Genomic DNA, 57671 nt, shown 5'->3' with positions numbered 1-57671 from the left:
ATAGCAATAGAAGTAAAACAAACATTTAATCTCTATTGTATTGACGGAGCAAGTAAAGATACTGCCACTATATTATGGGAGTTCCCATTGAATGGATATACGAATAGTTATCGTTCACTTACTACTTCAGAAGACCTTGATGGGGATGGCATCAGAGATATTATAGTGTGCGTTAATAATGGACCAAAAAATAGTTTATCCTCTAACCGTTACCTATCTATTGAGTTTAGTGTAAAATCAAGTGCTACGAAAAAACAGACAAGTCCAGAAAATAAGATTTATTGCGTAAGCGGAAAAGGAGATAGTATAATATGGTCTCATAAGCCTCCTGAGACGGGAGATATTGTGCTTGTTGCTTCAATAAGTGATATATCTGGCAACGGAATTCCAGAAATTCTTGGAGGAAATAGCGGAGCGGGATTATATCTTTTTGAAGGGAGTAAAGGAAATATCGTATGGAACTATCCTATAAATACAGGTGTTATTGTCTCTATAAATGATGTTAGTGGGGATAGTATTCCAGATATATTGGCTTCTATTTTTACATCTTTTGATAGTGATTCTCTTCTTTGTATAAAAGGGGGAATCGACACTTCAGCAAATGTTTTATGGACATTTCGGGCATCTCATCTTGTTAGTCATTTAGATGTAATACCTGATATCAATGGTGATTCAGTTCAGGAAGTAGTAGCCGGATGTTGGAATGGATATGTCTATTGTTTAAAAGGCGATAGCGGAACTCCGATTTGGTCATATTCAGGAAAAGACACTTCAGATTATGGGGATATTATGGGGCTTACAGGTATAAAAGATGTTAATGGAGACGGGTTTGATGATGTGGTTGCGGTAACTTATGGAGGAAGTGACGGTGGGGAAGTATGGTGTCTATCTGGAAAGGCATATGGGATAGAAGAAAAATCACCAAATTTGGATTTTGGATTTCGGATTTGGGAATTGAAAGCAGAGCCGAATCCTTTCATTCAGTCAACAGTGATTAGTTATTCCGCCTCAGGCGGATCAGTAAAAAGTAAAATACAGATTTATGATATTGCAGGCAAGTTAGTGGAAGAAACTAAAGATAATATCATCACCGCCAAGGTGGGATGTTCCATAGGCAAAAAATTAAAATCAGGTGTATATTTCGTAAAAGTAAACGATAGTAAATTAACAAAAATAATAAAAATGGGAGGGCTGAAATGAAAAGGATTGCTTTGTATTTATGGATTATGGCGCTTGTTGCGTTTTCAGTCAATAAGTGTCCGGCAACAGAGATATTATATGATACTCCATTTGGGGTTAATGGGAATGCGACAAGCGGTGACAACATTTATGCGCCGCTTGATTCCGTTGTCGCCTGCAATATGACGTGGGTAAGAATGCTGTTCACGTGGAGCGACATTGAAACTACGAGAAACTGCTATAACTGGACTGAAATAGACGGAAGGGTTTATGCGGCAGAGTCAAGAGGATTGCATATCCTTGCGGATATACACTACACTCCAGTATGGGCAAGAGCAAATTCTAATCCTAGACCTGACAGTATAACTGAAAAAATGTGGAGAGATTCAAGCAATTATCCCCCGGATGATGCAACATATTGGGGAGAATTTATAGCGGCATTAGTTGAAAGATATGATGTGAATTACGATGATAATGGCTTTCCCTATCCTATCAAACATTACGGGATGTGGAATGAGCCCAATTATCACGAGTTTTTTGCCGGAACGGCAGACGATTATTTCAATAAAATCCTGAAGCCGGGCTATGAGGCACTAAAAAACGTTGACTCAAGCTGTTTCGTCAGCGGACCGGAAACTTACTGGTTTAATTATCATGACAATACAGGAACACCTCATTGGGGAAACGAATGGATAGAAAGATTAGATACTTTAGGCGGGTTTGACTATATAGATGTTTTTTCATATCATATCTATACGGTTAAAAATTGTTCCACGCTTGATGCTGCTATTTTTTGTAATGATATTGATAGCGTAAGACGTTATATGGTAAATAAAGGAGTAGGTGACCACCCGTTCTGGGTAACGGAAACGGGTTTAAGCACAACTCCACAAGGACAATATACCGAACAGCAACAGGCAAGTTATTTTGTTGGTGTTTTCAAGGGAATGTTGCAAAGGGAATGGTTTAACAAGACATTCTTATATGAAATGTGGGATGTGCCGTGGGAGAATAACTGGGACCATGGGCTTCTGAGATACCCGAAAGACAATACTTTCTTAGGCTGGCAAAACGTAAAATGGAATAACGGGACAATAAAAATGTCCACTGACTATCATTCAGGAAGTTACAGTTGTGATATGAATATGCAAGAATTTAATGATAAAGAAATGATAATGCGGTCTAACTGGGTTACCTGCCAGCCGGACACATATGAAGTATCGGTATGGCTTAAAAACAGTAATATTGCAACGGGTACTTCCTCTAATCCCAAAGGAGCAATTATGGGAATATGGGTTAAAGGAAACTATGGCGAGCAGTGGTTTGCGATGCCACCAATTACACTAACTCATATTGATTGGTTCCGAGATAGTCTTCGATTTACCACTCCTTCCGGCAGTGATAGTTTTCGTGTTGGACTTTGTTTAAATTATGGGAAAGGGGAAGTTAAATGGGACGATATTCATTTGCATACTTTATCAAACCCAAGCGTAAATCTATTAGCCGATTCTGTTGTGGGTTTTGAAAGAGTGCTTGAACCCGACCCGCCGGTTGCACTTTCGTATAAACCGGCGTTTGACAGCGTCCGTGATTGCATTAACAACTTCAATAATATCAACAGTAAGAGTAACCACTCTGAAGCGATTGCGTACAATAACGGCAATAAAATGGCAGTTATGTCGGATGGAACAATATGCAGAGTCTATGAATCCGACAACAAAATATACTATGAAGAATCAAGCAATGGTGGAACTTCCTGGTCCACAAAAAAGTGCATCAGCGGGAAAATGACATATTATGCATATAATCCAAGCATTGCAATAGATGCTTCAGGAAGAAGATGTGTTGTGTTCAGGAGCAACAGCTGGCGCTGGCGTATCTGGTATACCTATAGTGATGATGGAAATACGTGGCATAATCCAGTTCTTCAATACTATAGCATATTCGGGACTTCAGCACCTTCTATTGCCACAGAGGGAAACACTGCGCATATCGCTTGGGTTGCGCATTATTTGAATTGGGGTAATCCGGCAAGAAAAATATGTTATTATAATTTCCCATCAAATTCGCCAGATACCGAACCGGATTTGGAAGACCAGTTTTACAAAGATAAAGACGAAACTCAATTGTTGAATGACCAGTCAATAGCCGTAAGCAACGGGACTGTACACATAATATGGCAGGAATGGCAGGAATACGGCGGGTATATGAGAATACATAGCGCGATAAGAAACGGGAAAGACAATTGGAATACTACTAATGTAATATCAGTTACAGGACATGATTCTCATTTCCCCTCAATTGCATACGCGGATTCAGGTAAAGTAACTGCCGTATGGACTGATTTTAGCAATCATACTATTTGTTTTTCGAGTTATAACGGGACAAGCTGGAGTAGTTATGAAACGATAGCTACAATCAGTTCAGGAGGTAACGGGTATCCTGTAGTTATAAATCCTGAATATGGGGCAGTTGTCGCATGGTCAAATACGGGAAGCACTGGGAAAGACATATATTTCAGCCGGCGGATATCCGCAAACGACTGGTCAACACCCTGCAACATAAGCGGCAGTTCAGGGGTATTATCCGAATTTCCTCATATAGCATTGTCTCCTGACAGCGAATGGCTTTATACTATCTGGTCTGAGAATAATAATCCCATCTTTGATATTACGTTTAGTCCTAAAAATATTGCTCCTCCAAAAGTTGCTATCACTTCACCTCAGGAATACGATAATAAGTGCCATAAATGGAGAATCGGCTATAATATGTCGATTAAATGGATTGTTTTATCTAATAACGGCGTTACTTCCCAACAGGTGTGGCTTGCGGATACTGCGGGAGCAGATGTTTCACAAATCGGGTCAGGACAGGTATCTTCGCAGGATACTTTATATAACTGGACTGTCAATGTTAGCAAAGGAGACTATAGGATAAAAGTAAAAGCGTGGGATAGCCTAGACAATATGGGTTATGCCATATCTCAGGTATTTACAGCGACTGACGAATGGATATTCAATCCCGATTTTGAAGAAGGCGTTATTTGCTGGGAGCTAAGGGGCAAAGCAACTCTGGAAGCTTCTGCCAATAATGTCCAACATGGAGATTCCTGCGCTTACATACATAGCGATACGTTAGACGATTGGCCAGGATTTTATCAAAACAATATTCCCTGTAATGATAGCACAACATATTGGCTTACATGGTGGCAAAAAGTTCAGCCCGAAGCAGGTGCTGTAGGAGTTGGAATCGGTGTATGGAGTGTCGGAGATACTTTCCATACTGATAAATATACAGGTGATAGTATGGATTGGACATATTCTTATAATGGCTGGAACTCAAATAGATTCGATACTCTCCGGATAGGTTTGTTTGGAGATATGTCTTTCAAAGGACAGGCATGGTTTGACAACTTAAGGTTATTGGTAGATACATTGCCTCCTGAAATCAGTATTATATATCCGAATGGCGGCGAATATCTGGCAATAGGCGATACCTATCAGGTTAAAATAAGAGCTGAAGACAGTGTAGCGGTTGAATCATTGCAAATATGGTTAACGAAAACAGGGATGTCGGATACCTGTATAAAAACAGTTTTCCCGCATATAATGGGAGATACTTTTGAAATAGATTTTAACATTACGGATGCCATTGACTCAACTTTTGATGCTTATAAGATAAAAGCGATAGCGTATGACCCTGCCGGGCACAGTGCTTCGGATATGAGCGATTCCGTATTTTCCATTTGCACGGGTAAGGATTATAAAGGAGATAACTGGACGTGGACTGCTGACAGTACAAGAGAAGTTTCAGGGGGACAGTGGAATTTGGGCAGTTTCAGCATAGGCTCAGGGGTTACAATGAAAGTTAAACCCTGGAATGGCTCAGAATACGGAGATGTAATAATACATGCAAAATCAATAAGTATAGCAGGCACATTTAGCGGGGATTCCGCAGGATATGACGCAGAAAATGGACCGGGTGCAGGAGTACGAGGTTCAGTCTCGCACGGCTCATCAGGAGCTGGATTTGGGGGTAGAGGTGGACACGGCGGAAATAACGTTTACGATACGACACAGTATGGCGGGTATGTTTATGGAGACAATACAACATGGGAACGTGGTTCCGGGGGTGGGAATTCAGATGTTACGCTCTGGGGAAAAGGTGGAAAAGGCGGAGCGGCAATAAAACTGATGTGCTCTGGAAATATAAATATATCCGGAAGTCTCCGTTCCAATGGAGGATTCGGGACAGGAAGCGATGGAAAAGTTGGCGGAGGAGGCTCTGGCGGTGGCATATCTATAGAAACGGATTCATTATCGGGGAATGGAGTAATAAGTGTGAAAGGTGGAGACGGAGCTCACTCTTCCAGTCCTGCTTACACGGATGGCGGTGGCGGCGGAGCGGGCAGGATTTTTATACAATATAAAAATTCAAATTGGGCGGGAAGGCTTGACGCCAGTGGAGGAGACGGTTTTTACAATGCCTGTGACGGCCAGCCGGGAACGATTTTAGTCCGGACGCAAGATAGAACTATAGCACTATTATCGCCTGTAAACACAGCAACAAATTCTAACAGTAAAGAAGGGTTTATTAAAGGGGTAGAACTCGCAGATAACTGGATAAGGTTGACTGCAAATGATTCTATAGTCGGCAACGTAGAACTTTCACCAGTGGATAGTTTGATAATTAATTCAAATTCATACATTTTAGCAAATTCCAAGGGATATGGTCATAATACCGGAGAGGGAGCAGGACACGCGGGAAGCTCGATGCACGCAGGCGGTGGAGCATCGCATTTTACTTTTGGAGGACACGGTAACTACTATACTCCCGGAGGCACGGGAGATCACGGAGCAACGTATGATGACACGCTGAATCCCAATATTTTAGGTTCGGGAGGAGGAGACTGGGGGACAACAAGTGGATATTGGTGGGGTGGAGGTTCAGGTGGAGGCAGGATAATCTTAAGTTGTGAAAGTGGAAAAATACTGTTAAACGGAAGTCTTTCTGCAAACGGCTCTTCAGGTATATCCAAAACTTCGTATGCCGGAGGAGGCGCATCCGGGGGAAGCATATTAATTTATGCTAAAATTCTTGCAGGCACGGGAAACATAAATGCAATCGGAGGGACTGGAGGAGCAATCTCAAACTGCTATGGTGGTGGAGGTTCAGGAGGAATAGTAACGGTTTATCGAGACACTAATAACTTTACAGGAACGATTTTAGTAACAGAAGGAACGAAGGGGGGCGGGACAGCAACAGATGGAACGGTGGGTATTATTTTTTCAGATACGATTCCTGATGGTTATACCCCTGCATCATATATGGATAAAACCGGAAAACCTTTGGTATTCAAACTATACCAGAATTATCCGAATCCATTCAAAAACAGGACAATAATTCAATACTCAATACCAACAACAAGTAAAGTATCATTAAGACTTTATGATTTAACCGGGAGGTGTGTAAAGGCATTAGTCAACGAAGAACAAATACCGGGATATTACAAAGCAGAACTCAACTCAAAAGACTATCCAACGGGTATTTACTTTGCGAAGTTCAAAGCGGGCGACTATAAGGAGACAAAGAAACTCATATTGATGAAATAAAAAAATTTTAAAACAGATACGAAGCCCTTCTGGAATTTTCTGGAAGGGCTTCTATCGTTGGTACTTATATAAAATACAGAGTTTAAAGAACATCGCAGAAAAACTTGTTCGAGCCCTATCAAAAAATAATCAGAGAATATAAAAAACTTCCTCTCAAACAAGAAAGAAAACTTATTGTACTTGCCCAAAAGGGAAACTCTTCAGCACAATCAGAACTGTTACTCCATTTAATTGGATTCTTTTTGTTTCGGATTAAGACCACTCTCTATCCTTCAATCGTCAAACAATACGGGGAAGATATTCTTCAGGACTGTTTATGTCTGGCTGTTAAAAAAATTAGCACCTATAACCTGAAATATAAAAATAAAACCGGAAAATCACAGCCAGTAAACCTCAGCACGTATATGTGGAAAAGTATTACAGGTTTGATGCTGACTTCCGTTGTTAGCATTCAGCAAGGATTGGAAAAAGTAACCCCTTTTTTAACGAGAAACTTTTTGTGTGTTTATTTAGATAGTTATCCCCTATCATTCCATAAAAAAGTTTGACAGTTTTAGTTTCAAGTTTAAGTTATAGTATTATATTATTCTAAGGAATAAAAAAATAGGGGGATGGAATGAAAAAGACTGTTTTCTTAATGTTGATTCTCTTATCTATAAAAGCGCACGGAGAAGTTATCAGGGTTGAGTATGAATTTCAAAAACCCACTGTTTACAAAAATCATCAGACAAGTTATGACTGTGTTAACATCCAGGGGCTGAAAGATTTGCCTGAACCCGGAAAGCCAGTTTTACCTGTGAGACCTATAGAAATACTAATTCCTTTTGGTGAACGGGTTACAAATATTAATTTTATTCCTTATGAAGCTGAAACACTTGAGGGGTATTATAATATTCAACCGGGCGCTCCAATATTCCCTACATCACAAAAAATAAACAAAAAACCATCAAAAAATCTTGTAATATATAATCAATCAACTCCATACCCCGGCGAATCACTGTCACCTTATATGACTAATAGGTTGAATGGTTTTGATATATTAAATACGAAATTTTATCCCGTTCGGTATATTCCTAAAGAGGGAAAAATATTTTATTATAAAAGAATAACAATAGAAGTTATTACTTCACCTGATTTTAAAGTCCAAAAAGAGCAGGAATTAATGATTTTCCGGGACAATCGTATTTTAAATAGAATAAGCGCTATGGTAGACAATAAGAATACAATTACTTCTTATTCACAAACATCAAAATCTGTACACACTTCAAAATCTTCTCTTGTTTCACAATCAAATCCGTATGATTATATATTAATAACTGGTTCCGGGTTAAAAGATACTTTTCAGCTTCTCACAAACTGGAAGATTTCAAGAGGGTTACAAGCAAAAATATTTACAACAGATTCAATATATGCGAATTATTCCGGAAGTGATAACCAGGAAAAGCTAAGGAATTTTATAATTGATTGTTATCAGACATGGGGAAGTACAGCTCATCCGCTTAAATGGGTAACTCTCGGAGGGGATGTTGAAATAGTGCCTGTAAGAGGTTTGTTTGCATGGGCAACGGATGGTTCCATACCATATATGGATTCAACAATGGCAAGCGATTTGTATTATGCCGGATTAGACGGCAATTGGGATACAGATGGAGACAAAGTATACGGGGAAGGAAACTCAGCAAATGGGGGCACCGGTACTTCAGGAGAAGAAGCGGATTTTCTGGCTGAGGTTGCAGTTGGTAGAATTACTGTAAATACTCCTGCAGAAGCAGGAAATTATATCAAGAAAGTGCTTCATTATGAGAATTCCCTTGATATGGAGCATTTGAATAAGGCGCTGTTTGTGGGTGAATCTTTAGATGTATATACATGGGGATGCGATAAAAAAGATTCTGTTGCTTATTTACTTCCTCAATTCAGTATAACGCGATTATATGAAAGAGATGGCACGTTCAACGATATCCTGGGACATTTAAATCAGGGACCGCATATAATTAATCACCTTGGACATGCAAATTCAAGCATAGTTATGAAGTTAGATGGCTCAACTATTGATGCCCTTACAAATACGGAATACTTTTTGCTTTACTCCCAGGGATGTGTTACAGCTGCTTTTGACTATAGCGACGCAGTTGCAGAGCATTTTATTTTTGCTCAGGGAGGTGCGTTTGCATATATAGGAAATACAAGAGTGGGTTGGTATATGTCGGGTAAAGGAGAAGGACCTGGAGAAGCATTTGATAGAGAATTTCTTGATGCAGTATTTACTGAAGGTATAAAAAATATAGGAGCCGGACTTAACGATGCAAAAAACGATTTAGTCTCCTCTATTGGAGCAACCGGTACTATGAGGTGGTGTTATTTCACAATAAATTTATTAGGTGACCCGGAAACTCCTATTATCACAGAGTATGAAGCGCCTATTGCCGACATTAGTTCTCCTGATTTCCATGATACCCTGTGTGGTTTTTTTACGGTAAAGGGAAGTGCTACAAAAGGTGGTGCTTCCGGGGCTACGTTTGCGTCTTATCATTTTGAATACGGCGTGGGTGTTGAGCCAACCCAATGGTTTGCCATAGGTGACATTTCATATACCCCGGTTACATCCGGGATTCTTGATACTCTGGATTCAAGTTTACTGCCGGATACGACAGTTACCTTGAAACTGGTAGTGTTAGACTCAACCGGAAAGTCTTCGGTAGATGAGAGAATTGTTGTTGAAATTGACAATGCATACATTACATCCCCGGCAGAATACGAATTCTTCCGTAATGATAAGAGTATAAATATCATAGGTAATGCTTCATCAACTACATTTAACCATTATGTCGTAGAATACGGAAAAGGTAAACAACCTGTTTTCTGGGATACCCTTGTTTCATCATCCACTCCCGTGAAAGACGGTGTTCTTGCTACCTTAGATTTAGCAAGTATAACAGGGCAAGGATATTATACAATAAGAGTGAGAGAGTTTACTGCAAATTATGAACATACGGGTTACTCCACAATTGGGATTGACTCTCTGTTTTTGGTAGGATTCCCAAAGAAAATTAACGGACAATTTTTTCCCGGTACGGGTATGTGGAGCGCGCTTAAATCTAATCTCCAGGTCATTGACCTTGATAAAGATGGCGACTTGGATATTGTAGGATTTGTCAGTTATTATGACAGCTTGCTCAATGATTGGGCAAGCCGACTCTGTGTATCCTCTATGGATGGTTCTTTCTGGGATAGGAATATATCACAAAGTGGAGATATTAATTCTTCATGTATAGTTGATATAGATAGAGACGGTGATTTGGAAATTTTTGTAGCGACCGGGGGGGAGATATATGCTTTTGACCACAAAGGAATCCCGCTAATATTATGGCCGGTAATAACGGGAGATTATATCGCTATTTCCGATATCCAGAATGATGGATTATTGGAAATTATTATTACCGGAGGAGGAGAGATATCTATATACTCCTCAAGTGGACAGATAATTTCGGGCTGGCCACAATCAATCGGAGAAAATATATTTGCCCCTCCATGTGTTGGTGATTTAACCGGTGACGGCAAAATGGAGATAATAATTCAAACAACTTCTGCGTCGGGAAGCAAGGTATATGCATATAGCTATGATGGCAATCTCTTATCCGGTTGGTCCAAACATGTTTGTGGATACCGTTCTCGGAGCGTCCCTGCATTAGGGGATATTAATGGAGATGATTCTTTAGAAGTAATTGCATACGGGGACAGTGTATTTGCATGGAAATATAATGGGACTCTTTTGAGTGGATTCCCGGTTCAAGTTACTCCCGGGGACACAAATACTATCCACTTTGAAGTTACTCTTGGAGATTTTGATGGCAACGGAAATCCAGAAATTGCACTTACTACGAATCAAGGAGTGCTTTATACTATAAAATCTGATGGCAACATCTATCCCAATTTCCCTGTGGGCGATTCTACGCTTATTTCTCCAATCATCGCGGATATAGGTGGGGATTCAAAGCCGGAAATATTGGCTAGTTCATCAAAGGACAAGCTATTTGCATTTAATACCGATGGCTCATTGGTGAATGGGTTTCCTCTAAATAAACCAACTGGAGACCATCCTCCGCTTGCTGTGGCGGATTTGGATAAAGATAGTGACATGGAAATTATCCTTGGCATAAAAGATTACATTCTCGCTTGGGATATAGGAAACAACACAGGTATGGCAGAATGGGGAAAGTGGCGGCATGATGCGTGGAATACAGGTGTATATGACTTCGTTCCCAGTCTTATCCCCATAGTAAGCTGTACAAAAGTTACTCCCGGATGGTGTAATCCCGGGGAGACCGTGGTTATAAGGGCAAATGTTTGGGATGAAGATGGTATAGGAAAAGTAATAGCAGAGATTGAATCTCCGGATGAAACAATTCGGGCTTCACTAACTTTATACGATGACGGCGCACATAACGATTCAACAGCCGGGGATGGAATCTATGGGAATAGCTGGACAACACTCTCTCCTACTCCTTATAGATATCTTGTGGACATTATTGCTATAGATGCAAAGTCAGACACAAATACGGTAAACAACAGTATCTGGTTTACAACCATAAATGAACCATGGGTTAAGTTTGAAGTTTTTAAGTTCCAAGGCACAGACACTATACCTTCTCCCGGAGACAACTATCTTCCATTTACTATTGCCTTAAAAAATGTAGGTCCGGTTAATTGTAATAATGTAATGGCAAGTATACGAACTTCCAGTCCGTATATTTCCGTTAAGAACGATACGGTTAATTTTGGCACTATACTTGCTGATTCTACGGTAGTTAGCCCTTCTTATTCTTTCTATATTAATAATATTAATAAGTTATGCCCTCACGACAAAGTAATTCCGGTTGATTTAACAATTTTTGATGCAGGCACTAACATTTGGGAGAATACTTTTAACATTGTAATAATTGATGATACGCCTCCCAGAATCCAGTTTTATCCGTACCGACTATCAAAGAGGTCTCTCAACCCTGGAGATACGCTTGGATTCAATGTAAGGCTTTTAGAAGGAAGTGGAATCAAAAATATGACTATCTATTTTGAGGATGGCGATATTAGTACGATAGTTGATTCGGCGCAATTATATGACGATGGTATGCATAACGACAGTTTATCTAACGACATGGTTTACGGGAACTTCTGGGGAACGAAGCTTGCGAGCAAGAATTACAAGATAAATCTGAAAGCTCTTGATTCCATCGGCAATGGATTGGACACTTCGGATATTGGTAGATTCACGACTGTGCCTCTGCCAACATCCGGACTTCTTTTGGTTCTTGACGACCTTGGACGCGAAGTCATAAAACAGCCATTTGCCGGATATTCCTATGGAGCATATGATTGCTCTTACAGAGGTGAACCATGGAACTTGAGTTATAAACCGTATGATGCTGTTATCTGGTGGAGTGGTCCAAACAGCGTTATGTACTCAGTATTCGACTCACTTAGTAGTTATCTGGATGGTAGTGGAAAACTTCTTATAACCGGGCATGATATTGCCGAGGACATAAAAAGTAGTGATTTTATTAGCGATTATCTGGGTGCGGGATATAGTAGTTCCACCATTGGCTACACCAAGATCAGTGGCTATAGTAGTGACCCCATTAGTGATGGACTTACCCTTGGGTTAATCTCCGGGCAGGCATATCAAACGCTTAGCTATTCAAGTCCTGCCAGTTCGATTCTGTGGTATGATTCAAAGAAAGATGGCAATATTCCTCAACCAAGTGCTCAAAAATCAATGAAAACTTATTCGACTACACTTATCAATTCGCCCTTTATTAACAAGGAATTCTCCAACATGAAGATGCCCGGACGGCACGACAAAGGTATAGAATTCCAGGCTAAGTCTATACATGCCGGTCTAAGCATAGAGGTAAACTCATCAAGACGAATATTTCTCTCTTTCGGAATTGAGGACATTGAAAATGATTGGGATAAGAAGAAACTCTTGAACAGGTCTCTTGCATGGTTGCTCAGCGCCCCAAATCAGTTTTCACTTCTTTCTCCGGCAGATGGCGAGACTCTTTCTACATACACGCCTGATTTTTCCTGGGAAAACACGGATGACCCCAATAGCGACCCCTTCCTCTTTGCTTTGCATATAAGTAGGGATTCAGTTTTTAGTGATACGGCTACAGTAATCTATGATTCCGTATCTACTGAAAATTATCAAATAACTACATCGTTATCTAAAGGAACTTATTATTGGAGAGTACTGGCATATGATACAACAGATGCATTTAGATGGAGTGAAGAAATCAGGTCATTCCGTATTTTTGAAGTAGGGACAGAAGATAGTACGGTTCGTCCTCTTGTATTTAAGTTTTTGGGAAATCATCCAAATCCCTTCTCCAAAATTACCAATATTAGATATCAAATTCCTCAAAAGAGTAAAGTAAAAATAAAATTATACGACTTATCAGGAAGGCTGGTAATGAGTTTAATGGATAAAGAGCAAGCGCCGGGATACTACACAGTGAAATGGAACGCAAAAAATATTGCATCGGGAGTATATTTTCTATTTTTTGAGGCAGGTGATTTTAAAAACGTTAAAAAAACTATTCTTTTGGAATAGGGGGGTGTTTTTATGTATAAGCTTTTATTCGCTTGCGTTTTGTTTTTATGGACAGGAATCTGTTATTCACTGGAAGACAATATCACAGGGTGGTACGTTGGAAACACAGAAGTTCACATCGTAGTAGATTTCGTTACTGCTGATTCGTGTGTTCTCTACAGAGGCAGTTCTTGCTTGGGAACCTTCAGCGAGAACCTTATCTATAGAGACAAGGGACTCACAAAAAACACACCGTACACTTACACTGCCTACTTTCATGAGGATACTTCTATCTCTACAAAAGTAGTAAATATCACAACAGGCCAGGTAAAAGGCTGGATAGAGTATCCCACTATCTGGCGTACTACTGAAAGCCCATTTTATGTAGAGGAAGGTGGGATTACTGTAAGTGGTGATTCGGGGAAACTCACAATAGAGCCGGGTGTTAAGGTTTTCTTTAGAGACACATTTGGGAGCATTATGGTTCAAAAAGGTCTTCTTGAGGTAGCGGGCACCCAAGGGACTCCGGTATTTTTTGGCCCTGAGACACCAACATCCTATTTCAATGGTATATTTATATGGGGAGATGAGACAGACCATTCGGAGATTTCTATGCAGTGGGCTGAGATACGTCGTGGTTACTGGGGTATCCATCTCGAGAAAACTTTTTCCTCAAACGTATCCAATACATCAATTACAAACTGCTACTACTCGGGAATAGTCTGCTCTGACGGTGTTCCTACCATAAACAATTGTTTTATTGCTGATAATCTTGTAGGAATTCACTGCACCAGCAATTCAGCTCCTGTTATAAGCCAATGTGAAATAGTTAATAATACCTTGTCGGGGATACAATCGGGTGGTGGGGCAACTCCTGTAGCTAATGGCAATAATTTTGCTTGCAGTGATAGTTTCGCTATTAACAATACAGACCCATCCGTTACTATAAATGCACAAAACTGCTGGTGGGGGAATATTACGGGGCCAGTCCATTCGGGTAATAAATATGCAAAGCTTGGTGAAAAAGTGAGTGACTATGTTAATTACCAAAACTTCAAAAAAGATGGTCCCTACAATGTTAGCACGGCTTCTATTGACTTAAGGATAGATTCAATCAAGGTCATGCAAGCCACTGATGATATGGATATGATTCAAGCCGGCAAAGGTGCCACAGTACGGTTATTCCTAAATATTGGCCGGTGTAAAGAGGTGGAGGACGTAATTGCACGTCTGGATTTCAATGGGCAGTATTTTTCTTCTGCGTTTGACGTAAACTCTGACGGTCCAAAGACAATCAAGTGTTCCCAGAGTTGGGTAACACGTGAACTACTGGATGGACAAAACACTATCAATTTCTACATACCTTACAGGCTTGTTAATGAAGGGAGTCTGAGTATCAATGCTGAAGTAGACCACCTCAACAGTATCTCCGAGAGAGACGAAGATAACAATGAAGTGGATACCTCCGGGACAATCAAACCTGTGCCGCCCCAATGGATAGTCTACTATTATGGATTGCGTGGGGGGGCATGGTCTTTTCCAGGGAGCGGACCTACAGAAGAAGAAATAAAGGAATTTTCAATGAAGAATCATTCTTTTCTGGAAAGTGCTTATCCTTGTCGTTTCTTAGCTATCCATCAAGGCTGGTCTGCCCCGGGGGCAGCCGGAATCACAGTAAGTGCGATGGCGTATCTGAAAAGCAAACTCCTCTTAACTTATGGGAATGCGCTTGCCGTGGGCATCGTGCCGGCAGATTATATGCCGGAGCACGGAATCTCGGCTGGCGGGATTTACCGATATACTGCGCTTGTAACTTACAGAGATTACAAAGACGATCAATGGTGTGCTGCTCACGAACTAAGTCATTCCTTTGACATCCTTGATGAATACTATGATATTGACAATCCAGAGACTCTCCCCTGGAAGGAACTGGAAAAACGTTATCCCAATGGGTATATGGCGAGTAATGGTTGGTGGGCAGAGAAGAAGAGAGATGGTTGTATCTATAACATCTGCCCGAAAGATTCGGCATCAGGCGCGAATGTTTACAGTTTTATGGGGAACAATGCTAACATAAAACACTGGATACCCAAAGTAGATTTTGATGCGCTGTACACCAAACTGTGTGTTACCAAGAAGAGCCAAGTGGATAGACGTCTTCTTGTAAACCTTATTTTGTATGCGAATGACTCGACCGTTGCCATGCCTTTCTACGAACTCCAACCAGGTAACCCAGATATCGGCACCCAGGGAGATTATGAACTACAGTGTCTCAATGCAACGAGTAATGTGCTTGCCAGTATGAAGTTCAATGCGGACTTTTCAGAGATTGATACATCGTGTGGTCTTGGAGTGTTTTACGTCTGTGTTGGGCTGGAATATCCCGTGAATACGGCCAGAATTGTACTGAAACACGGTGCTCAAAATATATTTCAGAGGATACTGACTCCAAGTTCTCCTACAGTTAAACTCCTCAGTCCGACCGGCGGAAGTATTCAGGACAGTATCGTAGTTGCGTGGTCTGCTGATGACCCGGATGGGGATACACTTGCCTATGCTGTTTTATATAAAAGCTCATCAGGTGCGGGATGGATGCCGCTTGTATCTGACCTTAAGGATACAAGTTATACGGTAGATGCCAACTGGCTGAACTCAGATAGTGCCTTTTTCAAAATAATTGCTACGGATGGCATTAATAGCACAGAAGACTCTTCGGATGCAGCTTCTGGGATAGCGAATCGCTTTCCGTCTCTCTCTATAAGTAAACCTTCCGATAGTTCAAGCTTTGCGCATACTCAAGAAATAATGCTTTCAGGAAGTGCTTACGACCAAGAAGATGGGACTCTTCCGGAATCATGCCTTGTGTGGATTTCAAACATAGATGATACTCTTGGTAGAGGAAGTTCAATAAAAAGTACCTTATCTCTTGGGGCACACCAGATATATTTTTCAGGGGTTGACAATAATGATGCAGAAACAATAGATACAATTACACTTTTTGTTGTTGCAGATACTTTGCCTGACCTCTTTATTGCTGAACAAGACATAAACGCACCAGACACTGTTGGAATTCTTGATACCTGTTACATTCGTGCTACCATACACAATGGCATCAGGGATGTAAACTGTATTGGAACCATCTATATAAATCTATGCGATTCTGCTCACGAACTAAAAAGCGAGGCAATATCGATTGAAGCAAATAGTACAGCCCAGATTCTAACTTTGTGGACACCTACAGTATCTGTAAAAGATACTATAATAGTGAAAATTACCGAGACAGATTTGCCGGAAACCGATACAACTAATAATATTGCGAAAAAAGCAATCTATGTTCGCACCATTGGCGAAGATTCAGACCAAAGGATTCCAAAAGTATTTTTCTTATCCCAAAATTATCCAAATCCTGCTTTAAGTTCTACAAACATACGATTTGGTATTCCGAGTGCAGGAACAGTAAACCTTACTGTTTACGATATTACAGGAAGGACAGTGAAAAACCTTGTTGCGAATAAAGAATATAAACCGGGGTATTATACAATAGTATGGGACAGATGCAATAACAGGGGAGAAAAAGTATCAAGCGGAGTCTATTTTATTAGGCTAAATAAAGACAACAACAGACTTACTCGTAAGACGGTCTTATTGAAGTAAATTAAAGAGGTGTCAGACAAAAGTTTGACAGTTTGGAAAAATACTATAGGATAAATTTATATGGTGGCAGATGTGGTAATTGAAATGGTCTGGTTCCTATAGTTCCTTTTCCTGTCGGGATAAGTCCTGCTATCTAATGAATTTTTGTCGTCTCAAGCGCTCAGCAAGGATTGGAAAAAGTAACCCCTTTTTCAACGGAGACATTTTGAGGTTGTGTTAACACAGCACTTTTAACATTTTCCCAGACCGTACTCATGGATCTTTGTGTGTTCATTCCCTAGTTTACAACAACCTGACTTCTGCCTCGAAACTTAGATAGAGACTGTAAAATTGTCTCTCTCCTATTTTTTAAAATTGTTACTGACTGCCAATACTCCGACTTTGGATTCCAAAAACCAAAACATACAAAACAAGTCAACAAAATTGACGCATGTCAACAAAGTTGACTTTTGTTCACAAGTCATTATTTAATAGGCTTCCATAAAAAACATGTCAACAAGGTTTACACAAATCTAGTGATATTCATAATTGTTGCTATTGATAAAATTCCTTTATTTATAATGTGTTTTGGCAAGTTTGTTTTCAGTTGTCACAAATATTGCTATGTTTGTAAAGTTGATAGGAGGTTTGGAGGGAAACAATAAAACATAGAATAAAGGAAAAAAATAAAAGAATTACCGGAGGATAATGAATGCAAGACAGGAGTTTCTTAAGAAAATGGAGCATAATCGAAGTGTTCTTGTGGTAGATGACGAGCCGGAATTTTGTAAAACGCTGAAAATGCTCTTTGAAAAAGAACGGTATGAAGTAAGTTATGTGCTGACAGGGAAAGAAGCAATAAAAAAACTTGAGTGGAAAAAATTCAACGTTGCTTTGCTTGATATTAAACTGCCGGACATTGAAGGGACAGCGTTGATTCCTGTTTTTAAAAAGATACATCCTGATATAAAAATAGTAATGATGACAGGGCACTCTACCAAAGAGAATATTCTCCATGCCTTAAACAACGGGGCATCATATTATTTTGAAAAACCGTTCAACATAGAAGAACTACTTACAAAAATTCATGCGCTAATTGAAGAACAAAATAAAACTTCGTTGAATACAAAGAATACAGGGGAATCAAATACACAGGAGATTGCGCTTCCCCAAAATTTACCCTTCAAGGTTCAGAAAGCAGTTGAATATATAAAAAAGAATTATGCAAATCCGGATTTAGGTTTAAAAGAGATTGCTTCTTCGGTAACTCTAAATCCTAAACGTTTTTCTTTTTTATGGAACACGACAACAAAAGTTAGCTTACCTGATTTTATAAATGACATTAGAACAACAAATGCAAAGAGACTGCTTTTAGAAACAACAAATTATACATCTCAAATAGCTCATAGCGTAGGATTTGACTTCCACAATTTCAATCGGGTTTTCAAAACAAAAATGGGAACTTCGCCACTTAAATATAGAAATTCCCATTCTCAAGAATTCCCCACATAGATATTTGCAAATAAAAATAGATAAATGTCCATAAATATAGATATTTGCAAATGCTTTTATTTTGACAAGAATAGAAAGCCGAATGTAATATTATTTTTTACTATTTAGTAAAATTATGCGGAGTAAATACATTAATTATTAATAATATGTTTTTGTTACTCCTTTTTTTGTAACAATATTAAATCCGAAGTTTTTTACATTTTTTATATACATAAACTATTATCATCGAATGAAAAGACAAAACTTGTACGATAGGCAAACAGGTATAAGTTACTTACTACAAAAATCAAAAGGACTTTTAAGAGGGAAACGTTTTATCCACATCCTTGCAATAATTATCCTTGGTATAATCGTATATGTCAATTCTTTCAGAAATGAATTCGTTTATGATGATATTCCTATTATAGAAAAAAACCCTTATATTAAAAATTGGAAATATATTCCTAAAATCTTCACTACAGATATCTTTTGTATGAAAGACGATCCTTCTCACAGAAACAATAAAAACACTAATCATTATTACTACTATCGTCCTTTTCAGTCTATATCTAATATGCTTGATTATTATTTGTGGCGACTTAATCCAACAGGTTATCATTTTAGTAATTTACTATGGCATTTACTGACTGCAGTACTTGTGTATTTCTTTGTAAATTTAATCTCCCGCACCCCAAGAGTTTCGTTAATTACAGGTTTGCTTTTTGTCGTGCATCCCCTACATACGGAAGCGGTAGCCTATATTTCAGGCAGGACAGACTTAATGGTAAGCAGTTTTATATTATTAACGCTTATATTGTTTATTAAATATCGCCAAACTTCATCAATAGAAACAGGTTTTAACTTGCGTAATCAAAAAAAGTATTACTACTATACTGGTGCAATTTTTTCTTTCATATTTGCCCTGTTATCCAAAGAGACAGCAGTAATGCTTCCATTTATACTAGTATTGTATGATTACTCATTAGGGTTAAACATAAATGTTTTAACTTTAAGAGAAAAAATAAAAAATAATTACTCTTTTTTGTTTTTATATGCCCCTTTTTTCTTAGGAACTTTACTGTATATATTGTTGAGGATTTATGTTTTAACCTTTGGTAATTGGCCTTCTGGTAAAATCAACTTTTACTTAAGACTGCTTACTACCTGTAAAAGTATTGTTCTATATTTGAAATTACTTTTTCTTCCATTTGGGTTATACATGGACCGCATTTTAACTATAACAACTTCTATATTTGATCCTGCAGTTTTAGTATTTATAATTATAGGAATAGGAGTAATTATGGCATACAAATATAATAGAATTGTTTTCTTTGGTGCATTATGGTTTTTGTTGTTCTTTATCCCTACCTCTCATCTTATAGTACCTCTACCAAGAGGAATGCTTGAGCATTGGATATATCTTCCATCCATAGGGTTCTTTATGATTCTGGCAACAGGCATTGATAAAACTCTTAGGTTGCCTTTTACAACAGGGTTCAAAAACATTATAAAGTTCTTTATCGCTGCGGTAATTCTTATGTATGCCGGACTTACTATACGGCAAAACAATATTTGGAAAAACCAAATTACTTTATTTCAGAATATATTGAAATATAATTCTTTTTGCCCTGAAACATATAATAATCTTGGAAATATTTATGCACAAAAAGGATTGTTGGATGAAGCAATCCAAGAATACAAAAAAGCTTTAATACTAAATCCCGATTCACCGGATATACACAACAATCTTGGAGATGTTTATGAAAGAAAAGGATTATTAGATGAAGCAATCCAAAAGTACAAAAAAACTTTAATGCTAAATCCTAATACGCCTGGTATACACAATAATTTTGGGAATATTTATACAAAAAAAGGATTATTTGAAGAAGCAATTCAAGAATACAAAAAAGAGTTAATACTAAACCCCAATTTTCCTGAAATACATAACAATCTTGGAAATATTTATGCACAAAAAGGATTGTTTGACGAAGCAATTCAGGAATACAAAAAAGCTTTAATACTAAATCCCGATTCACCGGAGATACACAACAATCTTGGAGATGTTTATGAAAGAAAAGGATTGTTTGATAAAGCAATAAACGAATCTAAGGAGGCAATAAAACTAAAGCCTGATCTGGCAGAAGCATATAATACTCTTGGAAATGCCTATAGAGCTAAAGGGGCAATTGATTCAGCCATATATGAGTACAATAAAGCTTTAACAATAGACTCAACTTGTGAAGCATCAAGGAAAAATCTAGAATATTTACAGCGGTTAAAAACAAAATAATCCTCAGGAAAAATGGAAAAAATTATCGCTTAATCATTCAAAAAACAATCTCTTTTTAGAGATTTTCCTGTATAACTACTGAGATTATCAACAACTCTAAAAACCTCTTTTCAAAAAAATGCTTTGGTCATATCTCCATTATCATTAAATTTCATAGACTCTTAAACAAGAAATGAGAACGTTTTCCCACAAATTTTGATTTGTTTTTTTATAAATTCTTACAATACAACAACATTTTAAATACAGAAATTCATATTCGAAAAATTTCCCACATAGATATTTGCAAATAAATATAGATAAATGTCCATAAATATAGATATTTGCAAAGCCTTTTCCCTTGCAATAAAGCAAGAAAAAGTTATTTTTCAATATAATAAAAGGAGGTGAAAGAAAGTTTGTTTTACAGACTTATTTTTATGAGTAACAGCAAGGAGAAAAGGAGGTAAAGATGAAGTGTTTCGCTCTCGCAGTGCTTTTTGGGGCTACTCAGGTTTTTGGAGCCCAATATGTGCTTGTGAAATCCGCATTCTCAGTTACGGGTGGAAAGTCAAGTTCGGCTAACTACTCTATGAAAGATGCGGCAGGCCAATCCGTTATCGGGCAGTCCCGGGCAGCTAACCGTATTGAGCAGGCGGGGTTTTATACCTGTCTAACGCGTCCAAAGGTGGGCGTATCGGATAACCCGCTTATTCCGAAGGTATTCAGTATGGCTCATCCGTGGCCAAATCCGATTACAAATAGCAGTGTGACGATTAGATACGGGATTCCGAAAACAAGTAATGTCAGCATAAAGGTTTACAATCTTGCAGGCAGTGTTGTGCAAACACTGGTTTCCGGGGAACAAATACCGGGAATGTATAATATGTTATGGGACGGGACTAACAAGCAGGGAGAAAAAGTAGCGCAGGGAATTTATTTTGTACGTATGTCTGCTTCTGAATTCAGAGCAACGAAAAAAATGATATTAATGAAGTAAGTCAGGAACACTGATAAGTTAGTCTAATGCCACTGTGTGGCAAAGTCTAACTAAGGAGGGAGAAAATGAGAAAAATATTGAGTACCATTGCGATGTGTATTCCATTATTTGGTGGATTGCAGGCAGCTCAGAGAAATGCGAGTCCTATCCGCGCTGCAACAAATACCGCTCCTATTCGTGTAGAAGAAGAGGCAAAAAGAAATACGAATTCTACACTTACAAACTTACACGAGCTTAATTACCAGGGATGGATAGCTGCTGCAAAAGATACTACAGGAGCAGGTATTACAGGGACAATGGGAATGATTTTCAGGTTATATAGTGAGTCAACGGGAGGAAAGGAATTGTGGAGTGAAACACAAACTAATATCCAGGTAGATAACGGGCTGTTCAATGCAGTGCTTGGAAGCGTCAAGCCTATTCCTACTGATATTTTTACGGGTGCATCATTATGGCTTGAAACACAGGTAGGCGACGATATTCTTACCCCGCGCAAGAAACTAGCCAGCGTGGGTTATGCAATAAAAGCAGAAAAAGCAACACATTCCGATACTGCTGACTTTGCAAGAAGCGTCATTTATCTTGATGGCAAAAGCAAGAATGATTATAAGGCTTTTTGTACGGACGAAGCTGCCCATAATCATTTAGGACAAAGTTGGGAGGCAACTAGTGGCGGTATAGGGTTAGCTAAAACATTGACTGTAAGCACTACGAGCGATATATATTGTGAATATGATGGAGCATACAATAATAATACAGGTACAGGCAATACATACGGAGGGTATCTTGAGGCTGGAGGCTCAGGCACAGGCAATAAATTTGGTTTATATAGTAAGGGAGTAGGTCCTTCAGGGTCGAGTAATAGTGCCAATGGAGCGTATGGTTATGCTATGCATCTGGGTTCAGGCACTGCATATGGAATGACGGGCAGTGCAAATCAAACGAGTACAGGTGATGCAATAGGAGGATATTTTGCCGGATGGGGAAGCGGAGAAGGCGGAAAAAGATATGGTGTATACTGTGAAGCAAACGGTTTCTACAGCTATGATGGATTCGCGGTTTATGGAAGCACTGACCATACAAGCACAGGTAAAGCTTATGGTGGTTATTTTGAAGGAAAAGGCTCAGGGACAGGATATAAATATGGTTTGTATAGCGGAGCTACCGCACCCGCAGGTTCAAGCAATGATGCATACGGAGTTTATGGCTCTGCTCAACACGCAGGCTCGGGCCCGTCATTTGCAATTTATGGTAATGCCAGTAATACAGGTAACGGAAATACATACGGAGGTTATTTTGAGGGGAAAGGCTCAGGAACAGGGGCTAAAGTAGGTGTTAGAAGTATTGCAACTGCACCTGCAGGTTCAAGCAATCCGGCATATGGAGTTTATGGTGGCGCCACTAATGCAGGTTCAGGGGATGAGACAGGAGGATATTTTGAGGCAAATGGCTCAGGAACAGGAACTAGAAGGGGCTCATGGGGTAAGGCAACTTCAACTTCAAGTGCCAGCATAATAGGAAGTGAAGGTGAGGCTACTCATACAGGTGGTTCCGGTTCAGGATCTGTAAGGGGAGTTTACGGTTATGGTTCTCATTCAGGGACAGGCTACGCCGCCGGAGGTTATTTTTCTGCAGAAGGTGCAGGTTCAGGTGATAAATATGGAATATATACAACTACAGGGGGGAGTGGAACCCAATATGGTTTGTATAGCACCTTAAGTCCAAGCACAGGCAGTTCAGGATATGGCGTTTATGGCAGTGTCAGCCATTCAAGCACAGGTGCTTCATATGGAGTTTATGGTAGTTCCAACCAGACAAGTACAGGTGTTTCATATGGTGGTTATTTTGAAGGAAAAGGCTCAGGGACAGGGAATAAAAAAGGTGTATGGGGGTATACAGAAGGTTCCTGTTCGGAAATGATGGGCGTTCATGGAGATGCTATTTCCTCTTATTCGAATGAAGGAGATGTTTACGGAGGATATTTTTACGCGAATGGTTCAGGTAGTTACGATGATAGATATGGAGTATTAGGATGGGCTGCTGGCAACGGAAGTTATAGAAAATATGGTGGGTATTTTCTAGCGACTGGAGACGGGACAATAAAATACGGGGTATACTCTAGCACTGGAGGAAATTTTAAAGGTTCTTCGAGCAATAGTAGCAATTTTGCCGGATATTTTGGGGGAAACGTAGGAATCACAGGAATTTCGGCTGCAGGAAATAATTCATTGCTTATTGACCATCCTCTTGACCCAATGAATAAGACTTTGCGGTACAATTCTGTTGAATCACCCGAAAATCTTTGTTTATATAAGGGGAAAGTAAAATTAAATGCTAACGGTGAAGCAACAGTAGAAATGCCAAATTATTTTGCAGCGCTTACAAAAGAAAATGAAGCAATAGTAACTTTAACACCAATCGGTAAGCCTTTCCAGGTAGGATATGAATGGCAATCCGGTAATACAAAATTTACTGTTTACGGCGAGGCTAACAAAGAAATTTCCTATACTGTTCTTGCGGATAGAGATGACCCAGTAATAAAAGAATTACGGAAACCAGTAGAAGAGTATAAGGGGAAAGACAAGACTTGCGAAAAGGGCGAACTACTTTATCCGAGAGCTTATAGTTATTCAGAGACACTAGGAAAAGATTACAAGATTCAGCAAGAGCAACTGAAACATAATAAGAAGGAAAAAATCAAACAGATTAGTTTAGATTAAGCGAATTATGTAGGGGCGGAAAATCCGCCCCTACATAATAATTCTTAAAAGAATTGTGGCGAAAAAAGAACAGAATAAAAATCCTTTTATTCTTGTTTATCTAAATATACAAATTAAATTTAATTTTAAGCATAAAGATGTCTTGACATTTCTCATCGATATTTTAATATGAATAAAATCTCTTCATTTTTGTTAAAAATATATTATAAATAAAAATTACTAATATATATAATCTGAATTTATTATAATTGTAGAGATACGGTATGTGATATTCGTATCAACTTGCTTCGTATTTGCAAGATAGGAGGTAAGATGAAAAAAATTTTTAGCATAACTGTAATAACCCAATTTATTATATCTTTGCCTGTAATCGCAAGCACAAATGCAGACATGGCTATCAGCACAAATACAGTATGGAATAAGGCAGGTAGTCCGTATATTATTACGGAAAATGTTCTAGTAGATACTTCCGCAACACTTACTATTGAGCCAGGAGTTGAAGTAAAACTTAATAGTGGAAAGTGCATACTGGTAAAAGGAGTTTTGAATGCAATCGGTACACCAAGTGATTCGATTATAATATCCGCACAAAACACCACACAGCGATGGCAGAGACTATGGTTTCAATCAACTTCAAGATGTAGTTTGAAATACTGCAGAATTGAGTATGCCGGTAGTTCAGCTATATACAATGAAGGTAGTAATTCGCTCTACATTGGATATAATACAATATCTAATAATTCGGCTTCTTATGGTGGGGGAATCTATAATTATTCTGGCAGAGCTACAATAACTAACAACACAATATCTAACAACTCAGCTTCTTATGGCTATGGAGCTGGTAGTGGCGTCTGTAATTATGGCAAAGCTACAATAACGAACAACATAATATCTAATAACTCAACTACTTGTTATGGTGGCGGTATCTTTAATTATGACTCGGCAATAATAAACAACAACACAATATCTAACAACTTAGCTAATTATTATGGTGGGGGTATCTTTAATTCTGGGACAGCTACAATAACAAATAACACAATATCTAACAACTCCGCTTCTTCTGGTTATGGTGGTGGTGGCGGTGTCTGTAATTTTGGTACAGCTACAATAATTAACAACACACTATCTAATAACTCGGCTTATTATGGCGGGGGGAGTGTATATAATTATGGCAAAAAAGCCACAATTAAATATAACGCTATAATAGATATTACTACTTCTGCAATCTACAATAACGGGGGGATTCTTTTCGTTCGTACAAACAATATTTCTTCTACTGGCTACGCTGTATATAACAATGACACTCTGAATATTGATGCAAAATATAATTACTGGAACACTACAAGTTCAAGTATAATTGATACAAAAATTTATGATTATTATGATTCTAATTTTTATGGTATAGCTTTTTATCGTCCATTCCTTTCTGCTCCGTTCAGCGATACGATTGCCCCTCCGGCACCAATCAACCTCACTGCTAATAAATTAGGCAGTGATTCTACTTTTGAAATCAACTGGATTAACCCTACTGACCCAAGTGGTATTTCAGAATATTACTATAAGATCGGTTCCGCCAAGGTAGGTTCTGCACCGACTTCTGACTTTGATACCACCAGCGCATTCCATTACCCGCCGGATACAATTACTCTGGCGGCAAACGAGTCTTTGTTTGTCTGGTTAGTGGATAGTAGCGGAAATGTAAATTACAAAAATAGGGCATCTTTACGCCTTGTAGAAATAGAAGAAACAACTCACAATTCAAAATTCACAACTCAAATTTCAATAACCCCAAACCCTTCTATGGAAGATGTTGTGATTAAGTATGGCTTACCTGAAAAATTAAATGTAGCTTTAAGTCTTTACAATATATCAGGCAGGTTGGTTAAAACTTTTTACTCCGGCAGTCAAGAAAAAGGCTACCACACAGTTAATATAAGAGAGGATGAAGTTGCCAAAGGAGTTTATTTCCTGAAATTCCAAGCAGATAATTATACAGAAACGAAAAAATTAGTGCTAATGAAATAACACATATAGAAAAAGGATTTTTATTATAGCAAGTTTACACAAACACACATTATTCAAACTGCGAATAGCATAATATCTGTTCAGTTGCTAATTTACAACAACCTAACTTTTATCCCAGAACTTAGACAGGGATTGTAAAAATCAACACCCCCTATTTTTTTTAATTACCACTGTCCGCTAACGCTTCGAAAAATTCCCCACATAGATATTTGCAAATAAATATAGATAAATGTCCATAAATATAGATATTTGCACATGAAATTTTATTGACAGATAGGGGGAATAAACTCAAATTCTTAATATAATATTTTATTTAATCATTGATTTATAGAATGATTTTATTAATTAGAACTTTTTTGAAAAGTAAATTGCTCTTTTTAGGGCAAAGGAGGTGGAGATGAGATTATTGAAGCAAGTAGTTGTAATAGTGGGAATGTTGGGGTTTATGGTTGGAGATAGTTTTGGAGTATGGCCATTTAATGCGGCGGGAAACACTTTTCTTTGTTCGCCAGCAGTGAGTGATTTAACAAACGTAGGACCTGGTTCAGAAATCGTTATAGGTAATTCAAATTCTTTTATTTATTGTCTTAGTAGTACAGGTACATTACTGTATGCATTCGGGGAACCTAATGGCAATGAGCCTCTTCATCCAGTAATAGCAGATATAAACAATGATAATGTTCCGGAAGTTTTATTTAACAGTTCTGGCAATACTACTAACGCAGGAATTTATTGTCTAGATAATACTTTAGCACAATTAGGGAATTCAATCCCGACTGGACAAAATTATGCACGGGGGGGATTAACGGTTGCTTATGTAAGTAACGGCGATATTTTCCCAAAAGTTTTAGCAGGAGGAAATAATGGGTTGCATTGTGCTTCTTGGGATGGCACTAACAGCTTGCAACAAGATTGGGTATTTCCAACTACCACACATGCAACATCTCCTGCAGTTGCAGATATTGATGAAGATGGAGACATGGAAATAATATTTGGGAGTGGTCGTACGGTATATTGTCTCAATGGTTCTGGAGGTCAGAAACATACGTGGATGGCAGTTTTACCGACTCCTATGATGGGAGCTGTAGCAATAGCTGACGTTGATGGTGACTTAAAACCTGAAATTTTAGTGTCAGATGGTGTACATGGTGGAGATGAAAATGTATTATATTGTCTTGAATGGAATACAGGACTATCAAGCTTACGAGAAAGATGGAGGTTTATACATACCCCCTCAGGCACAAATTCTGCGGAAACCATGTCTATGGTGGCTATTGCCGACTTAAATGAAGCAGATGATCAAAGTAAACCTGAAATTGTAGTATTTTCAAATACAAGTTTTGATAATATGGAAGATATGCTCTTTGTTCTTCGGGATAACGGACCTTCTGTTCAACCAACTATATATCGTCAAGTAAATGTAATTGATGGAACGACTGGTTCGGCCCCTGCTCCTGTTATTTGCGATATTGATAAAGATGGCATAAAGGAGATAATATGGGAAGGGACTAATGCTTTATATGCCTATGATGTTATAAGGGGAGGCACTGGGGGGATGGATATCATTGATAATACTTTCACATCTCGAACTGGATGGGAACATCCTGCTGTAGCTGATATAAATAATGATGGACATGCAGAGATAGTGGCAATTTCTAACAATACAGGAGTTGATATACTAACTTCGTCAAGTTGGGCATCTTGTAGAGATCAATTCTCCTGCTATAGTTACCACATATCCAATATTAATAATGACCTTGGTGTACCAAAACTTGAGCCTAAATCATGGGAATATCACAATACCTGGCTTACGCAAGTTTCATTTGATACTTTATCCAGATATGGTTGGTTTGACCAACAGGCACCTATTAATACGAACCAAATTGTAAGGTCTGTTAATGGACACTGGGCAGTAGGAGATAACGGATTGGTGCTTGGAAGGAATACGGATTTTTCATGGTCTGACAAATCATCCTCTTTAAGTTCTGCTGGTATCAATCCAGCTGATTGGGATTTCCAAGGAGTGTGTGAAATACCTAATTCTCCAAATAACACCATATTTATCGTCGGAGTAAATAAACAAGTAAGTGTGAATGAAGCGTATGGAGCTATTTCTTCCCAACCTAGAGGAATTATATTGCGAAGTTTGAATGGTGGCTCCTCATGGGATTGTATAAACTCAACATCCCTTGTGTCTTCATCGATTCCATACAATCTTACATTTTTCTGTGTAGATTTCGCAGATGTAAATAATGGATATATAGGGGCTTCTGAAGGGTATGTTTTAAAAACAAACAACGGAAGTAATTTAGGAGGAGCTACGTGGGCAGCAGTACAACAACCTGTCCCTTATGCAATAAATGGGGATATAAAAACCCTTTCCGACTGTGTCAGAAGCATATGGGTTGACAAAGCTAATTATCAGTATGTTTGGGTAACTATGGACAATCAAGGAAGAGATGAGACAATGACAACGAAAAATACCGGCATTGCCCGAACAACAGATGGAGGAGCGACTTGGAATAGAATGGATGCAACAAATGCATGGACACTTTTTGAGAATGAAGAGCCTTCTCATCCGGATGGATGGAGTGTCGCTGACTGGGATTTTGGGAACGGAACTCCTGTAGAATGGTATGATGTAAGGCATGCAAACTTCGGAATTTCAGGGAAAGAAAATGACCCTGCTACTTCTTGGATAGGAATATCTACGGGAAGCGTAGGAAAATACAGTTCTCCATCATGGGCTAAAGAAAATATAGATGAAATTATTTCAGGAAGAGCAATGTTCCCGACATGGATTATGAATGTTTGGCATGAAAATCTGGGGATAGAGGGAAGACGATTTTATGTCGGAACATCCGATGTTATTTATAATGCTGAAGGTCCAACTCGGGAATATTTTCTGAAGAATGATGACCTTTATAGCATATATTGTAAAGGAAATATAGGTTGGATGTCCTGGGCTGGAGGGAGACACCCGGTTCCTGCCGGATCTTACGAGACAGGAACACTTCTTGGTAGATACTACGCTCCTTCCTTAGGAAAGGTCTTTGTTTTCAGTGACGATCAAAAAGTCAGAATAAGTTGGATTACTGAAAAAGAATCTTGGTTGGATATAAGTAGTGGTGCAAGTGATATTATAGACCATTATGAAGTGTGGCGCAGCGTATGCGAAGAAGGCCCTTACCATTGTTTAACAAATAATATCACTCCATCAAATGCTGAACCTAACTATAATTATTATACCTATTTGGACGATAAGGTAATTTGGGATACACCTTACTACTATAAAATTAAAATCGTTTGGAAAGACAACTCAGTATCACTATTAAGAAGGCCAGTACTTGAAACGCGTGCGTTTAAAGCTACTCCCTATAATCTTCCCTGGGTATCTGTTCCTGCCCCAAACGTACCGATGTTTTTAGTTGCATTAGGTGAGCATGGGGAAGAAAGTAAAGATGTTTTAACATGGCAAACTACAGCAAGCATGAAATATTGGATTTATCGTTCAGAGATAAGTCAAAATGGCCCATTTGAATATATTGATGAACTCTCTGGGACAGGAGGATCGGTATATTATAAAGATAAGACAGGTGAAATTGGAAGGACTTATTTTTATAGAATTCGTGCGGTTGACGATAATAATCCTTCTGATCTCTGTGACGATATGCCTTCGGATTTTTCCAATTATAACACAACTCTAGCTGTAAATAATGCCATTCCTCCTCGAGTAACAAACCTTAAAGGGCAATCCCAAACTCTTACATCTCCGAATCAAAAAATTTACCGTCTTGTATGGGATCCGATACCATTCACTGGGGCAAGTTCTTCTGCTTACGAACCCTATCTTGGTGGCTATTGGGTTTGTCCTATAGGAAGAATGGTGGGACAAAAAGCAACTGCAAATTATTATCTTCAATCATTCGCTCCAATTCAAAGGACATGGTATGAATATTTAGAAAAAAATCCTTTCCATCAGGACATTACTTTCTTTGTCTGTGCAATGCATAGGTCAGGACAAATGGGACCATGGAGTCTTAAAAAAACTGTTTCTAAATATAAAAAGTTGTATTATGCAGATTGTACAAATGGCAGTGATATGAACCCAGGCACTGAGGGACAACCTTTTGCAACTATTCAAAAAGCTGCTAGTGTATTAAAAGCCGACGAAGCAGTTGCCGTCAGAGAAGGCGTATACCACGAAACAATAACACCTTATAATTCAGGTTATCCTGATAGTGGTATTATTGCATATATTGCAGTTCCGGGAGAAAGAGTAGTAATTACTGGTGACAATTCTCGAGACTATGGATTTAATGTAAATGGAAAATCTTATATTTCTATCTGTGGTTTTGAAATAAAAGACTGTAATGAAGCAGGGATATTGTACTCAAATGCTCCTCATGGAGAATTATGGGGAAACACAATACATCACAATGAAACAGGTATAAAAGCAGAAAATTCTTCCCTAATGGGAAGAGAGAATACAATAATAGCTAATGACATCGGGGTATCCACTAATTCAGCTATAGGGTTCAACTTTGGGAACATAAATTGTCAAAGCGCAGAGTATACTCCGGGAAATAATAGCATCTATAGCAACGCAACATGGAACTTTTTAAATCAAGCTGGAGACAATATATTAACTCAAAATAACTACTGGGGAATTAATGACTCGGCTACTATAGCAAGTACTGTTTCAGGTCCTATTACTTTTATGCCGATAAAAACTATTCTACCTCTTGATTGGAAAGTGCAAGTCAAAGCCACGGCAAGTTTCGGTAATGATACTTCTAATTATGCAGGCGTAATTGGAGAAGCTTCCGACAGCTGTGATGAAGGATATGATATTCCAAAATATTCCATTCCACCTTCTAATTATGTATATCTTTATTTCCCGCATTCCGAATGGAATCATCCATTGGGAGATAAATTCTGTCAGGATGTCAGGAAAACACTTGACCTTACGGATTCCACAATGGTATGGAATTTTGAAGTCAATACGGATAAATCAAACGAAAATATAACACTTAACATTTTACCGTCCGATGTGCCTTCGGGATACGGCATATATTTGCTTGATCTTGGAAATGGGGCTACACAGAACTTACGTACTAATCCGAACTATGTTTATAACTCCGGAGCAGGCGGAGTGCGTCACTTCCAGTTAAGTGTAGGACTTGGCGGAACGAATCATGGCGGAGCTGACTGGGTTTGGACGACCGACAGCACAAGACTCGTTTCAGGCAGACATTACAATATCGGTTTATTTAAGATAAATTCAGGTGCTACGATGAATAGTGTTGCATTCAATGGCACTGACTCTACTACCGGTATCATAGACGTAGAAGCTCAAACAATGCAACTATTAGGCACTTTAAGCTCTACAGGCAAAGGGAATCCAAAAGCCAGCGGACCGGGAAAAGGCTCAAATGGTACAAATGGCGCGGGAGCAGGCGGTGGAGCATGCTGTGGGCAAGGCGGTTTAGGAGAAACGGAAATATCGGGTGGAGTTGCTTATTCAGATACTCTTTCTCCAATGTCTTACCTTGGCTGTGGTGGTGGAAATGGCAGCTCTTATTCGGCTTGGGGTGGAGCAGGTGGAGGAAGAATTAAACTCTCAACAGCCACATTAACACTTTCAGGAAAAATAGAATCGAATGGAACAGACGGAGAAGCAGGTGGCTCATCTTATGCCGGTGGTGGCGGTGGAGCAGGGTCAATTTATATAATCTGTGATTCTATTTCTGGAAGCGGAATCGCGGAAACAAATGGAGGAGATGGCGCATATAGAAGCACAGCCCAAGGTGGCGGTGGTGGCGCAGGTTATTTAAGAATTAATTACAGAAATTCATCTTTTAGCGGAAAGTTATTAGCAAACGGAGGAGTTGGAGCAGGATCAATATATCCTGATAGAGCACAAGATGGACAGAGCGGGATAATAAAAGTAGTTCAATCCAATGGAAGCGTGGAATTGCTTGTTTCTCCGGTTAATACGATAATAGGTTCACATGACAGGCTTTCATTTGTTAATGGAGCGAATTTCAGTAATGTGAAATTCCAGCTTGATTCCGGAGATTCCCTATTAGGCAATGCTTCTATTACGGCAAATGAGATAACTGTCAGTTCAGGAGCAGTAATAAGTGCAGATAAAAAAGGTTACTTAACATCAAACGGAACCGGCAAGGGCACAAACGGCGTAAATGGAGCGGGTGCCGGCGGAGCTGGGTATGGAAATACAGGTGGAAACGGAGAAAGCGGAATATCAGGTGGAGTTGCTTATGGTGAAGCAGATTCTCTTAATCCTACATCTCTTGGTTCAGGCGGAGGCTTTGGGGATAACTATACAGTAGCCCCGGGAGGTTCCGGTGGAGGAAGATTAAAACTTTCAGCAAATGTGATAACGATTGATGGAATAGTTTCAGCAAATGGAGAAGCTGGATATAAATATTCAAGCGGGTATGCAGGTGGTGCTGGAAGCGGTGGCTCAATTTTTATAAGCTGTGATTCATTAAAAGGAGAAGGAAACATAGAGGCAAATGGAAATGACGGAGCAAATAATACACAGGCAGACGGTGGTGGCTCGGCTGGTGGAAGAATTGCGCTTATAAGAAATGTAGAGACTTTTACGGGAAATGTTTTGGTAACTCATGGGGTAGGCCCCGATAATGCTACAGATGGTGGAGATGGAAAGATTTGCAGAGGCGAACTTGGAAGCGGCGGACCACAAGGAACTATCTCTAAACCGCTTGTTTTCAAACTCTATCAGAATTATCCAAATCCATTTAGGAACAAAACGACGATTCAATATTCACTACCGAAAACAAGCAAAGTATCTTTGAAACTCTACGACCTTACAGGACGATGCGTAAAAACTCTTGTAGAAGGAGAAAGATTGCCCGGCTATTACAAAGAAACGCTTGAATCAAAGAACTATCCAACGGGTATTTACTTTGCGAAATTCAATGCTGGTGAATACAAAGAGACAAAGAAATTGATTTTGATGAAGTAGGAAGCAAATAAGTCAACTGAAGCCCTCCCCAACGATGAGGAGGGCTTCTTAATTTTAAAAATAATTTGTTTATTTTTCGGATTTTTTGAGAAATAAGTTGCAAAAAGGTAGATTTTAAAGTATATATAATTATATAAGAGCAAAATATATGAAATTTTTTATAGGTATTTTATTAGGAAATATTGTTTTTTTATCCCCCATATATCCTTTGGAACTGCACAATCTGGAACTGCTGCAGACAATAACAGAATTGGATTCCACTATAGTAGGCAGTAGTTTTGGATGTGGACTTTCTTCCGGAGATATAAATGGAGATGGATACAGTGATATTTTTGTAGGGGGAAGAATGTATAGTACCATAGACACAAATATTGTTATCCAATATTATGTATGCGGTTATTATGGGGGACAGTCTATGGATTCAATCCCGGATATAATTTTCTTAGGCCCATATGATCCCGGAGAGTCCTTTGGACATGATATAGAGATAGGAGATTATAATGGGGATGGGTATGATGACATAGCAATAGGGGGAGGAGAAGTTTGGGTATACTTAGGTGGAGTTTCTCCCGATACAATATGTGATTTCAAACTATTCGGACGCAATGAAGGGAAATTACCGCCACAAATGGGAGATTTGAATAATGATGGGTATGATGACATAATAATTGGAAATCCAAGTTTAGGCCCGGCAGGAGGAAGAGTAGATATATATTTCGGCAATTCTTCCTGTGATACAAACCAGCATATCACTTTAAATGGAGAAGCTAGTTTGGGGTGGTCTTTATCAAGTGGATACGATGTAAATAATGATGGGTATGAAGATTTATTAGTATCCGATTTAAATTATGGTAGTATGAGAGGAAAGGCATACATTTATTATGGTGGCAATTCTATGGATACTATTCCCGATGTTGAAATGTTAGGAAACGGAGGAGATTTTGGAGAAGATGTCGCATTATTACCTGATTTAAATAGCGATGGATTTGATGATGCTTGTATCGGAATTCCTTTTGCATACGATACAGTTCTTGCATATTGGGGTGGGAATCCAATGAATAACAAAAAAGATATAATTTTTGCAGGGGATGCATTCCCTTATCCCTTAGGAACTTATTATGGATATACCATTGCGGGTATAGAAAATGTTCTTTCATCTGGAGAAAAAGCTTTAGTTATCGGAAGTTGTCATTATCCTGCTGGTTGTTATAATGCAAAAGGCAAAATTTATGTATATTTAGGAGGAATTTCCGTTGATACTATAACAGAAGCTTATGCAATAGGGACAGATAGTTTACAACAAATAGGCTGGACTGTCGCAAATGCAGGGGATGTAAATGGAGATGGCGCAAATGAGATTATGTTTTCAAACTATGCAAATGATATTTATTATAAACCAAATAAAGTCTGGGTTTGCAAATACACAGGGCCGGGAATAGAGGAGAAATCAAAATCTCAAATCCTAAATCCTAAATTACAAATTTCCCGCAACCCATTTGTACAATCAACCGTTATAAATTATCAATTGCCGACAAAAAGCAAAGTCTCTTTAAGAATCTACGATGCAACTGGCAGAACAATTAAAACTCTTGTCAACGAAGAAAAGGAAGCTGGCAGTTATAATCTAATTCTAAATGCAAAAGGCTTATCCACAGGCGTTTATTTTATGAAATTTACTGCAGGCACTCATAAAGAAACCCAAAAGCTAATTTTGATAAAATAACAAGCCCAAACTTTTCACAAAAATATACTTTTTTACTAGCAACACGTTAACAAATAAAGAGAATGTTAAGCCCCTTTATCAAAAACGCTATCCCCTAAAATACCCCAATATGGAAAAATGTCCATAAATATAGATATTTGCAAATGCTTTTCTCTTGCCAAACAACAAAATGATAAATATGTATAATTTATTATGCTATGAAAAAAGCGAAAAATAAGCAAAGGTTGATACATAACTTATATTATCGGAAGTTGAAAAAACTTAACTAGGGGGATAAGAATGAATGATTATAGCATATCCGAAGACATAGATGTAATATTATCCTATAATTTTACCTTTGGTCCACAATTAGAATATCCTAGAAAAGAAGCTATAGAAAGAATAGTAACAAATTGCTTGTATACTCTCCAAGAAACTTATCCAGAAGGCGCTTCAATAGAAACAATAAGAGAAAAGATGAGAAACGAATGTCCCGTCCAGTTAAGAACTTCACAAGTTTCAAGTAGTATTGAATCTCTTTTAAAAAAAGATATTATATTATCCAATAAACAAAACGGGCGAGATTATTTTTTAATAAAAGAAAAACAAAAAATAAAAACACAAATAAATGAACGGGGAAACATATTAAATAGATGTGTTGAAAAAATAATTACTCGAATTAGAGAACGTTATTCATTAATTACTTCCTCTCAAATAAATACCGTATCAACATTATTTAAAGAATTTATTGTGTTCGTTTTTTCCCAAATTGGGCAACAAAGCGCAAAAATGATGTTAGGTAATTTTTCCAACAAAGATATCTTATATTCATCTCAAATAAATGACAAACTTAATCAAAGACTTTCTTTTTTCAAACTCACTAATCCAGAACTTATATCTGTTATAAAAACTGAATTTTATAATTTTTTTCAAGGCTCAGACCCTGTATATAGTTCTCTTAAATTCTATATGACCCAAAACTTTTACATATTAAAATTATTAGGAATTGACCCTAAATCCAGAGTATTATCCAAAAATGCTTTTAATAATTCTTATATTTATTTAGATTCAAATGTTATTATTACAGGGTTGCTAAGTGAAGCTGAAATGTCCCGTTCTTTCCAAGAGTTTTATAAAATATCCCAAGATATAGGAATTTCTCTTTATGTTTCGGAAGTTACTAAAAAAGAAATTAAAGATGTAATCAAATATCAACGAGGCATTTCAGATACGTATGACAATATTCCAACTACTATGGAAGATCAGATTCACAACGCTTTTTATGAAGTATACAAGAAATCGAAAGAAAAGGATCCAACCTTTACGATTGATAAATTGTTTGAACCTTTTGAAGATTTAGAAAATACGCTAAAGGATAAATTTAAAATTTGTATTGAAGACGATATCCTTTATGATACAATTCTAAAAGATAAAGATATAGAAAGGATAAAAAACATACTTCAAAAGAAATCTAAAGAGATAAGAAAAAAAGAAAAAAAAGATGGAACTTTATTGCATGATGCATTTCTTTTTTTACTTATCAAAAACAAACGGGAAGAAAAATCTGAAACGTGGTTTTTAACTTTAGACACCTCTCTGCCCCCAGCAAATAAAATGATTTTTGAAAATGAAGCGAATCCTTCATGTTTTACATTAGACAGTTGGCTACAGTGTATATCTCCCTTTGTACCTGAAAATTCAATAGAAAATTTTTCTTCTGTGTTCAGTGGAGTATTAGGATCAGAGTTTTTTTCATTTGAACAAATTTACGATATAGAAGATTTTAAATTCTGGACAGATATAGAAGTAGATATAAAAAAATGGCCGGAATCAATAATCAGAGAGTATACTCAATTAATTAAAAATGAGATTCGTAAAGGCCGTCCATATAATGAAGAATTAAAAAAAGAATTAACTTATAAGTTATCGAAAAAGTTAAATGGAATAGAAGAACGTTTTTCACAAGAAAAAATTACGAATAATAATGAAGATGAAAAAAAGGCATTGACAGAAAGCGTAACAAAACTAACACAAGCTTTGAAAACAGCGACAATACGTGCAGAAGCATCAGAAAAAAACTTGCAAGAAGAAATCAATAAAATGCCTGATACTGTACAAAAAGAAGTAAAAAAGATTCTAGATAAAAAGCAAGAGGAGAGACGCGTTAGAGTAAAAAATACTATTAACATAATATTGGCATGGGTTTGGACAATATCGGTAATTGCGACATTAATACTATGTTTAAAATATCTTGGTAGTAAAAAAACGTGGAATATTCTTGGACTTATCGTTATTGCTGTTGAAATAGGGACATACTTTTTATGGAAGCCTTTGAAATTTTTATTAAAAAAACCATCAAGATAGTCTTCTCTCAGTAAATGATTCTTTGTTTATTCGTTTTTCACTATTTTTTAATAGGAGGTAGCACAAACTACCTCCCCTCCCACACATTAACCGACGAAATAATCCACCACACTGCCTACACCCTTCAATACGACGAAAAATATGAACAGGCAGACTGGGTAGCATACAAACTGACAAAAGAAATGGTGAAAAAACCTGCAGTCAAAAGAACAAACAAGTTCCGTGCAGATCCTTTGGTAAAAACAGGCTCTGCAAAGCCATCAGATTATGCAAAATCAGGTTACGACAAAGGGCATTTGTGCCCAGCAGGAGATATGGCATATTCTGCAGGATCAATGTCAGAATCGTTCTATATGTCAAATATGAGCCCTCAGATGGCAGGATTCAATCGAGGCATATGGAAGCGTCTTGAAGACAAAGCAAGGGCATGGGCGAGAGATAATGACGAAATTCACATAGTTACAGGACCAGTACTGAAAAGATGGACTCCCTACAATAGGAAAAGACAAGGTTGCAGTGCCAAAATACTATTATAAGGTTATCCTTGACTATGACGAGCCTGAACTCAAATGCATCGGGTTCGTTTTGCCCAATAAATCATCAACTAAGCCATTATCGTCTTATGCTGTTACGATAGATTCTGTGGAGGTTTTGACAGGGATTGATTTCTTCCCGGCACTTCCTGATTCACTGGAAAATGCTATAGAGGGGAAGGTGGAGAAGGGGAAGTGGGGATTGTGAAAAAGTGGTAACAACGGGGTCTTGACAAAAAGGATAGTTAAGTTAAGTTCAGCTATGAACGAGTTAGACTATATTTTGTTTGATGAGCTTTTTGTATTATTAAAAACTTTATGATAAAGTATAGGAGGAAAACTAAAATGGATTGGATATCTGTAGTCATCGAAGAATACAAAACAGTCAGAGAAGAAAGCTTAACATCAATGCAAACACAACAATCTGTCTTACATTACGGCACAACGACGTTAGGTATAATGGTAGTGGCAGGTTTTAATGTATGGGATAAAGCATGGTTACCAGAGCTAATATTTTTAGTTTTTGTGCCTTTGGTTAGTTATTTGGTATTAATTACCTGGACGGGGGAGGTTGCAAGAATGATGCGTGCTGGGAGATTTCTTGCCAAACTTGAGGGAAAGGTCAATCATTTTTTCAAAGAAAAATCTAACGCTTTAATGTGGGAAAGTTGGTTGAGGGAAAATCAACCAGACGGGAAAACGCCACAATTAATTTGGAATTATAAAGCCATTATTAGTCTTTTTTTATTGATAGCCTTCTTAGCAATAGGGGTCGGGCATTTTAAAATACACAAGGTTACTTTCATATATTACAGTTTCAGATGGATTATAGATGGAATTGAAGCTTTTGTCTTTTTCGGAGCAATTTTTTTTGTGGGGGAACAAGTAAAACGATTTAGATAAAGTGGAATTACTGTTAAGATATCTTAACCGAATGTCAATCAACTACATAACCCTATTAGATATTCAAAAAGGGACACACGAAGAAAACAGAATAGTCATAATCCAATGCAAAAATTGCGAAGACCAGAAAATTGGTAACCACATAGATTGGATAAAAGACCATATAAAGAATCCGCAAGGTTGTCCCCTGCACAAATGTTCCTCTTGCAATGCAGATACGAAGCTGAAAGGGAACGCTTTAGAGAAAATTAAGGAAACATTAGAAATATAAGCATGAAGCGAAAACTTGATAAAATATATTCAAAAGAACTCAGGAAATACAAGAAAAAACTGTTAAATGCTTCCAAAAGAATCCGGACAGGACTTGAATACATAGAGAAAAATTATACAAAAAGAAATTTATCATTGGAAAGAATTGCATCTTACGCCAATATGTGTTACAAGAGTTTCTCATATCTCTGGGGAAATACGATGAAAGTTAGTCTACCGCAATTTATAAATGACATGAGGGTTGCAAAAGCAAAAAAATTGCTTGTAAAAACAAAAATTGAATCTAAATATATTGCAGAAAAAGTGGGGCTTGAAGATACAAATTTCTGCAGAATCTTCAAAGACAGGGAACATACTACACCTCTAGAATACAGAAAAAAACACAAATTACGTACTTTTAAGTCCTCTAAAAAAAAGATTAATTAGAAGCTATTTCAGTTTCTTAAGTATCTGTTCTGCACAGTATTTACCGGACAACAGCATTCCTCCAAATATAGGTCCCATTCGTGGTGAGTCATAAGCAGCATTTGCCGCCATTCCTGTTACCCATACTCCCGGGAACACTTCTTTCGTATTTTTAATAAGAGATTTTTCTCCAACTTCCGCCCACATTGAGCGTTCTCCTTCTATTCCACCGGAAGGAGTTGACAGCTTTTTTCCCGATTTTCTCTCTATAACTTTTAGAACCTCCGTCGGATGTCCGGTTGCCTCAATTACGTATTTTGACCTTATAGTTAAAGGATCAACGTGTAAATTAGCAATCTGTGTTGCGCTCCAGTTTAATACAAGCCCTGTAACTCTACCTTTTTGCAACATAACATCTTCTACGGATATCAGATTGAATATTTGTGTTCCTGCTTTTACTGCTGCGCGTGTCAAGCTACTCACAGTTTCTACGGAACTTGCAGTATAATAGCCCTGTTTCCATTTTTTTGTATCAACATCAAATTCTTCCAGTATTTTCTTACCTTCTTCCTGGACTACAATTTCATTAAACATCATACCGCCGCCCCACATTCCACCGCCTACCGAAAGATGACGTTCGAAAAGCGCTACTTTTTTATGTTTTCTGGCAAGATAAAAGGCAGCAATAAGTCCGGAAGGGCCTGCGCCTGCAATGGCAACGTCTACGTCAAGCGAGGCAATCAACTTTTTCATATATCTTTCTATGATTGCTTCTGAAATTTTTATATCATCTAATTGCATTTTTCTCCTTTATAATTTCTCGATCAACTCTTTTAATAATTTTCTATGACAATACTCATCGGATTTTTCCCAACAAAGCAAGCTTACCACCTTTTTCTCTGACAACTCAGCTATTTTTTTTATTGATTGCCGTTTTTCAGTATCTTCCATTTCCCGCCTGTACCTTTTTTCGTACTCTATCCAGTTAATCCTGTGCTCAGTCCAGTCATTCAACAGCTCTGTGCTTGGTCCCAGTTCTTTTATCCATCTATCTACCTTATCCTTGGAAACCCCTCTTGGCCATTTTCTCATAACTAATATTCTTATCCCATCTTCCGGGACGTTAGCCTCATAAACTGATTTTGTTTTCAACATATCTTATTTTTCTGTATTTTGTTATTCGTTTTCCTTTTCCTTTTCTTCTGTTGTTGAATCTATGAACTCTATTACTCTTTTCTCAATGTTATCTCGTATTTCCCTAAATTCTTCTACGGTTTCCCCTTTGGGTGCCGGGATTTCCCATTCAATTCTTTTCGCTCCCGGATAGAAAGGACAGACATCTTTACATCCTATCGTAATGATGTAATCAAACTTTTGGATTAATAATGGCCCCAAACCTTTTGATATTTGAGATGACATGTCTATTCCTTTTTCTTTCATAACTCTTACTGCAATCGGATTAACCACTCCCGAAGGGCTTGAACCTGTGCTATAAGCATCCACTGCATCAACAGCATACGCTTTTGCAAATCCTTCCGCCATTTGACTGCGGCAAGCATTCTCTATACAAACAAAAAGTATTGTCTTTTTTTTCATTTTATCCCTTTTTTTACCCTTGGTATTTATTTTATTATAAAAATGTTTAGCGTCAATAAAAAAGTATATTCTGGTTCCAGACAACAAGTTTTTCCCGAAGAGTGAACTCGAGTTCAGGTTTTAATTGGTAGTTTTTACCCAATTTGCACAAGTTTTATTCTCAATTTTTTGATTCACAGAATAAATGAAAAAAGTTGGCATTTAAAGATTGACAAAGATAGGTTTTAAGAATATTTAAGTATAAAGATGCTTGTTGATGAAATAAATAGGAGGTAAGATGAAAAAATTAAATGTCCTGATAGCATTTACAATAACATTTCTGAGCCAGCATGTATGGGCGACGTTATCAGTAGTTGACAGTATATTATTAGGTCCCAACGCATTCGGGCCGATTGCTGTTGATGTAAATCCAACGACAAATAAAATTTATGTGGCTGATAGCAGTGGCAACGTTTCGGTAATAGATGGAGACAAAAACACATTAATTGCCACAATAGACGTCGGGGTAGAACCCCGGGGAATATGTGTAAACCCGGCGACCAATAAAATCTATGTGGCAAATGGATTTATTAGCAACAACGTTTCAGTAATTGACGGGACAAACGATTCAGTTATAGCCACGGTAGCTGTAGGGACTTACCCCTGGGCAATATGCGTAAATCCAACGACCAATAAAATCTATGTTGCAAATTATTCCAGCAATACTGTTTCGGTAATTGATGGGACGAATAATTCAGTGATTGATACGATAGCTGTTGGCAATAGTCCCAGGGGAATATGCGTAAATCCGACAACAAATAAAATCTATGTGTCAAATTATAACGGCAATAATGTTTCAGTGATAGACGGGACAAATGATTTAGTGATTAAGACCATAGCTGTGGGGTATAATCTTAATCCTTATGGAATAGGTGTAAATCCGGCAACGAATAAAATCTATGTTGCTGTTTATAATTTTGATAATGTTTTGGTAATTGATGGGACGAAAGATTCAGTGATTACTAATGTAGACGTAGGAAATTTTGAATATCCCAGGGAGATATGTATAAATCCCGTAACGAATAAAATCTATGTTGCAACGAGAAGCCTGGCTTCAGTAATAGATGGAGCAAAGGATTCGGTTGTTGCTTACATAACTTGTACAGGTTCCAGAGGAATATGCGTAAATCCAACAACAAACAAACTCTATGTGACAAATGGACCGAATAATAAATACGTTTCGGTAATTGACGGAACGAATAATATGACTATGCTTAGCGTAAATATTAGACCTGATCCTTATGGGATATGTGTAAACCCGACAATAAACAAAATATATGTGGTAAATAGCGGGTATAATAATATTCCGGTAATCCAGGGCGTACAGGTGATTGATACAATATCAGGTGGTCTTAGCAATCCTTTCAAAATATGTTTAAACCCTGCGACAAATAAAATCTACGTCTTGAATAACGATTCTACCATTTCGGTAATTGATGAAACAACTTATTCAGTGCTTAATACGATAATTGTTGGGTGTCATCCCTGGGGAATGGATATAAATCCCTCAACTAATAAGATTTACGTAACAAATGTTGATTGGGAGATGTACGGTTATGTTTCAGTAATTGACGGGGGAAACGATTCGGTAATTGCTGTATTATCGAGTGGATACGGCTATCCGGATGTATGTGTAAATCTGGTGACAAATAAGGTTTACGTAACAAATTATAATACTTCCAGTATTTCAGTGCTTGACGGGACAAGTAACAATGTTGTTGATAACATAGTTATTGGGAGCGCGGTTGGCAGAATGTCTGCAAATCCGGTAACGAATAGAATTTATGCGACGAACGGTAATAACATTTTTGTAATTGACGGGACAAGTGATTCGGTGATTGATACTATAGCAGTTGGAACCGGTTTTTCCAATGTATTTGCGAATTCCGTAACAAATAAGATATACGCGGTTAATTATTCCAGTGATAGCATTTTAGTTATTGATGGGACAAGCAATTCAGTCATTCAAGCATTACAGGTAGGAGAAGGTCCAATATGTATGGCAGTTAATCCAAATGACAGTTTGATATATATGAGTTGCCAGAATGCAGGCGGAATCTGGGTATTTAAAGATGATGGAATAGGAATAGAAGAATCCAAACTCGTAGGGACAGATTATAATCTGTCCGTTTCCCAAAACCCATTCTCTAAATCAACAGTTGTCAAGTATTTCATGCCCATTAGAACTCAAGTTATATTAAGCGTTTACGATATTTCCGGCAGTTGTGTAAAAACATTAGTTAATGGGGAAAAAGCGACGGGGAGTTATAGCGTCAATTTGAGGGCAAGCGATTTATCATCGGGAGTATATTTTGTGAAGTTTATTGCCGGGGACTACAAAGAAACTAAGAAATTAATATTGATGAGGTAAAAGCATCGAAAGGGAGGTAAGAAAAATGGAAAATACACTCTATGTGGGTAAATATAAAGTACGTGAAGAAGGTATAATAAAGCTTCCAAAATCAAAGTTAATAGTATTGAGCAAATTTCTCAGTGACAAGAAAATAGGACAAATGAAATATACCGGGAAAACGGATACAAAAGGTAAAAAACTTTTTGAGGATGATAGAATTACAATAGTAATAGAAGATACAGATTTTTGGCCATGTATAAGCAAGATGGATTTGAAAGAGGCTGAGAAATTTAGAAATGCTTTAACTGAGGTAATAGAATATAAGAAAAAAGGGCGGCGTCCCCAACTTATAAAGACAGTATAAGCAACTAACCGAAACCCTTCTGGAAGGGGTTACAATATCAAGAGTAATCAGCACTTTAACATTTCCCGCCCCGCGCTAATGGATCCGTGTCCGTTCAGTCCCTAATTTACAATAACCTAACTTTTGCTTAAAAACCCTTTAATATACAGCTTTTTAAGACAATCCCTTTTGAGTAAATTTTAGAGATTCGGATAAAAATGGCAATTCGGTGGAGTTGCCTTTTATTTTTGGTTTCCCGGTGTTTTTGTCTGTTTTGCCTGATTTTGTTCTCAAGTTGGCACAGAAATTTTATATACTTTGATTGACGATTTTATTAAATGGAGTTGCATAGAGGGGTGGTCACCATGTACCTACCTCAGTCACAAACTTTCCTGTTTTCCCTTGACAAAAAATTTCAATACACATAAACTAGCACCCTAACAATTTAACGGATTATTTTATTACCCACTATTTGCGGGAACGGGGAAAAAATGAGAAAAGTTACAATCTTCTTTTTGTTGGTTTTTGCGACAGCGCAAACTTATGCGCAGAGTTATCAAATCAGTTTTGCAGGAACAGGAGCAAGCACGACTGTTGATTCGGTAAAAGTAGAAAACCTGACACAATGCACAAGTTTAAATCTTAGCGGAAGCGATACATTACATCTTACAGCGATAGGAATAAACGAATCGGATTTAAATACCGTTCCGGATAATACTATACAGATATATCCGAACCCGATGACAGGCAATTGTTCAATAGATTTTGAAGTCCGCCTCAGGCGGAGCAAAACAACTCTTAACCTATATGATATAACAGGAAAAAGAATTTTGCAATCGCAGGCATTATTATCAAAAGGACATCATACTTACAACCTGAGCGGACTTAGCAGCGGTATATATCTTTTGAAAATAAAGTCAGACGACTATTCCTATATGACAAAAATAGTAAGCAATAATTTATTCCGACTGGGGCGAACTGAAATAAGATATGTTGGAATAACGTCAAGTATAGATAAACAAAACACAGCTTCAAATACAACAAAGACGAAAAGTGCAAAAAGTGATAAATCAGTAATAAATATGCAATATACCACAGGCGATAGATTGAAGATAACCGGGAAATCAGGGATTTATCGCACCATTTTTATGCTCGTACCAACACAAACCCAAACCGTGAGTTTCAATTTTATTGATTGCACCGATGCAGACAGCAATCATTATGCTGTAGTTCAAATAGGCACACAGGTATGGATGGCAGAAAATCTTAAAACCACTAAATACCGCAATGCTTCAAGTATACCGAATGTTACTGAGAGCGCCCAGTGGGATAGTTTAACGCCCGGAGCGTATTGTAATTATGGTAACAATACAGCCGAAGGCGATACTTATGGTCGTTTGTATAATTGGTATGCAGTAGCAGACAGTCGTAATATGTGTCCCGTTGGCTGGCACGTATCTTCTGATAGTGAATGGACAATTCTTACCCAGTATTTGGGTGTAGGTGTAGCAGGCGGTAAAATGAAAGAAAATTGCACAACGCTTTGGGCAAGCCCAAACACCGGTGCAACCAACGAAAGTGGTTTTTCGGCGCTTCCGGGTGGTTGTCGTAGCTACGATAGTGGTGTGTTCTACGATGTGGGCGCCTACGGTTACTGGTGGGCATCGGAGAACGGTCCTACATACGCATGGTACCGTTACCTGAGTTACGGTGACGCTGATGTGGACTGTGATTACTACTACGAGAGGGCTGGTTTTAGTGTCCGCTGCGTTAAGGATTAATTGATTTTTCCTCTTGCAAAACATTAAGAATACATTGTAGACAATCACAAAGAGACCAAGAAACTCGTATTGATGAAGTGAAACCAAGAGTTACAAATGAAGCCCTTCTGGGAGGGGGTACAACATCAAGAGTAATCAGCACTTTAACATTTCCCGGACCGCGCTCATGGATCCGTGTCTGTTCATTCGCTAATTTACAACAACCTAACTTTTGCCCCGAATTTAGAACAGGATTGTTTAACTTAATTTTTTGATTTTATAGACGAAAGAAAAGTTTGTTTTTAAAGATTGACAAAAATAGGTTTTCGGAATATTAATTATGTGGTATTATCGAGATAGGATTTTAACCAGGAGATATTAATGAATAAAAAAACGTTTTTAAAATACTTTTTAGCGCTTCTGTTGTTTTTACCTGCCTTTGCATTCGGCGGGCAAATCACTAAAACTCTTACTTTTAATGCAAGTGATTTAAAATTCCGAAAAGATAAAAATAAGGGATATGATATAGTTGAAATTAACGGATATGGAATTACTCAAACCGTCGGCTATCCGATGTTGCCCCAAAAAGCTATTCAGGTGCTCATCCCTTATAATGCCGTTATCACGGATGTTGAAGTATTGAACCCCAAAAAAGAAAATATTCCCGGAACATACAAAATATATCCAACACAGCCTCCCCAGCCGGTTTCAGCTAAATTTAAAAACCCGATTAAATGGATAGAGCCCGATTCAAAAATGTATAAACAAAGTTCTCCTTTTCCTGAAAACCTGGTTGAACATTCGCATACTGGTAATATGGGTGGGTATAGGATTGCAAGTTTTCTCGTATCTCCTTTACAGTATGTTCCCGCAAAGAATCAACTTGTCTTTTACTCACAGATGGATATTCGGATTACTTATGAAGAAGATAATGGCATTGCTTCCCAAAAGACGGAGCATCAGAAAAAGATTTTTCAGGACATAATAAAAGAAAAAGTTATAAACCCCGAATTTCTGCCATTATCCGGTCCATTACCTGAAGTTTCCACCGGAACAGTTGAGTATGTGATAATAACTGCCGATTCTTTCGTTCCATCCTTTCAACCACTTATTGACTGGAAAATTAAAAAAGGCGTTCCGTCAAAAATCATTCCTTTGAGTTTTATTTATTCAAATTACTCAGGGCGAGATAACGCAGAACAAATACGCAATTTCATAAAAGACGCAAATACAAACTGGGGGACTATATGGGTATTACTTGGCGGGCAGTGTGATTATGAAAACAAACAGGAAATAGTTCCCAGAAGGGATGTTTGCTATATGAAATGCTGTAATTATAAATACCCTGATGAAGACACCATTCCTTCTGATTTATATTTTTCTGATTTGGATGGGACATGGAATAATGACAATGACTTAACATGGGGAGAACGCCCAATTGATGGAGATACCGTAGATTTGTGTTTTGATGTGTTTGTTGGGAGAGCTCCCGTTCGTACCAAAGTTCAGGTACAAACATTTGTAAATAAAGTTTTAACTTACGAGAAGAATCCGCCTTCCGGATACTTAAATAGAATATTTCTACCTGCAGGAGAGCTTTTCCCTCCGGGAAATAATGGTAATGTTGTCCCGGACACGATAGCCAGCAGGACTCCTGCAGGCTTGCAGGACATAAAGCTTTATGAAATAAACGGTAATTTATCTCAAATTGCAGCAAGGGATACTATTAACAAAGGAGCCGGATTTACCTACTTAGGAGGACACGGGGATGAATTTGCAATATACCTTTATAATGGAGTCTCTAATTCTTATTTAAATTCAGACGTTGTTGATCTTTTAAGTAATGGAAATAAATTAGGCATAGTTACTTCCGCCGGTTGTATGTGTGGAGCCTTTGATTTGATGCCGACATGGTGGGGGCAAGGAGATTGTTTTGCGGAGCATTTCCTTACTGCAACGGGAGGAGGAGCAGTTGCCTCAATTATGAACTCAAGATACGGATGGGGGAGTGGTGATAATTCAATATATCTTTCAGATCAAGTAGATACTTCATTTTACCACGCAGTTTTTATTGATAAGATTAAGCATTTAGGTCAGGCTCATGCGATATCAAAAGATAATTTCATCCCTAATGTATGGTGGTATGGTTATTGGCCATGGGTTCTATATGAATTAAATCTCTTTGGTGACCCTGAACTTCCAATGTGGACAGATGAACCCAAAAATTTAAATGTTACTTATAATGCTACAATACCCCAGGGACCAAACGATTTTACCGTAACGGTAAAAAATGCAGGCGGCACTCCCGTTGAAAGTGCATACGTATGCTGTATGATGGATACTACAATATATTTAAGGGGATATACAAATTCATCCGGAGTAGTGAATTTTTCCTTCTATCTCCCGGATATAGATACGGTACTGATTACAACTACTGCGTATAACTATCTTCCAAAAGAAGGATATACAAGAACTGTAAGTAGCGGCCCGTACCCTGCTTCTTCAAGATACTTTGTGGACGACGATAGTATCGGCGGAAGTTTTGGGAATGCAGACAGCGCTATAAATACTTCGGAAACCATTCAACTTCCCCTGCTGATAAAAAATTATGGTTCAGCGACGACATATAAGTTAGTAGGCACACTTTCGACTTCGGATACTTTTGTTACGTTGCTGGATACCGTCAAATCAATTGGCACGCTTACTGCCGGTAGTTCCGTTCAGACTCTGCCATATTTATTTAACGTAAAAGCTTCTTGTCCTAACAAACATATTATCAATTTCAAATTAACCTGTAAAGATTCATTAAATAAATCATATCTATCCTATTGTCCGGTCACAACGGCAACTCATTCCGTGTTTATTTCGCCGGTATATCAAAGTTCTTTTGGATTTGCAGAGTGTGTATCCTGGTATAAGGTTGCGGTTAAAAATACAGGTACAACCGCGGACAGCTACAACTTATCGGTAACAAATAATTCATGGCCTACCACCTTTTGGGATTCTACGAAAACACTCCAGATTACTAAAACCAACTCGATAAAAAAAGGTGACTCTGCCAATGTATTTGTAAAACTTAGTATCCCGAGTGGTGCCACTTATGGAAAAATAGATACATTAAAAGTATATGCTACCTCTATTAAATATCCTGAAGTTTCACAGTATGGAAGAATTAAAACTACGGTTAAAAATATTTTTACAGCGCCTTTTAGTGATGGTTTTGAGGGGGGACTTGGGAATTGGTGTTTATCAGGAACTAATAAATGGCGTATTTGTACAGGAACCGGACGATGTGCACCAAATCATAAACCTTATCAGGGAGATTCCCTTATGAATATGACTTGTACTGATACAACGGTTTGGTCTGATGATTATGCCGATATATATTTTAAATTAGCCGGGCAAACTGATATTTTCTTTGACTATTATTTTTATGTTTACGGTCATTATACGCCTCCCCCCTGTGTTTATGTTGATATTTATGATGGAACATGGCATCTTGGTGTCGATTCCGTCAGTAGTTTCGGTACATTATATTGGGATAGGGGGTGTTTGGATTTAAGTAAATATAATATGATAGACCGTTTTATTGCCAGATTTAGATGCCATATAAACAGATCTGACTCTGGGCAGTGGTATCAAAAAACTATTTACGCGGACGAAGTCCGTTTATATAAAGGAGAAATGGGATCTATAGCCGGGACGGTATATGATAAAAAGACATCTTTGCCTATTCCGGGAGCTATTATTATGATTGATGGACGCCAGCCTTTGGGGGACACTGCTGATATAAATGGTCACTATCAGATTAATAGGGTGTTAAAAGGTACGTATAGTTTAACCGCCAGGGCGACTAATTATTTTTCCAAAACTAACTCTAATATTACTGTATCTTTAAATCAAACCTCAACGTCTAATTTCTATCTTACTGTCCCGCATATGGAATTAATCCCTGATAGTCTTGGTGTGGTTTTACCTGCTAACACTATCGGTTCTCAAGGTATCAAGGTAAAGAATACAGGGACGGATACTCTTAAGTTTGAAGTAGTTAGCTCGAAAACAAATTCTCAATTAAAAGGGTTTCCTCTAGATACTATAAGATACGAGAATGGTGGAAATGTGGATGCGAGTACTCATTCTCTTTATGGGGCTAGATTTACTCCCGACTCAATTAAAAAAGTATTTTTTACTTGTGAAGTAAAAGCCGGATTATTTTATATCAGGACGCCCCAAACACAGCTCGATACTATGTTTTTATACGATGATAATAACGGGGAACCGGGCACTCTTATAGAAAAAGTCCCATTTACAGTAGATTCTACGGATTGTTGGTATCGTGTGCCTTTAAGTAAGACATATAAAGATAAAAATGATTTTTGGTTTTATGTATACACAGGAATTAAAAATTATGTAGTGCCGGCTCCAGCGAATAGTGAGGTTGGAAGGTTTAGATACGATAGTGAGCCGGCAACTGTCAATCTTATGATGCGAGCAGAAGTTTGTTATCAAAATTGGATTTACGATATAAGTCCTGCTAAAGATACTGTTCTGCAAAATGATTCAGCTAATATAACGGCAACCTTTGATGCTAATATTGTTGATTTCCCTGATACTACTTATAAATGTTGGTTGAAAATTACTTCAAATGACTTAAACAATCCGACAGTGTTTGTGCCAACAACCTTGACTATTATTGACACTACTTGTCCCCTTTTTGTAACTTCTCCGAATGGAGGAGAAAAATGGACAGAGATGACAACAAAGAAAATTACCTGGTCTAAAGTAGGCTCAAAACCAAATTCTTATAGAATGCTCTATTACTTAAATCCTTATACCACCTGGGATAGCTTAAATTATTCCATAGCGTCTGCCCACCCGTATTCCAATGATTACGATAATACCTGGACAATTTGTAATAGAAAAGCGGATTCAATAAAAGTACATTTCACTAGTCTTACAATATTTGGCGCCGCAGGCGATACTTTGTTTTTAAATGATAAACATAACAATTCAATTGTTAAATATCCAAAAGGTACTTACGGAGCTTTCTGGTCACCGGCAATACCGGGTCATACGGTGAAAGTGAGATTATTTACAGACTATCATTGGACTGCTTACGGATTTGCAATTGATAAATATAAGGTATTCTTTGCCGAAGGAAAGTATGATACTATAGCAAAGAACATTAGCCCCGACAGCCTTTCTTGGAACTGGACCTTGCCGGATACACACTCCACAACCTGCCGGGTTAAGGTGCAGATGCTTAATGCAAGCAATACAGTAACCGTTGAAGATAAAAGCGACGATTATTTTTCAATCGTTAAAGATACGGTTCCTCCTGCAACTTTCAGCCTTGTTTCACCTGCAGATTCTGCGGTTTTTTCAATTTCGAAACCGACTTTTTTGTGGAGAGCATCAAGTGATACGGAAAGCGGGTTTAAAGATTATAAAGTTTATATAGATAGTATTCTTAAACATACGGGTACGGACACAATCTGGACAGCAGATTATAATTTAAACAAGGGAAGCCATAAATGGTATGTAACTGCATCTGACAATGCAGGTAATTCACGCCACTCTAATACAACACGGACAGTTGTTATAGCGAATTCCCCTGGAGATGTGAGACCATCGGCAATTACCGGACTTCCGGATACTGTGTTCCTCGATTCTACCTATTCTCCTAAAGCATATATAATAAATTGTGCGACGGATACTGCTCCGGCTTTCCAAGTTATATGTAAAATTGATACTTCCATAGCCCCTCTTTACAGAGATATGAAAATTAGGGCAACACTTACAAAAGAAAACACATCTTCTACTACTACTGCTTTTTCCGGGAAGAAAAGTCTTGCAATGGCAAAGAGCTACAGCTCTTACATAGATACACAATATGTATCAAATCTTGCAGGAAAAGATACGATTGCCGTTACTTTTGATAATTGGGTAACTCCTTTTGCAAGGAAAGATTATAAAGTCACCATATTTACCAAATTCTTGTTTGATACTATACCAAGTAACGACACAATTTCAAAAACAGTATGTGAAAACAATAACGCTCCCGTAGTTTCAATGCTTCCCGATACAAGTTTCCCGGAAGACGACTCTCTTAAAATAAATCTCGATAACTATGTGTATGATAGCGATGATGCCAAGTCATCTCTTATTTGGAGTTATTCTGTGTACACAAGTAGCAAGTTTAATAATCAAATTATTGCAAGTAACAACCGAGATAGGAATATCACAAAAAGCAGGAGTCTGAAACAGTCTATTTATAAAAATATGTCTAAAGCCCAAACCCACATATTAGAAAATAACACCAGAAAATTAAGTTTGCTCGCTGAGGAATTTATTAATGTTCGTATCGACAGTATTACCCATATTGCTACAATTACCGGTGCTGCTAATTGGAATGGTACTAGAGATATAATTTTTACTGCAAATGACCCCTGGGGGGAAAGCACCTCGGATACTTTATGTCTTACAGTAATTCCTGTTAACGATCCACCCGGGATTGTTTACTCATTCCCTGTTTCTCCTTATACAATGGGATTGCCAGATACGATAAACTTACGTATACATACGGAAGACCCCGACAACGATACTTTACAATATATATGGAGTGTCAATGGTATAATTAATCCTCTTGTTGTTGATACGATATATCAATACTGCAGTACCTCTATTACCACAGATACTATTAAAGTTAAAGTTACAGATAAGGTATTATCAGATTCAAATTATTGGGTTGTTGTTGTTGATACTTCTTCGCCTTCTGTTAATATTGTACATCCGGATAGTGGGGAAATATGGCTTACCGGAGCATCCAACACAATCAAATGGCAAGCAACAGACAATAACAAAATAGATTCTGTATCAATTTGCCTTTCTTTTAACAGTGGTGTTTCTTATCCAAATACAATTGCGCATGGGATAGGGATAGCGAACGACTCTACCTATGTGTGGCCGGTTATTGATACTTTCTCTACTACTTGCAAACTTAAAATTGTTGCATGGGACATTGCAGGCAACATTGGAGAAGGCAGAAATAAGGGTGATTTTCTTATAACTCCCGGGACGAAATGTGACGTTAAGTGTGATAAAGTTGTAGATATCCTTGATATTACCCGAACAGTAGGAATTATCCAGGGATATGGCGAACTGCCAAATCTTTATGAACTGTGGGCAGCTGATGCAAAAGGAGATTCAATAATTGATGTATTAGATATAATATCCATAGTTAAAACTATCCAGAATACTAAATATGGTTTGAGGCATATTTTCAATAGCAATTTTCTATCTAATAAGCTTGTCGGTAAATCTATCCTTAAGAGTTCAAATCTTAAAACTCAGGATACAGCTATGATAAATATATCTAGTTGTCTCGGCACACCGGGTAGTGATAGTAATATGGTTTATATCAATTTGGAAAATTCCATTGGGGTTGCAGGTGTCCAGATAAAAATTGCATATGATACATTGTTACTCAGAGCAAGGGATGCAAAAACAACCCCTCGTTCTAATATGATGAGCATTGATTCCAAAATCGGTACAAACTATATTCAAATACTTCTTTTCAATACGTCTCTCGACACAATCGCTTCCGATACAGGTTCTATCACAGGAATCCCATTTTATGTATCCCCAAATGCTACGCCTGGCGATAGCACATTGTTACATATTGGGGAACTTACTTTATCGGATATAAATGCAAATGCGATACCAAGTCAAGGCATAGATAGTTGGTTTCACTTTAAGGGAATAAATACACAAGAGAAAGTTATGCCCAATAAATACGAATTTTCTGAAATTTATCCGAATCCGGTTGCTACGAAAGTCATTCTAAAATATGCGATTCCTGAATTTGCTCACACGATTCTTAAGATTTATGATATGTCAGGGAAATTAGTCAAAACATTGGTAAACGGGACTGATAAACCGGGCTATTATTCAATAGCATGGAATAGTAGGGATGAGCACGGTAAGAAATTAGCAAAAGGGGTCTATTTTGTTAAACTTGAAGCCGGAAAATACAAGCAAACCAGAAAATTAATTTTGATGAAATAGTGTTAGCAGTCAGGGACAATTGGAAAAAATGGGGTAAAAGTTAATGGAGAAAAAGAAGCAGGAAGTTATACTGTCGATTTAGATGCAAAAAAATTACCCTCAGGTATCTACTTCTCCACCCTCACCGCAGGCAACTACAAATCTACCAAAAAACTCGTCTTAATGAAGTAGAAGAGTATGTACAGTATTTCCCCTATTGACAAAACTGTCAAAAAAGTTCATTAAATTCATCAATGAAAAATTTATTCCTCGCTATAGGAGGAATTATAGTATCTTTTGTTTTTATGGTAATCTTATTCCCTATTTTAATCATATGTGGGATTGTATTGTTTTTTAGTCTCTTCAAAAGAGGAATTGAGATAGATTGAAAGCAAAGGCGCATGACTGGAAATCAGAAAAAGGAAATTCTCGAAGGTTATTGACAGGCAAGAGAAATCGGTGCAATAGCTTGTTTTTAATAATCAACCTGAGTTATTATCTATTTTGATTAGTTTTAATTTAGGTTTATGGGTTTTTATCTCTCTTAGTCACAATCTTAGTCACAAAAATACCCAATTTAGCACAGGATTTTATCCCCTCAATTTTTTGATTCACAATAAGGAATGAAAAAAGTTGGGATTAAAGATTGACAAAGATAGGTTTTGAGAATATTTAAGTGTAAAGATACTTGAGGATGAAATAAATAGGAAAAAACTATGAAAAAGAATGTTTTATTTTATGTGATTTTAGGGATAACATTTTATTCTTCCGGCTTTGCACAATATCCTAATTGGATTAATTATACTAACGGACAAGTTGTCACGGCTATTGCTAATAACGGCAATGAACTATGGATTGGCACTGAGGGTGGACTCGTAAAAATGAACAAAACTACTGGGGAAATGACATTTTATAACCATGCAAATTCTGGGTTACCTTATAACGATGTCAGGGCTCTTGTAATACAGGGAAGTAATATCTGGATTGGCACTGATGATGGTCTTGCAAAGTTTGACGGTACTAACTGGACGGTCTATGATACCTTAAATTCCGGTTTGCCTTCTGGCGGTGTTCATGCTCTTGCAATAGAGGGAAGTAATATCTGGATTGGTACTAATAGTTATTATGGTGGCGGACTTGCGAAGTTTGATGGCACTAACTGGACTGTGTATGACACCTCAAATTCCGGGTTGTCGGATAACTATATCTCTGCTCTTGCAATAGAAGGAAGTGTTATCTGGATTGGTACTGCGGAGGGTCTTACGAAGTTTAACGGAACTACATGGACTGTCTATAACACCTCGAATTCCGGTTTGCCCTCTAAATATGTCCTTGCTCTTGCAATACAAGGGAGCGATATCTGGATTGGTACAAATGGGGGGCTTGCAAAATTTGATGGCACAAACTGGACTGTTTTCAACTCTTCAAATTCCGGGTTGCCGGATGACTATGTTATTGCACTTGCAATAGAAGGAAATATTATATGGATTGGCGCTGATTATGATGGTCTTGTGAAGTTTGACGGCACTACATGGACTGTCTTCAATACCTCGAATTCCGGGTTGCCTGATAATTATGCCTTTGCTCTTGTAATAGAAGGTAGTAATAAATGGATTGGGACTGGTGGTGGTGGTCTTGCGAAGTTTGACGACACTAACTGGACTGTGTTCAACCCCTCAAATTCTGGGTTACCTCGTAACGATGTCCTTGCACTTGCAATAGAAGGGAGTAATAAATGGATGGGCACTATGTTGGGGGGGCTTGCAAAGTTTGACGGTACAACTTGGACTGTGTTTAACACCTATAATTCTGGTTTGCCGTATAACTATGTTAATGCTCTTGGGGTAGAAGGGAGTAATAAATGGATTGGAACTCGGGCTGGTCTTGCAAAATTTGACGGAACTAACTGGACTGTGTTCAACTCTTCAAATTCTGGTTTGCCCGCGAGTGCTGTCCGGACTCTTGTAATAAAAGGTATTAATAAGTGGATTGGAACTTATGATGGTGGTCTTGCGAAATTTGACGACACTAACTGGACTGTGTATGACACCTCAAATTCCGGGTTGCCCAATAACGGTATCACTGCACTTGCAATAGAAGGGAGTAATATATGGATTGGCACTGATTATGGTGGTGGACTTGCAAAGTTTGACGGTACAACTTGGACTGTGTTCAACACCTCAAATTCCGGTTTGCCTGAAAACGGTATCAATGCTCTCGCAATAGAAGATAGTAATATATGGATTGGTACTTCTAATGGTCTTGCAAAGTTTGACGGTACTACATGGACTGTGTTTAACGCCTCAAATTCCAGTTTGCCTGCTAACTATGTAACTGCACTTGCAATAGAAGGGAGTAATAAATGGATTGGCGTTTGGGGTGGGCTTGTAAAGTTTGATGATACTAACTGGACTGTGTTCAGAACCTTAAATTCCGGTTTGCTTTCTAACGGTATCCGTTCTCTTGTAATAGAAGGAGCTAATATATGGATTGGAACTTGTGGTGGTCTTGCAGTATATAATACTACAGGAATAGAGGAAAACTCAAACATCAAAAATCAAAATGCAAAAATAGAAATAGGACAAAATCCGTTTATTAAATCAACAATTATCAAGTATTTCATACCCATTAGAACTCGAGTGATATTAAGTGTTTACGACATTTCTGGAAGTTGTGTGAAGACTTTAGTTAACGGAGAAAAAGCAGCAGGTGTTTATAATACAACCCTCAATTCAAATGAACTAAAAACAGGCGTATACTTTGCGAGACTTACTACCGGCACATTAAAAGCAACAAAGAAACTTATACTAATGAAATAGGAGAAAACTATGAAAAAGCTATTAATCGGAATATTTATGATAGGCTTATTTTCAAACCTCAGTTATGCGCAGGTTGTGCCGGTGGGGATTATACCACTTGGCCCGGCAGTAGGAAACGGAACATATCCTATAGGAGTAGGCGTAAATCCTAATACAAATAGAATATATGTTGCAAATATGGGCAGTAATAATGTATCTGTAATAAATGGTTATACGGATTCAATAATAAATACTATAAATGTTGCGGAAAGCCCTTTTGAAATAACTGTTAATCCCTCAACCAATATAGTATATATTGCACATAGTAACAACGATATTGTCTCCGTAATAAACGGAGCAACCAATTCAGTAGTAGGAACTATAGGGGTTGGAGGACGCCCATTTGATATTAAAGTAAACACAAAAACCAACAAAATATATGTTACAAATGAAGACAGTAACACTGTTTCTGTAATAGATGGTGTTACCAACTCAATAATAAAAACTGTGGCAGTTGGAGCTCAACCAAAAGGTATTGATATAGACTCAAATACTAATAAAATATATCTTGCAAGTACTTATGGTGTATATGTAATAGATGGTTCCGTAGATTCAATAATGGCAAATATAAGCATTTTGGGTGCGGGCATTGCTGTTAATACAGAAACTAATAAGATATATGTTACCAGTGATCATTTCAGCTCTGTTTTTGTGATAAACAGTTTAACTAATTCGGTAATAGATAGTATAAAGGTTGGTGAAATGCCTTATGGAATAGCCATAAACTCAAAAACTAATAAAATATATGTTTCTGATCGGGATTTGTCTAATGTTTTTGTTATAGATGGTTCGACCGATTCTATTATCACAACTATAGAAGATGCCAATCTTACCTCTTCTTACTGGGGAATTGATGTCAATCCGGAAACAAATAAAATATATCGTACAAATTGCCAGAGTAACACTATTTCTGTAATAAGCGGGTCAACAGATTCGGTAATAGCTACTATCCTTGCTGGTAGAATGCCT

General features: G+C 37.8%; 28 protein-coding genes (1 of these 28 running past the window's edge). 25 read left to right on the top strand and 3 right to left on the bottom strand.

What is annotated here, in order from left to right:
• From WC614_05575 to WC614_05495, 17 genes are all read left to right on the top strand, one after another.
• Positions 1–1200, top strand: partial view of a T9SS type A sorting domain-containing protein gene (locus tag WC614_05575; protein MFA5032473.1) — the 3' portion only. Its footprint begins 447 nt before the window's first position; 1200 of the gene's 1647 nt are visible here — the last part of the coding sequence; its start codon lies off the left edge, out of view; its stop codon occupies positions 1198–1200.
• Complete coding sequence (locus tag WC614_05570) at positions 1197–6791, top strand: T9SS type A sorting domain-containing protein (protein ID MFA5032472.1); 5595 nt, start codon at positions 1197–1199, stop codon at positions 6789–6791. The genes WC614_05575 and WC614_05570 overlap by 4 nt, the downstream gene beginning before the upstream one ends.
• A gap of 616 nt (positions 6792–7407) precedes the next feature.
• Positions 7408–13401, top strand: a complete 5994-nt coding sequence (locus WC614_05565) for a C25 family cysteine peptidase (protein ID MFA5032471.1) — start codon at positions 7408–7410, stop codon at positions 13399–13401.
• Between the two features lie 12 nt (positions 13402–13413).
• Positions 13414–17034 (top strand): T9SS type A sorting domain-containing protein, encoded by a 3621-nt coding sequence (locus tag WC614_05560; protein MFA5032470.1) that lies wholly within the window; start codon positions 13414–13416, stop codon positions 17032–17034.
• A 687-nt stretch (positions 17035–17721) separates the two neighbouring features.
• The gene (locus WC614_05555) at positions 17722–18525 is read left to right on the top strand and encodes a DNA-binding response regulator (GenBank protein MFA5032469.1); all 804 of its coding nucleotides are present in this window, start codon (positions 17722–17724) and stop codon (positions 18523–18525) included.
• A 229-nt stretch (positions 18526–18754) separates the two neighbouring features.
• Positions 18755–20794 carry a tetratricopeptide repeat protein gene (locus tag WC614_05550; protein ID MFA5032468.1) on the top strand — a complete coding sequence of 680 codons (2040 nt, stop codon included), beginning with the start codon at positions 18755–18757 and terminating at the stop codon, positions 20792–20794.
• 448 nt (positions 20795–21242) lie between these two features.
• Entirely contained in the window at positions 21243–21770 is a 528-nt protein-coding gene (locus WC614_05545) for a FlgD immunoglobulin-like domain containing protein (GenBank protein MFA5032467.1), read from the top strand.
• A gap of 65 nt (positions 21771–21835) precedes the next feature.
• Entirely contained in the window at positions 21836–24490 is a 2655-nt protein-coding gene (locus WC614_05540) for a hypothetical protein (GenBank protein MFA5032466.1), read from the top strand.
• Positions 24491–24802: 312 nt separating this feature from the next.
• On the top strand, positions 24803–26515 hold the full coding sequence (locus WC614_05535; protein ID MFA5032465.1) for a T9SS type A sorting domain-containing protein: 1713 nt from the start codon (positions 24803–24805) through the stop codon (positions 26513–26515).
• Positions 26516–26912: 397 nt separating this feature from the next.
• On the top strand, positions 26913–33530 hold the full coding sequence (locus WC614_05530) for an FG-GAP-like repeat-containing protein (GenBank protein ID MFA5032464.1): 6618 nt from the start codon (positions 26913–26915) through the stop codon (positions 33528–33530).
• 148 nt (positions 33531–33678) lie between these two features.
• Positions 33679–35253: a T9SS type A sorting domain-containing protein gene (locus WC614_05525; GenBank protein MFA5032463.1), complete on the top strand. Its 1575-nt coding sequence runs from the start codon at positions 33679–33681 to the stop codon at positions 35251–35253.
• 279 nt (positions 35254–35532) lie between these two features.
• Complete coding sequence (locus WC614_05520) at positions 35533–37596, top strand: hypothetical protein (protein MFA5032462.1); 2064 nt, start codon at positions 35533–35535, stop codon at positions 37594–37596.
• A 14-nt stretch (positions 37597–37610) separates the two neighbouring features.
• Positions 37611–38132 carry a DNA/RNA non-specific endonuclease gene (locus WC614_05515; GenBank protein ID MFA5032461.1) on the top strand — a complete coding sequence of 174 codons (522 nt, stop codon included), beginning with the start codon at positions 37611–37613 and terminating at the stop codon, positions 38130–38132.
• Entirely contained in the window at positions 38113–38337 is a 225-nt protein-coding gene (locus WC614_05510) for a DNA/RNA non-specific endonuclease (protein ID MFA5032460.1), read from the top strand. Before WC614_05515 ends, WC614_05510 begins: the two co-directional genes overlap by 20 nt.
• 137 nt (positions 38338–38474) lie before the next feature.
• Positions 38475–39032, top strand: coding sequence for a hypothetical protein (locus WC614_05505; protein ID MFA5032459.1), 558 nt, complete (start codon positions 38475–38477; stop codon positions 39030–39032).
• A gap of 31 nt (positions 39033–39063) precedes the next feature.
• Positions 39064–39303 (top strand): hypothetical protein, encoded by a 240-nt coding sequence (locus WC614_05500; protein ID MFA5032458.1) that lies wholly within the window; start codon positions 39064–39066, stop codon positions 39301–39303.
• Between the two features lie 2 nt (positions 39304–39305).
• A complete protein-coding gene (locus WC614_05495; GenBank protein ID MFA5032457.1) occupies positions 39306–39728 on the top strand; it encodes an AraC family transcriptional regulator in 423 nt (140 codons plus the stop codon).
• A 3-nt stretch (positions 39729–39731) separates the two neighbouring features.
• Here the strand turns inward: WC614_05495 and WC614_05490 are convergent, their stop codons facing one another.
• The 3 genes from WC614_05490 to WC614_05480 are packed head-to-tail and all read right to left on the bottom strand — an operon-like array spanning position 39732 to position 41303.
• Positions 39732–40508 carry a sulfide-dependent adenosine diphosphate thiazole synthase gene (locus tag WC614_05490; protein ID MFA5032456.1) on the bottom strand — a complete coding sequence of 259 codons (777 nt, stop codon included), beginning with the start codon at positions 40506–40508 and terminating at the stop codon, positions 39732–39734.
• A 9-nt stretch (positions 40509–40517) separates the two neighbouring features.
• Positions 40518–40862: a DUF488 family protein gene (locus tag WC614_05485; protein ID MFA5032455.1), complete on the bottom strand. Its 345-nt coding sequence runs from the start codon at positions 40860–40862 to the stop codon at positions 40518–40520.
• A gap of 21 nt (positions 40863–40883) precedes the next feature.
• The gene (locus WC614_05480; GenBank protein MFA5032454.1) at positions 40884–41303 is read right to left on the bottom strand and encodes an arsenate reductase ArsC; all 420 of its coding nucleotides are present in this window, start codon (positions 41301–41303) and stop codon (positions 40884–40886) included.
• A 277-nt stretch (positions 41304–41580) separates the two neighbouring features.
• Here WC614_05480 and WC614_05475 point away from each other — a divergent pair, with 277 nt between their 5' ends.
• The 8 genes from WC614_05475 to WC614_05440 all read left to right on the top strand — a co-directional run.
• Complete coding sequence (locus tag WC614_05475) at positions 41581–43713, top strand: T9SS type A sorting domain-containing protein (protein MFA5032453.1); 2133 nt, start codon at positions 41581–41583, stop codon at positions 43711–43713.
• Between the two features lie 25 nt (positions 43714–43738).
• Positions 43739–44059: a hypothetical protein gene (locus WC614_05470; protein ID MFA5032452.1), complete on the top strand. Its 321-nt coding sequence runs from the start codon at positions 43739–43741 to the stop codon at positions 44057–44059.
• Between the two features lie 470 nt (positions 44060–44529).
• Complete coding sequence (locus WC614_05465; protein ID MFA5032451.1) at positions 44530–45819, top strand: FISUMP domain-containing protein; 1290 nt, start codon at positions 44530–44532, stop codon at positions 45817–45819.
• Between the two features lie 360 nt (positions 45820–46179).
• Entirely contained in the window at positions 46180–53865 is a 7686-nt protein-coding gene (locus WC614_05460) for a C25 family cysteine peptidase (protein ID MFA5032450.1), read from the top strand.
• Between the two features lie 18 nt (positions 53866–53883).
• The gene (locus WC614_05455; GenBank protein MFA5032449.1) at positions 53884–54036 is read left to right on the top strand and encodes a T9SS type A sorting domain-containing protein; all 153 of its coding nucleotides are present in this window, start codon (positions 53884–53886) and stop codon (positions 54034–54036) included.
• A gap of 62 nt (positions 54037–54098) precedes the next feature.
• Entirely contained in the window at positions 54099–54233 is a 135-nt protein-coding gene (locus WC614_05450) for a hypothetical protein (protein ID MFA5032448.1), read from the top strand.
• Between the two features lie 327 nt (positions 54234–54560).
• The gene (locus tag WC614_05445; protein MFA5032447.1) at positions 54561–56663 is read left to right on the top strand and encodes a T9SS type A sorting domain-containing protein; all 2103 of its coding nucleotides are present in this window, start codon (positions 54561–54563) and stop codon (positions 56661–56663) included.
• A 9-nt stretch (positions 56664–56672) separates the two neighbouring features.
• Positions 56673–57671, top strand: a 999-nt coding sequence (locus WC614_05440; protein ID MFA5032446.1) for a YncE family protein, incomplete at its 3' end; no start/stop codon positions are given.

It is taken from the genome of bacterium, from assembly GCA_041649255.1.
Classification (GTDB): Bacteria; Hydrothermota; UBA3073; order JACQXS01; family JAQTXJ01; genus JAQTXJ01.
Note: the sequence above shows the minus strand (reverse complement) of the source record. Positions and strands in the feature narration are given on the sequence as shown.

Coding starts and splice junctions, on each gene's coding strand:
- WC614_05570 (MFA5032472.1), top strand. CDS start 1,197: ATGAAAAGGATTGCTTTGTATTTATGGATTATGGCGCTTGTTGCGTTT.
- WC614_05565 (MFA5032471.1), top strand. CDS start 7,408: ATGAAAAAGACTGTTTTCTTAATGTTGATTCTCTTATCTATAAAAGCG.
- WC614_05560 (MFA5032470.1), top strand. CDS start 13,414: ATGTATAAGCTTTTATTCGCTTGCGTTTTGTTTTTATGGACAGGAATC.
- WC614_05555 (MFA5032469.1), top strand. CDS start 17,722: ATGAATGCAAGACAGGAGTTTCTTAAGAAAATGGAGCATAATCGAAGT.
- WC614_05550 (MFA5032468.1), top strand. CDS start 18,755: ATGAAAAGACAAAACTTGTACGATAGGCAAACAGGTATAAGTTACTTA.
- WC614_05545 (MFA5032467.1), top strand. CDS start 21,243: ATGAAGTGTTTCGCTCTCGCAGTGCTTTTTGGGGCTACTCAGGTTTTT.
- WC614_05540 (MFA5032466.1), top strand. CDS start 21,836: ATGAGAAAAATATTGAGTACCATTGCGATGTGTATTCCATTATTTGGT.
- WC614_05535 (MFA5032465.1), top strand. CDS start 24,803: ATGAAAAAAATTTTTAGCATAACTGTAATAACCCAATTTATTATATCT.
- WC614_05530 (MFA5032464.1), top strand. CDS start 26,913: ATGAGATTATTGAAGCAAGTAGTTGTAATAGTGGGAATGTTGGGGTTT.
- WC614_05525 (MFA5032463.1), top strand. CDS start 33,679: ATGAAATTTTTTATAGGTATTTTATTAGGAAATATTGTTTTTTTATCC.
- WC614_05520 (MFA5032462.1), top strand. CDS start 35,533: ATGAATGATTATAGCATATCCGAAGACATAGATGTAATATTATCCTAT.
- WC614_05515 (MFA5032461.1), top strand. CDS start 37,611: ATGATTCTTTGTTTATTCGTTTTTCACTATTTTTTAATAGGAGGTAGC.
- WC614_05505 (MFA5032459.1), top strand. CDS start 38,475: ATGGATTGGATATCTGTAGTCATCGAAGAATACAAAACAGTCAGAGAA.
- WC614_05500 (MFA5032458.1), top strand. CDS start 39,064: ATGTCAATCAACTACATAACCCTATTAGATATTCAAAAAGGGACACAC.
- WC614_05495 (MFA5032457.1), top strand. CDS start 39,306: ATGAAGCGAAAACTTGATAAAATATATTCAAAAGAACTCAGGAAATAC.
- WC614_05490 (MFA5032456.1), bottom strand. CDS start 40,508: ATGCAATTAGATGATATAAAAATTTCAGAAGCAATCATAGAAAGATAT.
- WC614_05485 (MFA5032455.1), bottom strand. CDS start 40,862: ATGTTGAAAACAAAATCAGTTTATGAGGCTAACGTCCCGGAAGATGGG.
- WC614_05480 (MFA5032454.1), bottom strand. CDS start 41,303: ATGAAAAAAAAGACAATACTTTTTGTTTGTATAGAGAATGCTTGCCGC.
- WC614_05475 (MFA5032453.1), top strand. CDS start 41,581: ATGAAAAAATTAAATGTCCTGATAGCATTTACAATAACATTTCTGAGC.
- WC614_05470 (MFA5032452.1), top strand. CDS start 43,739: ATGGAAAATACACTCTATGTGGGTAAATATAAAGTACGTGAAGAAGGT.
- WC614_05465 (MFA5032451.1), top strand. CDS start 44,530: ATGAGAAAAGTTACAATCTTCTTTTTGTTGGTTTTTGCGACAGCGCAA.
- WC614_05460 (MFA5032450.1), top strand. CDS start 46,180: ATGAATAAAAAAACGTTTTTAAAATACTTTTTAGCGCTTCTGTTGTTT.
- WC614_05450 (MFA5032448.1), top strand. CDS start 54,099: ATGAAAAATTTATTCCTCGCTATAGGAGGAATTATAGTATCTTTTGTT.
- WC614_05445 (MFA5032447.1), top strand. CDS start 54,561: ATGAAAAAGAATGTTTTATTTTATGTGATTTTAGGGATAACATTTTAT.